Annotated in this window: 38 protein-coding genes (1 of these 38 cut by a window edge); 19 read left to right on the forward strand and 19 right to left on the reverse strand. The window is 36.1% G+C overall.

Features of this window, described 5'->3' with window-relative positions; translation table 11 throughout:
* Together A8L32_RS14110 and A8L32_RS14115 are read left to right on the forward strand one after the other, a co-directional pair.
* Positions 1–272 carry the end of a GDSL-type esterase/lipase family protein gene (locus A8L32_RS14110; protein WP_198931784.1) on the forward strand. It extends 370 nt beyond the left edge of the window, so 272 of the gene's 642 nt are visible here — the last part of the coding sequence; its start codon lies beyond the left edge, outside the window; the stop codon is at positions 270–272.
* An 86-nt stretch (positions 273–358) separates the two neighbouring features.
* Positions 359–1,219 carry an AraC family transcriptional regulator gene (locus A8L32_RS14115; RefSeq protein WP_066631446.1) on the forward strand — a complete coding sequence of 287 codons (861 nt, stop codon included), beginning with the start codon at positions 359–361 and terminating at the stop codon, positions 1,217–1,219.
* Positions 1,220–1,321: 102 nt separating this feature from the next.
* Here A8L32_RS14115 and A8L32_RS14120 read toward each other — a convergent pair whose 3' ends face one another.
* Positions 1,322–2,212 carry an AraC family transcriptional regulator gene (locus A8L32_RS14120; protein WP_066631447.1) on the reverse strand — a complete coding sequence of 297 codons (891 nt, stop codon included), beginning with the start codon at positions 2,210–2,212 and terminating at the stop codon, positions 1,322–1,324.
* Positions 2,213–2,413: 201 nt separating this feature from the next.
* Here A8L32_RS14120 and A8L32_RS14125 point away from each other — a divergent pair, with 201 nt between their 5' ends.
* From A8L32_RS14125 to A8L32_RS14145, 5 genes are all read left to right on the forward strand, one after another.
* Positions 2,414–3,421, forward strand: coding sequence for a uroporphyrinogen decarboxylase family protein (locus A8L32_RS14125; protein WP_066631449.1), 1,008 nt, complete (start codon positions 2,414–2,416; stop codon positions 3,419–3,421).
* A 294-nt stretch (positions 3,422–3,715) separates the two neighbouring features.
* Complete coding sequence (locus A8L32_RS14130; RefSeq protein WP_066631450.1) at positions 3,716–6,187, forward strand: sugar-binding domain-containing protein; 2,472 nt, start codon at positions 3,716–3,718, stop codon at positions 6,185–6,187.
* Positions 6,188–6,281: 94 nt separating this feature from the next.
* Positions 6,282–7,043, forward strand: a complete 762-nt coding sequence (locus tag A8L32_RS14135; protein WP_066631452.1) for an IclR family transcriptional regulator — start codon at positions 6,282–6,284, stop codon at positions 7,041–7,043.
* Between the two features lie 183 nt (positions 7,044–7,226).
* Entirely contained in the window at positions 7,227–7,538 is a 312-nt protein-coding gene (locus tag A8L32_RS14140) for a type II toxin-antitoxin system RelE/ParE family toxin (protein ID WP_066631455.1), read from the forward strand.
* Positions 7,539–7,563: 25 nt separating this feature from the next.
* Positions 7,564–7,866: a helix-turn-helix domain-containing protein gene (locus tag A8L32_RS14145; protein WP_066631457.1), complete on the forward strand. Its 303-nt coding sequence runs from the start codon at positions 7,564–7,566 to the stop codon at positions 7,864–7,866.
* A gap of 269 nt (positions 7,867–8,135) precedes the next feature.
* Here A8L32_RS14145 and A8L32_RS14150 read toward each other — a convergent pair whose 3' ends face one another.
* The 8 genes from A8L32_RS14150 to A8L32_RS14185 form a co-directional block, all read right to left on the reverse strand.
* Positions 8,136–9,290: a CaiB/BaiF CoA transferase family protein gene (locus A8L32_RS14150; protein ID WP_066631575.1), complete on the reverse strand. Its 1,155-nt coding sequence runs from the start codon at positions 9,288–9,290 to the stop codon at positions 8,136–8,138.
* 177 nt (positions 9,291–9,467) lie between these two features.
* Positions 9,468–10,610: a CaiB/BaiF CoA transferase family protein gene (locus A8L32_RS14155; RefSeq protein WP_066631459.1), complete on the reverse strand. Its 1,143-nt coding sequence runs from the start codon at positions 10,608–10,610 to the stop codon at positions 9,468–9,470.
* Positions 10,611–10,666: 56 nt separating this feature from the next.
* Positions 10,667–11,029, reverse strand: a complete 363-nt coding sequence (locus A8L32_RS14160) for a four helix bundle protein (protein WP_066631461.1) — start codon at positions 11,027–11,029, stop codon at positions 10,667–10,669.
* Between the two features lie 176 nt (positions 11,030–11,205).
* The gene (locus tag A8L32_RS14165) at positions 11,206–12,360 is read right to left on the reverse strand and encodes an extracellular solute-binding protein (RefSeq protein ID WP_066631462.1); all 1,155 of its coding nucleotides are present in this window, start codon (positions 12,358–12,360) and stop codon (positions 11,206–11,208) included.
* Positions 12,361–12,501: 141 nt separating this feature from the next.
* Positions 12,502–15,042: a beta-mannosidase gene (locus tag A8L32_RS14170; RefSeq protein ID WP_066631463.1), complete on the reverse strand. Its 2,541-nt coding sequence runs from the start codon at positions 15,040–15,042 to the stop codon at positions 12,502–12,504.
* 103 nt (positions 15,043–15,145) lie between these two features.
* Positions 15,146–16,591, reverse strand: a complete 1,446-nt coding sequence (gene aldA / locus A8L32_RS14175; RefSeq protein ID WP_066631464.1) for an aldehyde dehydrogenase — start codon at positions 16,589–16,591, stop codon at positions 15,146–15,148.
* Between the two features lie 65 nt (positions 16,592–16,656).
* Positions 16,657–17,430: an enoyl-CoA hydratase/isomerase family protein gene (locus tag A8L32_RS14180; RefSeq protein ID WP_066631465.1), complete on the reverse strand. Its 774-nt coding sequence runs from the start codon at positions 17,428–17,430 to the stop codon at positions 16,657–16,659.
* Positions 17,431–17,714: 284 nt separating this feature from the next.
* Positions 17,715–18,890 (reverse strand): DUF6786 family protein, encoded by a 1,176-nt coding sequence (locus A8L32_RS14185; RefSeq protein WP_066631466.1) that lies wholly within the window; start codon positions 18,888–18,890, stop codon positions 17,715–17,717.
* A 299-nt stretch (positions 18,891–19,189) separates the two neighbouring features.
* On the opposite strand from A8L32_RS14185, the gene A8L32_RS14190 reads away from it, so the two are divergent.
* The 5 genes from A8L32_RS14190 (at position 19,190) to A8L32_RS14210 (ending at position 27,367) form a co-directional block, all read left to right on the forward strand.
* Positions 19,190–21,703 (forward strand): glycoside hydrolase family 2 protein, encoded by a 2,514-nt coding sequence (locus tag A8L32_RS14190; protein ID WP_066631467.1) that lies wholly within the window; start codon positions 19,190–19,192, stop codon positions 21,701–21,703.
* Positions 21,704–21,913: 210 nt separating this feature from the next.
* A complete protein-coding gene (locus tag A8L32_RS14195; RefSeq protein WP_066631468.1) occupies positions 21,914–22,285 on the forward strand; it encodes a hypothetical protein in 372 nt (123 codons plus the stop codon).
* Positions 22,286–22,410: 125 nt separating this feature from the next.
* Positions 22,411–24,294, forward strand: coding sequence for an ATP-binding protein (locus A8L32_RS14200; RefSeq protein ID WP_066631469.1), 1,884 nt, complete (start codon positions 22,411–22,413; stop codon positions 24,292–24,294).
* Positions 24,295–24,796: 502 nt separating this feature from the next.
* The gene (locus A8L32_RS14205; protein WP_066631471.1) at positions 24,797–26,683 is read left to right on the forward strand and encodes a tetratricopeptide repeat-containing sensor histidine kinase; all 1,887 of its coding nucleotides are present in this window, start codon (positions 24,797–24,799) and stop codon (positions 26,681–26,683) included.
* Between the two features lie 222 nt (positions 26,684–26,905).
* Complete coding sequence (locus A8L32_RS14210) at positions 26,906–27,367, forward strand: hypothetical protein (protein WP_143525110.1); 462 nt, start codon at positions 26,906–26,908, stop codon at positions 27,365–27,367.
* A 43-nt stretch (positions 27,368–27,410) separates the two neighbouring features.
* Here A8L32_RS14210 and A8L32_RS14215 read toward each other — a convergent pair whose 3' ends face one another.
* Positions 27,411–29,225 carry a peptidoglycan DD-metalloendopeptidase family protein gene (locus tag A8L32_RS14215; RefSeq protein ID WP_066631475.1) on the reverse strand — a complete coding sequence of 605 codons (1,815 nt, stop codon included), beginning with the start codon at positions 29,223–29,225 and terminating at the stop codon, positions 27,411–27,413.
* A complete protein-coding gene (locus A8L32_RS14220; protein WP_394333280.1) occupies positions 29,225–29,560 on the reverse strand; it encodes a BlaI/MecI/CopY family transcriptional regulator in 336 nt (111 codons plus the stop codon). Before A8L32_RS14220 ends, A8L32_RS14215 begins: the two co-directional genes overlap by 1 nt.
* A 219-nt stretch (positions 29,561–29,779) precedes the next feature.
* Here A8L32_RS14220 and A8L32_RS14225 point away from each other — a divergent pair, with 219 nt between their 5' ends.
* Positions 29,780–30,595, forward strand: coding sequence for a sugar phosphate isomerase/epimerase family protein (locus A8L32_RS14225; protein ID WP_066631479.1), 816 nt, complete (start codon positions 29,780–29,782; stop codon positions 30,593–30,595).
* 442 nt (positions 30,596–31,037) lie between these two features.
* Here the strand turns inward: A8L32_RS14225 and A8L32_RS14230 are convergent, their stop codons facing one another.
* The 5 genes from A8L32_RS14230 to A8L32_RS14255 all read right to left on the reverse strand — a co-directional run bounded on the left by A8L32_RS14230 (position 31,038) and on the right by A8L32_RS14255 (position 41,526).
* Positions 31,038–31,670, reverse strand: coding sequence for a histidine phosphatase family protein (locus tag A8L32_RS14230; protein WP_066631577.1), 633 nt, complete (start codon positions 31,668–31,670; stop codon positions 31,038–31,040).
* 515 nt (positions 31,671–32,185) lie between these two features.
* On the reverse strand, positions 32,186–33,307 hold the full coding sequence (locus A8L32_RS14235; protein WP_066631481.1) for a glycerate kinase: 1,122 nt from the start codon (positions 33,305–33,307) through the stop codon (positions 32,186–32,188).
* A gap of 319 nt (positions 33,308–33,626) precedes the next feature.
* Positions 33,627–37,490 carry a VPS10 domain-containing protein gene (locus A8L32_RS14240; protein ID WP_066631483.1) on the reverse strand — a complete coding sequence of 1,288 codons (3,864 nt, stop codon included), beginning with the start codon at positions 37,488–37,490 and terminating at the stop codon, positions 33,627–33,629.
* A 353-nt stretch (positions 37,491–37,843) separates the two neighbouring features.
* Positions 37,844–40,480 (reverse strand): family 16 glycosylhydrolase, encoded by a 2,637-nt coding sequence (locus A8L32_RS23645; RefSeq protein WP_198931785.1) that lies wholly within the window; start codon positions 40,478–40,480, stop codon positions 37,844–37,846.
* A gap of 791 nt (positions 40,481–41,271) precedes the next feature.
* Positions 41,272–41,526 carry a hypothetical protein gene (locus A8L32_RS14255; protein ID WP_066631484.1) on the reverse strand — a complete coding sequence of 85 codons (255 nt, stop codon included), beginning with the start codon at positions 41,524–41,526 and terminating at the stop codon, positions 41,272–41,274.
* Between the two features lie 248 nt (positions 41,527–41,774).
* On the opposite strand from A8L32_RS14255, the gene A8L32_RS14260 reads away from it, so the two are divergent.
* From A8L32_RS14260 to A8L32_RS14270, 3 genes are all read left to right on the forward strand, one after another.
* Complete coding sequence (locus A8L32_RS14260; protein WP_066631486.1) at positions 41,775–42,869, forward strand: FRG domain-containing protein; 1,095 nt, start codon at positions 41,775–41,777, stop codon at positions 42,867–42,869.
* A 7-nt stretch (positions 42,870–42,876) separates the two neighbouring features.
* Entirely contained in the window at positions 42,877–43,749 is an 873-nt protein-coding gene (locus A8L32_RS14265; protein WP_066631487.1) for a hypothetical protein, read from the forward strand.
* A 65-nt stretch (positions 43,750–43,814) separates the two neighbouring features.
* Entirely contained in the window at positions 43,815–45,869 is a 2,055-nt protein-coding gene (locus A8L32_RS14270; RefSeq protein WP_066631489.1) for a polysaccharide lyase family 8 super-sandwich domain-containing protein, read from the forward strand.
* A 177-nt stretch (positions 45,870–46,046) separates the two neighbouring features.
* Here the strand turns inward: A8L32_RS14270 and A8L32_RS14275 are convergent, their stop codons facing one another.
* Complete coding sequence (locus tag A8L32_RS14275) at positions 46,047–48,560, reverse strand: glycoside hydrolase family 2 TIM barrel-domain containing protein (protein WP_066631491.1); 2,514 nt, start codon at positions 48,558–48,560, stop codon at positions 46,047–46,049.
* A gap of 182 nt (positions 48,561–48,742) precedes the next feature.
* Here A8L32_RS14275 and A8L32_RS14280 point away from each other — a divergent pair, with 182 nt between their 5' ends.
* A complete protein-coding gene (locus A8L32_RS14280; RefSeq protein WP_143525111.1) occupies positions 48,743–49,909 on the forward strand; it encodes a helix-turn-helix domain-containing protein in 1,167 nt (388 codons plus the stop codon).
* Between the two features lie 36 nt (positions 49,910–49,945).
* On the opposite strand, the gene A8L32_RS14285 is transcribed toward A8L32_RS14280, so the two are convergent.
* Positions 49,946–52,108, reverse strand: coding sequence for a tetratricopeptide repeat-containing sensor histidine kinase (locus tag A8L32_RS14285; protein WP_066631495.1), 2,163 nt, complete (start codon positions 52,106–52,108; stop codon positions 49,946–49,948).
* 213 nt (positions 52,109–52,321) lie between these two features.
* Positions 52,322–53,926, reverse strand: a complete 1,605-nt coding sequence (locus A8L32_RS14290; RefSeq protein ID WP_066631497.1) for an alpha-L-fucosidase — start codon at positions 53,924–53,926, stop codon at positions 52,322–52,324.
* Between the two features lie 279 nt (positions 53,927–54,205).
* Here A8L32_RS14290 and A8L32_RS14295 point away from each other — a divergent pair, with 279 nt between their 5' ends.
* Together A8L32_RS14295 and A8L32_RS14300 are read left to right on the forward strand one after the other, a co-directional pair.
* A complete protein-coding gene (locus A8L32_RS14295) occupies positions 54,206–55,834 on the forward strand; it encodes a sulfatase family protein (protein WP_066631579.1) in 1,629 nt (542 codons plus the stop codon).
* Positions 55,835–56,036: 202 nt separating this feature from the next.
* Positions 56,037–57,533 carry an alpha-L-fucosidase gene (locus tag A8L32_RS14300; protein WP_066631499.1) on the forward strand — a complete coding sequence of 499 codons (1,497 nt, stop codon included), beginning with the start codon at positions 56,037–56,039 and terminating at the stop codon, positions 57,531–57,533.
* Positions 57,534–57,671 lie beyond the last annotated feature (138 nt).

Here is a 57,671-nt window from a genome sequence, read left to right on the forward strand (position 1 = left end):
TTCAGGTTGTTATGTGTTCTGTTCTTCCTGCTAATCGGTTCGATTGGAATCCAAAACAGAAACCTGCTGAGGAGGTTGTTGAACTGAATAAACGATTAAAGGCCTATGCTTCAAAAAATGACTTGACTTATATTGATTATTACCCACATATGGTAGATAATGAATTGGGATTGAAAGCAGCATACGGTGAGGATGGTGTGCATCCAAATAAAGTAGGCTACCAGGTAATGGAGCCCTTACTGGAAGAAGGACTGAAGAAAGTCAATAGATAAACTCCAATATATTATACAAAGGTTGATGATGTACAATATTGCCTTAATTAAAACTGTATTGTATATTTGAGGAAATATACGTCAGTATGAAGGCAAAATTAGAAGTTGTACCACATAAAGTTGATAGCTCTATAGCTGCATTTTATTATAACGAAAATCACTTTGATGCCCCTTGGCATTATCATGACGAGTTGGAATTAACCTATATAACTCAGAGTAGTGGGGTGCGTTATGTGGGTAATAGTATCAAGAGTTTTCAGCCGGGTGACATGGTTTTAAACGGACCATTGTTACCACATTCATGGCAAAATGCGCCAAACTATCAGGGTGGAGCCTCCTCTATATATGTGCAATGGCTGGCCGAAGAGTTTACAGAGATAATTACTAAACTTACCGAGTTTCATAGTATAAAAACCATGTTGGATAGAGCCAATTCGGGCATTTTTTTTAAGGCATCTAAAGAGGTACATTTAATTGGGAATAGATTAATGGCTTTACCTGCCTTATCCGGAGCTCAACAAATAATGAACTTTATTGATATTTTACTGGAGCTTTCCTATATCAACAACTATGACCTCTTATCTGAACCTGGAAATCATTTTTTTAGGTATCGAGAAACGGACAATAGGGTGAAAGATATTTTTGCTTTTATTGATGAGAATTATGTAAGAAAAATATCGGTGGATAATATGGCAGATCTTACTTTTATGACTAAATCCTCTTTTTGTAAGTTCTTTAAAAATTACTTTAATAAGACTTTTACACAATACTTAAACGAATATCGTATCCATCGTATTTGTCGAGAATTACAGGAAACCGCAATGCCCGTAAGTCAAATTGCATTAAATTGTGGTTACGAGAATATGTCGTATTTTCATCGGCAGTTTAAAAGCGTTACAGGAATGACTCCAGCTAGTTATAGGTTAAAATATGATGGGAGTTATTAAAGGGAGGAGAATGAAGAAGGGAAGAGGTAGAACGTAATTTCCTTGAAAGTTAATACTACTTTATTTTAATTGCCTAACGACCTAATCTACTAATAACCTATCTCACACTCCACTTTTTCGTTTTCTAAATTCGTTAGGAGATAAACCTGTTGTCGTTTTAAATTTCTGGTTGAAATAAATTATAGAAACATAACCGCATTCAAAACCAATTTCTTTAATCGGTAATTCTGTATTTATCAGGAGTTTTTGAGCAAAATTAATACGGATATAGTGCAAGTATACTGAAAAGGTAACGTTAGTTTGTTTCTTAAAAAAACGGCAAAATGATGAAGGAGTCATTTTTACCAAACTAGCACAACTGTTAATGTCAATTTCTTCCTTAAAATGCTGCATTATATAATTATGAACCTTACTCATCTTTTTCGATTTAAAGCTCACTTTACTCGATAGGTAATTATCAGATGCCAACAATTGATAGTCGGAATACTGAATCATATCCAATACCTTAATTAAGGTTATCAATTGGTCAATGGGTGATTGCAGAATAGTATAATGCACAAGGGCAGAGATTTCAGCTTTTAGATGACCATTAATCTTTAAGCCTCTTTGTGCTTTAGCAAGTATGTTTCTAACGCTGGCCAGTTCGGGTATGTCTATAAATTGGCTACCAAAAATGGTTTTTTTAAACTGAATATAAATTGATTCGCAAGTGTCCTCATTATCCTCGAAAAAGTGTGGTGCCGATATCCAAGCATGAGGTAGGTTTCCTCCCAATAATACAATGTCGCCTTCTTCAAAGGGTTCAAAATGGTCGCCCACCATGCGTGTACCATACCCTTTTGTAATTAAAAGTAGTTCAAATTCAGGATGGTAATGCCAAGGCCTAGTAAAATAATGACTTTGATATTTACCTATTTTAATAGAAGTATTTTGCGATACTTCTATTTTTTCGGGCTCAGCCGAAACTATGTTATTTGCTCCTTTGGATGACATACAGACAATATAACTAAATTATTGGCAATATAGCTTTAAAATATGATTTGTAAGCAAACTAAGTTTGTAATGTGATTAATTGAATAGACTTATTGGCTTGATTTCGATTTAATTATAGAATGCAGCCAGCATAAACAAACAAAACGGTTTACAGGGTTTTATAAATGGCAAATAAAGCTTTGTTCCCAAAAAATGAATACTATGACAAAAAGAGAAGTAGTTAAAATGGTACTGGACGGAAAAAAACCTCCTTATGTGCCTTGGTCGTTTAAATTTACTGAAGAACCTAAGAAAATGCTTGAAGAGCATTATGGGGTAGATGATTTAGATCCCGTATTAGGAAATCATATCTTAAACCTAGGTAGTGATATTGGTTTTTTTGATGAGGTTGAGCCAGACATGTGGCAGGATGTATTTGGTGTAATTTGGGACCGTACTATTGATAAAGATATTGGTGATGCTAGTGCACCTTATGTGATTAGCGAGCCTAGCATGGATGGGGTTAAATTTCCTGATCCGCACGACCCTCGTTTTTTTGCTAATATTGAACCTGAGATAGAGAAAAAACCAGAATTATTCCGTGTTTTTCAAATTGGTTTTAGTTTGTACGAACGTGCCTGGAGTATGAGAGGTATCGAAAATCTATTGATGGATTTTATGATGTACCCTGACTTTGTACACGAGTTATTTACCAAAATTGCAGATTACAACATTGCTCAAATGACAAAAGCCATTGAGTATGATATTGATGCAATATATTTTGGTGATGACTGGGGACAACAGCACGGATTAATTTTTGGATATGATACTTGGAAAGAGTTTGTATACCCTCAGTTAAAACGTATGTATGGCTTTGCCAGAGACAATGGTAAGTATGTGATGATTCACTCCTGTGGAGATGTGGATGAGTTATTTCCAGATTTAGTTGAATGTGGATTAAATTGCTTTAACCCATTCCAACCAGAGGTAATGGACATTAACGAGATTCTACCAATGTACCGAGGTAAATTAGCTTTCCATGGTGGACTTTCAATGCAAAAAACGCTTCCGTTCGGAACGGTTGAAGATGTTGAGAAAGAATCCAAAAACCTTATTGAGTTAGGTAAAGATGGTGGTTATATTTTCTCTCCTTCTCACTCTGTAGAAAGCGATACTACCAAAGAAAATATATTGAAGTTTATTGAAATTGCACAAGCGCAGTTGAAGTAATCCATCCAGATGGATAATGGTAATCGGTAAAAATTATTTTAAGAATAGTTATTGTAGCTTACCAGAATAAACTAAGTATTTTACAAATAAAATCCCGGGGAATGCCTCGGGATTTTTACTTTCACAGAGTATTCAATCAACAACCTTTCTTAAACAGTGATGTTTTTATTACGCTGCCACCATAATGGATAATGCAAGAGTTTAATAGCCATAAAGAGCCTTTGATAAGATGGAATCAAAGAGGAGGCTTAATAAGCTTGCAAATAATAAAGTTGTTAACTAATTATAATAGAAATGAAACGAATATGTATTGGATTGTTTGTTGTTATGTTTGCCCTAACATCAACGTTTGCAAATAGTCCCAGAAAAACCCAGGACTTTAACTTTAATTGGAAGTTCTTTTTAGGAGATGCTCCAGAAGCCAAGAATCCTTCTTTTAACGATGAAGGTTGGCGTGTTTTAAACCTTCCTCACGATTGGAGTATAGAACAAAGCTATACTACCGAAAATACTTCTGGTTCAACAGGCTTTCTGCCTACAGGAATTGGCTGGTACCGAAAATCATTTACCATCGACACAAGTCAAAAAGATAAAATATTTAACATTGAATTTGATGGTGTTTATTGTAATTCAGAAGTATGGATTAATGGACATTATTTAGGAATTCGCCCGTACGGATACAGTGTATTTTCGTACGAACTGACACCACATTTAAAAATAGGTGGTGAAAATACCATAGCTGTTAAAGTAGACCATACCAATTTTGCCGATTCTCGTTGGTATACAGGTTCCGGAATATACAGAAATGTTAGATTAGTGAGCACTTCAAAAAGTTATATTCCGCAATTTGGAGCTTGGATTGAAACACCTCAGGTTTCATCGTCTCAAGCGAATGTTAAGGTTTCTACTGTGGTTAAAGATGTAACTGGCAAAGCGCAAAAGTTAAGCCTAAAAGTATTGGTAAAAGATGCCACGGGGAAACAAGTGGGGAGCATAAGTAAAAAGATTAAATCTTTAAGTCTTGATACCTCTGTTGTTCAGTTATCTATCGCTCATCCTAAATTATGGAGCATAGAAACACCCAATCAATATAAAGCAGAAATTCAGGTTTTTGCGGGTAAAGAATTAAAGGATACTTACGAAATAGATTTTGGTATTCGTTCCATTCGTTTCGATGCCAATAAAGGTTTCTTTTTGAATGAGAAGAATGTAAAACTTAAAGGCGTTTGTTTGCATCATGATGCGGGTGCAGTAGGTGCAGTTTTTATCAAAAGTGTTTGGGAGCGTCGTTTAAACAGGTTGAAAGAAATAGGCGTAAATGCCATTCGTATGTCCCATAATCCTGGCGACCCGGGTTTATTAAAGCTATGTGACGAAATGGGTTTTGTGGTAATGAATGAGGCTCTGGATGAGTGGAGAGAGAATAAAAGCAAGTGGATTACCAGTCGTTTTGCCAAAGATATGCGTCCTGAATTAGAAACGGGTTACGGCGATATTTATGAGGAATGGGCCGAGCGTGATGTGAAAGATATGGTTCGATATTCGCGTAATCATCCATCCATCATTATGTGGAGCATGGGTAACGAGATAGAGTGGACGTATCCCTATTATTGGAAAATGTCTAAAAGTAATCAAGGATTAGGAAATCAGGTTTTAAAGGAAGCTACTGGTGATGGTGTGGATATGTTAAAGGAAACAGCCGTTGAAATAGAGAAGTGGATTAAAGAAGTTGATCAATCTCGTTTTGTAACAACTGGAGGTGTATTGCCTAAGGCTGGTAATATCACCGGATACTTTGATGTACCTGATGTGATGGGCTATAATTATAGAGCTGTTAATTACGACGAGGACCACAAAAATTATCCTAACCGAGTAATTTATGGTTCTGAAAATTGGGGTACCTACCAAGAATGGAAAGATGCAGTGGATAGAGAGTTTATTGCGGGAATATTTATCTGGACCGGTATTGCTTATATGGGTGAGTCAGGACCTTTTCCTTGGAAGGGATTGGAGATTTCGCTGATGGATTTTGCTGGTTTCTATACGCCAAGAGGCCATTTCTTCAGAACGCTTTGGAGTGATCAGCCATATACTTATGTAGCCACCAAACATGCCCGTAAAGCGCAATGGGTTTTACGCGATGGAGAATGGGTAGATTACCGAGTTCGTCATTGGTTAGATAAATGGTTATTTGAAGATGTGGAAGAAACGTGGAATTATGCCAAGGGTGATTCGGTATTTGTAGAAGTGTTTTCTAATTCGCCGCAAGTGGAGCTTTTTATCAACAACAAAAGTTATGGTATAAAAAGTCCTTCCGATTTCTCGGATAATATTGTGAAGTATTTGGTGCCTTATGCCGAAGGCGAAATAAAAGCCGTGGGTATAAATCAGGCAAAGCCAGAAAGTGAGTATGCCATTAAAACAGCTAAGTGGATTTCTAAAGTAGAGCTTAAAGCAGATAAAGAAGAATTAACTGCAGATGGTTATGACTTGGTTCATATAGAAGCATTTTTAACCACAGGTGGGGGAGATATCGTTCCGGATAAAGAAATGCAATTGGTATTTGAAATAGAAGGCGAAGGTGTAAATGTGGGTGTTGATAATGGTTGGGAGCGTAACGTTCAAAATCATAAATCAAACCAAATTGTAACGCACAATGGTAAAGCCTTACTTTTAGTTAAGAGTACACAAAATAGCGGCGAGATTAAGATTACGGCGAAGTCTGGAAAGTTAGTTTCTAATACCATAATAATTCAATCAAAATAGTCATCAAAAAAATATGGGAGTTTGGTCACGTATTCTGCGTATAATCAAGCTCCCACATTGAAAAAAATAGTATTTTTGGAGTTCAATTGTGCTTATGACAAAATATTTTGCTCCTGCCCTGGATAAGGGATTAGATATTCTAGAATACCTCTCTGGTCAATCAATACCGCAATCGCAACAAGAAATAGCTTTGGGTATTGAAAGAACACCCAATGAAATATACAGAATGCTGGTAAGTCTGGAAAACAGAGGTTACATTGCCAAAGATCCCATTTCTAGCAAATACAGTTTAACACTTCGTTTGTTTCAATTGGCACATCATCACTCTCCTGTAGATACCATGGTTAAAGCTGCCGAAATACACATGGAAAATCTGGCGCATAGTATTAATCAGTCGGTGCATTTAAGCGTTTTACATCATAATAAATTAATGATTGTATCTCAGGCGCGAAGTTTAACCCCAGTTTCTTTATCCGTAGAAATAGGTAGTTTATTTCCCTTAGAAAGAACCGTATCCGGAAAGGTGATTCTGGCTAACTTGACTAAAACCAAAAGCAAACAAATACTCGCCAGTAGCGATGGTTACAAAGCCATGACGGCAGATGAAAAAAAGCTTCTTCAATCGGATTTAGTAGATATGAAAGGGCAGTCCTGCGCCAGTAATAAAAGTCTACTAACAGAAGGAGTAACCGATTTTGCAGCTCCAGTTTATAATATGCAAAAAAATGTGGTGGCGGTTTTAGCCGTTTCTGCATTGACCTCTCAAATGCGCAAACTCGTATCCGTAGAAACCATAGAAAAAGAATTGGTTGAAACGGTAGAGAAAATTAGAGTTTCGCTGGGTATAAATTCGTGAAGGAGCAAGAGTTATAGAGATAAAGATTAGATAAGTTTTTAAATAAATCGGATACTTTTAAGTGAATTACTTTTGCATTCTAGTTCATTCTTGATAAGAAAGGTAGATTTAGAAGATTACCTTATTGTTTTTGTACATGCAAAGAGAGTTTCACTTTAGTGAAACATCTATTATCTTTGTGTCATGAATTCTAAAAAGAAATATCGAACCGCAATTTTTTATAAGGATTATTTCGAAAAATTCTTTTTAGAGCAGAATGATAAAGTTAAGTCGAAAATTATCTGGACGATTCAGTTAATTGAAGAAATTGAAAGAGTCCCTGAAAGTTATCTAAAGCATTTAGAGTCTACAGATGTACTATATGAGATACGAGTAAAATTGGGTAATAATATATTTCGAATATTCTGCTTTTTTGATGAAGGAAAACTGATAATAATTGCGAATGGATTTCAAAAGAAAACGCAAAAAACACCTAAGGCAGAAATTGTTAAGTAACTTAAAATAATGGAGGAATATAAGCATGAAAAAGAATAACAAAATGACCATTGAGGATTTTAAGGATAAGCACTTTGGAGTTGAAGGTACAACAGAAAGAGATGAGTTAGAGGCAGGGTATGAAAACTTTAAGCTAGGTACTCTTTTGCATGAAGCTAGGGTGAAAAAAGGTATGACTCAAGCTGAACTAGCTGAAAAAGTAGGAATTACAAAGTCGTATATATCAAAGATAGAAAACAATATAAAAGAGGTGAGACTTTCAACGTTGCAGAAAATTGTTCAGTTAGGGTTAGGGGGGCATCTGGATTTATCTATTCGATTAAAATAAAAAAATTAACCTGTCTTCCTGATTCATCGAATTCGTGAATAAATTTCTCAAAACCCTTGTTTGGTCACATAAGAGAGCACCCGAGGAGCAAAAAAGCGACAACGTGTCATACAAAAGTGCGCTTGAGTGTTGTAGAAGCGCTGCCGAGTGTTACAAAAGGCCTTCCGAGAGGCATAAAAGCGCCACCGTGTCAGGTGAAAATGAATTCTGTTAAATAGAAAAAGGCTATCTAATCAATTAGACAGCCTCTCCACTTAAAAAATGTATTCTTAAAGAGAAAATTCTTTTTCTATGCTATTATTATGCTCTCCTAAAAATGGAGCACCTATTTCAGACGTTAAATATTCGTTGTTAATTTCTATAGGACAACGAGTGGTTTTAGATTTATATCCATCACTCATTTCTACTTCCTGAATCATCTTTAAAATTTTAAATGCTTCAGTGTCAAATAGTGTTTTCCAATCCATGATTTCAGCACACCAAATATCTGCAGGTTCAAGCACGTTAAGCCAATCCTGAGTGTCTTTGGTTTTTAGGTGGTCGCCCAGGATATCCTTAATTTCATCACGCTGCGTAAACCACGATTCAACTTCAGGGTAATTCAACAAAGCATCACAGCTTAACAATTCACCCAAGAAAGGAATCTGTCCCATAGCCAAAGCTATATAACCATTTTTGGTTTGATAAATTCCGTAAGGGGCACCAAGGTAGGCGTGGGCACTGTTACTTTTTGCACGAATGGTAGGCTCTCCACCATCCCTGAAAAAGGCCGTAACCGACTCAAACTGGTATTCTAAAGCAGATTCTAGCATGCTCACTTCAACACGAGCACCTTCGCCTGTATTTAATTTGCGATGTAAACAAGCTAATACTCCCTGGCACAGATGTGCACCTGATAATATATCAATAACAGCCAAGCCAATAGGAACAGGTCCTGCATTTTGGTTTCCGTTTAATTGCGTAAGTCCCGATACAGCCTGCAAAAGCATATCTAAGCCTGGCTTGTTTTTCCAAACACCTTCTTTTCCATAACCCGAAAGCTCGGCATAAATAATATCCGATTTAATGCCTTTGATAGTATCAAAATCAATACCCAATCGTTCCGCCACATCTGGTCGGAAGTTTTGGATAACAATGTCGGCTTGCTTGATCAGTTTGTATACTTTTTCTCGCCCTTCATCCGATTTTAAGTTTACCTGATAGCTCTGTTTGTTTCGGTTGATGGCTTGAAACATAGACGACTGTCCGTTGATAACCAGATTTGAAAAATACAAATCTCTACACAGATCTCCTGTTTCTGGTTGCTCTATTTTAATGACTCTAGCACCTAAATCGGCTAAACGTAAACTAGCCGAAGGAGCCGAAAGGTATTGGCTAAAATCAACTACTAAAATACCGTCAAGAGGTTTATTTATTTTATTCATGTGTTTAAATTTTACTTTCATTTGCCACATGGAACTCTCAAATAAATTTTAATCATGCACAGTGGTTGCGTATGTAGAATTTACTTGGACGTTTCATATCTTTATATGCTACAGTTGGCAGTATTCAGATAGCAGTTAAAAATGATTAACTGTTTACTGAGTGCTGTTTACTGAAGACTATAGATTAAATTCTTGTTCAATAATTGTATTATCCTCACCTGGCTTTGGAGCCGATTTTCTGCTGAAAAGTCGCTCGCCATCTATGCGAATAGGACAGCGCGTTGTTTTCATTTTCAGTCCATCAGAAGTTTCTACCTCTTGGTCCATTTTTAAAGCTTTATATCCTTCATGATTCAATAAATCCTTATAGGTATTTACAGCAGAACAGAACAGGTCTTTCGCTTCAAAAATATCCAGCCAATGTTTAGAGTTTTCCTTTTTCAGGATAGGTGCTAAAAAGGCCATGATATCATCACGTTTATCAAACCAAGTAGCTTTATCTGCAAACTCCGTAGGAAGTTGGATACCCATGGCATCCGTAAGTTCGTTTAAAGGAACTAATGCAATAGCAATGTGGCCGTCCTTGGTTTCGTATATCCCGTAAGGTGCTTTGATGTATGCATGCGCACTTCCTTGTTTTGCACGTTGTGGCAGTTGGTTGCCATCGTTCAAATAAGTAGTGATTACCTCAAACTGAATATCTAAAGTAGACTCTAATAAACTCACTTCTACCTTGGCTCCTTTACCCGTTTTATGACGACCAATTAAGGCGGCTAAAATACCTTGTACTAAATGTACTCCGGTAAAAATATCGGAAGTAGCTAAACCACTTGCTGTAGGATTATCATCAGCATTACCTGTTAAGTGAACCAAACCAGAAAGAGACTGAATTAATAAATCCTGCCCTGGTTTTTTAGCCCATGGTCCTTTGGCACTGTAACCAGAAACTACGCCATAAATAATGCGCGGGTTAATGGCAGAAACCACATCATAATCCAACCCAATTTTTTCCATCACACCAGGACGGAAATTATGGGTCATTACGTCGGCTTGTGCAATGAGCTGCTTTACTTTGGCCAAATCATTTGGGTCTTTAAGATTAGCAGCGTATGATTGTTTGTTTCGATTAGCCGTATGAAAAACCATACTGCTCTCATCGATAAATAAATTTTTAATAGCAATTTGCCTCCCAGCCTCGCCAGTTCCTGGACGCTCAATTTTTATTACACGAGCCCCTAAGTCAGCCATTTTTAATCCCGCTGAAGGCCCCGCCATAAATTGTGCAAATTCTAATACTGTTATTCCCTTTAATGGTAGCATATATATTGAGTATGCAGTAGGCAGTATGCAGTTATTTACAAACCGCACAACAATGCCTACGAATTAAACTTATTTGGATTTTCTATCATATAAAAAAGTAGTTTCCCAACTTCTTCAGATTGTAATTTTAACTCATCGTAGAGTTGTCTATTTATATATTTGCAAGATAATGCAAAATCAAGCCATACTTGCGTTTCTGTATTCTCACTGTCGCAATCCGTCAACTTACTTATAAAATGTTTCGGATATTTTCTTTTTCGATAAGCTTCTCCTATGTTGGCACTTACCGAGCGAGAAGAACGTCGTATTTGATCTGTCAAAGAATACTTTTCATCTGAAGGAAATTGCTTTGTAATTTCAAATATTTTCATCGCCAGATTAAATGATTTTTTGTAAGCCAATAAATCTCTAAATGTCATTTGAGTTTTATTTACAATCTACAAAAATAAACCATTACTTAAAACATCATACAAATACTGCCCACTGCCCACTGTTCACTGAAGACTGCCTACTGGAGACTGCCTACTGGAGACTACCTACTGGAGACTACCTACTGTGGACTGCTTACTGTCAACTGCCTAATGAAAACTGAAAACTACTTAATCTCTTTCGATTTTTTATATAGCTCATTTAAATCAGCCAACAATTTTACTTCGTCGCCACCATTCATCATATATTCTCTGATTGGTGCGCCAGCTCTATCCTGAAAATACATATGGCCATGATATCTTGGTCGTAAGAACGAACGGTCTAATGCTGGTAAGGTGTCTTTGAAAAAGTCCATAGTTTCCGCATTGTTTTGCTCATCTAACCAAGCAGCTCTATGCCCAGGTTGACCTCCGTTAGCAAAGAAAATACCTTTTTGCGTTTCAGGACATCCAACGTAATCTACAAATTTAATAGCCATGTCTTGATGTTTGCATTGCGCAGAAACGGCTAAACCAGTTCCTCCAAGGGTAGAGATTAAACCAGTTCCGTTTATTTCAACCATATCATGAAACTTAAGCAATTTACGAGCATATCCTCTACGCGAATAGTTGGTGTAACCATAAGCAAACGGACTATATAGATACTCATCCGATAAGGTCATTTTTTCGTACACCTTAATTGGGTTGAAATCGTAGTTTTCGCGCTTAATGTTTTTTCCTAAATCGCGTAACATCTGCAAAGCTTTAATACCCACTTCGTCCGAAATTACTTTATCATCGCTTACACAAACATCTTCGCCCAAATTGGAGCAAACCATGTAAAAACTCATTAAGGTATCCTGTGGAATTCCAGGTATAGAAACTTTTCCAGTTTTAGAAAGTTCTACTAAATCGTCCCATGTTTTAGGAAGCTCGAGTCCTTCTTTTTCAAATAAGTCGGGGCGGCTAGCTGCTACAGGTGTAGCTGCATCAATAGGTAATGCCCATTGCTTGCCACTAAAGTTATAGCTTTCGAATGATTTACCTACCGAATTGGCAGCTTGATCATCGATAAATTCTTTGGATAAAAAATCACTTAAAGGAACAATTACATGGGTGCGAGCAGCAAAACCAGTCCATGGGTGATCTATAATTAAGAAATCGTAACGCTCTGCCAGCTTGTCGATAGGCTCATCAGCAAAAGCTTGTAAGGAACGTTTCTCCCAGGTAATTTCTACGTCAGGGTTTAATTCAGAAAAGCGTTGTGCACAAGCTACTATGGATGTAAAACCACGACTGTGATTCCAGGTAATTCCTTTAAGTTGTATGTTTTTGTCAGACATTGTTGTTTATGTTTTTAGTTTAGATTAGGGAGGAGGTAAAGGGTATTCTGTTTTTGTTATTCTGGAATGTAAATCAAGCTCTCCTCCTTACTTTAAGGAGGAGAGCTTGATTGTTATGTTTAATTGTGGTCTATTGACGCCTTACTCAAACCCAATTGCTCTTGGTGTTTGAGTTTCACTTTCGTATTTTTTACCGTTTTGCTCTGTAAATTCTTCAAAGAAATGGTAGTATGAACCGTAACGACCATGTTTGTTTTCTTGGTTTACACGCTCAGTTTTCCACTCTTTAAATTTAGCACTGTCAGCTTCTTGGTCGCCAATTAAAAAGAAGTAATCATTTTTAGAAATCACTTCACCTTTTTTGTTGCTTAGCTCTAGGTTTACAAAGAATTTCTCTTTTACTGTTTTTAATACTTTCTCTTCAATAGCGAATAGTGATTTTGCACTGTTTTCATCAATTTTAGCTACATCAAATTCTTTTGTCGATAAAACGTTACCCGAATCATCTTTAATTTCAAATTTGATTTTACAGTCCTTGTATTCTTTGTATAAATCATTCACTACCCAAATGTTTCCTACAAAAGGCTCTTTGTTAGACCAACGACGCTTTGTAAATTGGAAATTAACCAATAGCGGCTGATAAGCTTTTTGAACAAAGTAATATGAGTTTTTAGGTTTTTGATAGTTATCTACAATACCCCATTTCATATCCGGACAATAAGTGATATAATGACAAAGTGCAATACCACTTAAATTTGGCTTGTCGCGACGGAAATGCTCAATACCATTTTGAAAGATGATACCTTGTGCATCCTGTGTAGCATTCACGAACTCTTCTAAAGATCCTTTCATTTCGCTACCAAATACATCCCAGTTTTGCATGCGTAAACGAGTTAGGTCGGCCCAATGGTGTCCCCAACTTAACCCTGGAGGCCACATTTCATCTTTAGGAATAAACTTCTCTAAGCTCTCCACAGAAGGAACCGAAGTGATGGCAAACTCAGGAACAATAGGATATCCATCGCAATGTGTTTGATACCAATCTTCATGTAACCAACGTCCCATTTCATAGAAGTAACGTAAAGCATGTACTGCTTCTTTAGGCTTAAAACCAGCTTCTTGAGCAACTGGGTCAGTCATTGGTGAATCCGGCACATAAGGTAAGTCGATATGTGCTTGAAGCGAATCTCCTAAACGCTCTAAGAATGCACGTCCAAAATGTGGATCGCGCGTACGGAATAACATTTCCTCTCCACCTTCCATCATAATTAATGAAGGATGATTACGACGTTCTTTCACTACTTTTACACCTTCGTTAAAAATAGCACCTAAGCTCTCTTCGTCTGTAGGAATATTTCCTGTACCTAGCGGAATCATATCTTGCCAAACCGTCATGCCCATTTCATCACAATACTGATAAAATTCTGGAATTTCTGGTGGGTGCCATCCAAAAATACGGATGTTATTCATGTTCATTTCTTTGGCTAAACGAATTAGCTCTTTGTATTCAGCAGGAGAAGTACGACCTACGAAGATATCCGGTGGCCCACCCCAACAAGCAGAACGTATAAAGTGAAATTTACCATTGATATAAGTAGAACGAGGGAATGTTACATCTACATCTTTCTTAAACCCAGGATTCCATTTCATCGTTACCTCACGAATACCAAAAACAGTTTGGTTATAATCGTGATTTGTTTCACCATTTTTAATAGCAATGTCAGCTACATAAAGATTCTGATCACCTAAATCCCAAGGGAACCATAACATTGGTTTTTCAAGGTGAATATTTTTCTCAACTTTGCTAATTCCTGGCTTAACTGTTTGAGTAAATTCAACTTTAATTTCCTTCATCTTAAAGTTTTTACCATTAAGAGAAGCTTCAAAAGTCATTTCTTTAGCCTGGTCGCTGGTGTTCTCAACTTCTAACTCAAGGTTAACATCAGCAGAACCATTTTTATTTAATTTTTGATGCGCATAAACATCGTTAAAACGCACTTTACCTGTTTGAACTAATTTTACAGGACGCCATATTCCAATGGTTGTAAAATCTCTGGTGTAATCGCCAAACCAAGGTGTTTTTTTACCCGCTACTGCAGCATTAACTTGTGGTGGAGGGTCTAATTTCACCATTAACATGTTTCTACCTTTTTGTGCATCCCAAGGGTGGGTACGTAGGTATTTAGTTACATCAAATGAAAATTTAGAGAATACACCTTCGTGCTTTCCTAGGTAATGGCCGTTTAACCATACTTCGCAGCTGTAATCAACTCCTTCAAATAATAATTCTACAATTTCATTTTCAGGAAGTTTCTTCATATCGAATTGGTTGGCATACCACCATTCGTATTGTTGTACCCATTGAGCACGTACACTATTTCTTCCAAAATAAGGGTCGTCGATAACGCCAGCTTTCCAAAGGTCAGTATATACATCACCCGGAACGCGCGCATTGTTCCAAACAAGCGTTTCAATATCCTCTGAAGGAAGCTTGTGTAAGCCCTTTTTAACACCTTGTCCTGGAAGCATCATCTTAAACTTCCACTTCATTCCACTCAAATCACGTACTCTAACATTACCTTCTTGCTTGGCAAAGGTAGTATTGGGTTGTGACCACGCTGTTAAAACAAACAGACCTAACACGAAGGTTAAAATCCATTGTTTAAGATTTGTTTTTTGCATAGCTTTACATTATTAATTTGTCATTAGTTATTAGTCAATAGTCAATGGTAAAAAGTCAATGTGTTTACTAATGTCTAGTGACGAATTGCGAATGACCGTTTATTTATTCGTAATTCATATAAATTGTTTTCTTCTGCAAGTATTGCTCAATACCAAAAACGCCATCTTCACCACCAATACCTGCTTTTTTATGTCCCGAATGGTAACCTTGGATATATCCTACAATTTGCTTGTTGATGAAAATGGTTCCTATCTGAAATTCTTGAATGGAGCGCATGATATTTTTATGATTCTGCGTATATAAATAACACGATAAACTATCATCACGTCCATTAAGTAATTCTTTGGCTTCATCAAAACCAGATACTTTTACAATAGGTAGGATAGGGCCAAACACTTCCTCTTGAACTGTGGCTTGATCTGGTTTTACATCGGTAAGCAAAGTAGGCTCATACCAGTTTCCTTTTTCAAACATGGCACCTTCTGGTCTTTTACCACCCAATACTAGGTTTGCGCCTTGTGCCACATTTTCTTTAACGATGCTATCCATGCGCTCAAGAGCCTTGCCACTTAAGCTAGGCCCCATATCAACAGCTGTCATAGGGTCGCCTACCTTAATTTTTTTGATACGATTGATCAGCTTATCGGTAAATTCATCGGCTACTTTTTCGTGTACAAAAACCATCTCGTTACAGATGCATACCTGCCCGCAGTTTGCATAACGCGAAATAGCTGCTGCCTCTACGGCTTTGTCAATCTCAGCATCATCCATTATCATAAATGGTGCTTTACCACCTAGCTCCAGTACTAGTCCTGCAACATTTTCAGAAGCTGCTTTGTAAATGGCCTGTCCTGCACGGGTACTTCCCGTCATAGAAACAAGCTTAGTAATTGGGCTTTCTACCAAATGAGATCCAACTGTATGGCCATATCCAACTACCATGCTAATCACTCCTTTGGGTAAGCCCGCTTCGTGCACCAAGCGACAAAACTCAGAAGCTGTTACTGGGGTTAATTCCGAAGGCTTTATCACCATGGTATTACCTGTGATTAAAGCAGGCCCAATTTTGCGTCCAATTAAAGCCAATGGATAGTTAAAGGCCATTAAGCCTACCGTAACGCCGTAGGGTACTTTATGAATGGTAAGTTGCTCGTTAGGTAAATCAGATGGGAAAATAGAGCCTTGAATCCTTCTTCCTGCCTCAGCAGAATAATTAACATAACGAATAGTATCCGTTACCTCACCATAGGCTTCGGCCAGTGTTTTACCTTGCTCCATCACCAATAGTTTGGCAAAATGATCCTTCTCTTTGTTAAGCAGTTCAGATATTTTATACAAATACTGAGCACGCTCGTTTGCAGGAAGCATTTGCCAACTAAATTGCGCTTTATCTGCTGCCTCTAAAGCATGTTGCGTTTCGTCAATCGAACTTACATGTATAGATGCGAAAATCTCTCCTGTAGCTGGATTTTCTACCTCAATCTTTTCCCCTTCCGTCTTTTCAATCCATTCACCGTTAATATAACAGTTGTAGTTTTTAATTTCCATGCTGTTTAGTCATTAGTTATTAACTGTAGGTAGTTTGTTAAATGTTTGGGTATATGATTGTTTACTTATTTAAATTGAGGAGCTCTTTTTTCTACAAATGCTAAGCCTCCCTCTTTGGCATCTTCTGAGTCATATAATGGTTCAACCATTTCGCCTTCTAAAGCAAGTCCTTCTTTTAAAGACATTTCTAAACCTTTGTTAACACATACTTTTACTGCTGCCATTGCATCAACTGGGCCTTGTGCTAACTTTTCGGCGTATGCTTCTAGTTTATCGTTAAACTCTTCTTTACTATATAGATGATTAACTAAACCGATGTTGTAGGCTTCTTTTGGCCCAATATTATCACCAGTAATTAATAGTTCCAGTGCTTTACTTTTATCTATTAATCGGATTAGACGTTGTGAGCCTCCGTTACCTGGGATAAGGCCAAGCTTAATTTCAGGTAATCCTAAAAAGTAAGTTCCCTCAGCAGCCAAGCGTAAATCGCAGGCCATGGCTAATTCTAATCCTCCGCCTAAAGCGTGACCACTAATAGCAGCAAGGGTAATTTTTTTACTATCGGCTAATTTATTGGCGGCTAGCTGAGCATGTTCCACCATTAGTTTGTTAGCCTCCACAGTATTGGCCTCAAATACTTTGATGTCGGCACCTGCGCAAAAGAACTTTTCTAAAGCACTCTTTAATACAATTACTTTAATGTCGGCATCATCATTCGCTTTATCAATGCACTCAATCAATTGCTTATGAAAGTTAATTTCGTAGCAATTTGCCTTGGGGCGATTGATGATGATATAACCGACTCTATTCTTTTTTTGTAATGTTATATGTTGTTCCATTTGTTGAAGAATTATACTAGACTTTTAAATACTTAGTAAAAGGTATTAATTATTGTGGTGTAAAACTAATTCATTTCATTTCTATATTGAAATATAAATAGAGAATTCAAATATGAATGTATATACTTGCAAACCTCCCGTTAATTCAGGGATTCAGGCCTAAAAATATAGTCTTGTTCAGTTTAAATATAGGGATGTAAAATTAGCTTACGGGTGTGTATGATCACCTATAAGGTGAGTTTTGATAGCCCCGTTTTCAGAATTTATCAATGAATAAATTAAAACTATTGCAGTGGAATATCATTTAAAGAAACGCCTAATACATCTTTTGAAATTTTACTTAGCGCTTCTTTGTTTCCTTCGAAGTGATATACTGTATGCGAGTGATATAAACTGTCGTTAGGCATGAGCTCTTTGCTGCTGGAGGACGTTTCTAACTCATAAAAAGGCCAATTTCTATCTTCAGCAGGATTTACCTCTCCATTAAAAACGTTAATCACATCTCCTTTATAGGGCTCTTGATGATTCCATAATGAGTTGACGTAAATAGAATCGTCTTCGAAGTTATACTTTACAATCGTCAATAGATTAAACTCAGGCGAGTAGCTTCCGAAGGTGTTAGTGCAGAACTCAGGTTGTATACCAATTTTATTCATGTATTGTGCGTCTGCCTTGTAAAACACCGTTCCGTTTTTAACCTGAATTCTTTCGTCATTAAGATTCGTAAAATAGGTGGTTGCAGCTTTTATGTTGTTTCTGCAAGGTATAATAACCATAGATTTAGGAGAGGGAATAATACACGATATATCCCAAATAGAAAGCAGACCTTTTTCTTTGGTCCATTGTTCCTGATTAAGATTTTTAATCTGGGATTCTATACTAAAAGCTACGTGCGAAATATTCTTATCTAAATTAATAGATAGATCCTTTTTTATAGTATCACGAGTTTTTAGTGTGATTTTTCGCTGGGCATCCAACTTAAAAATAAAATGATTAGCGTTTCTAATCTCCATTTTATTGCCGTAAGTAATGGAGTGTTCTGTTCTCTCTAATTCTAAAAAAGCTTGTGTATTTAATTGTGGTGATATTTTAATATTAGGCACTATTTGTTCCTTATCAGGGTCAAAAAAAATAGCGTACTTACCAATTTCAGGTCCAAACCACATACGGCCTTCACCGCCAATGGCACTAAGCTTGGTTAATGCATTTCCTTCTTTAATGATATCTCTATTAAAATATCCATAACTTAAGCCATCTGTACCTTTTGAGCTACTTGTAAAGACTCTTCCCTGACATAAACCCGAAACGGCTATCATGGCATCACCATCCTGTAAAATGCTTATATCTTCAATGTTATTTAGGATTTTTATATCGCTAGCAAAGTCAGGGTTAGTTTTGTTTTGTGAACAAGAAATAAGGATGATACTAAGTGAAAGTAGACTAACTATTTTTTTATACATAGAACAATGCTTATAGATTATATTTAGGTAAATTTATGTAAATGTATAACTTCTGAATATAGAAGTATCTTATTAGGATGCATTATTGTAAATTTATAAATTACATAAAATCAATGCGTAAGATCTGTTGTCTATTAAATATCTAGTCTAAGTTCTGGTTCTTGTAGAGTTTTTGTAGTGTTTGTAATGCGTATTAAATAAGCGCTTTTAGAATAATAAATATCATATTTGAATCAGTAATTTAAATATGAATGAGTATCACAAAATAAGCAGTTGTTATTGGAATTAAAATCATAGAAATGAAGAAAATTGCATGGTTATTTTTAGTAATGTTACCAACGTTACTATTTGCTCAGCCAGGTACTATTAATTCGCACACGGATAATAGTCAGGTTGTAAGAGATTTGAGCGGGCATAAGTGGAAATTTAAGATGATGTTGCCTGGTGAAGGAGTTAAGGAAGGTTTGCATCAGGTACCACCAGCCGATATTGAAACTAATTTTTGGAATCCTGCCTACGTGCCAGGCGATGTGTATACCGACCTTTGGAAGTGTGGCGTAATTGATGATCCATACTTTGGAAGAAATAGTGTGCGTGCCCAATGGGTGCAGCAATATGAGTGGTGGTATGCCTATCAGTTTAATATAACAGAGGATATCAGCGATAAGATTGTGCGCCTTGTTTTTGAGGGCGTGGATTATAGTTGTGATGTATACTTAAATGGAACGCTGTTAGGAAGTCATACAGGTGCTTTTTCTTCGTTTTCTTTTGACGTAAACGATGCATTGCGTATTGGGAAGAAAAGAATTCACAGTACTAATATGCTGATGATAAAATTAAATCCGCCTCCCAAAGTAAATGCAAAGGTTGCTGGATTAAAAACACCTTGGTTTGGTGATTATTGGAGAGATTTAATTCCGTTTGGAATTAGTCGTCCTATTAAAATGGTTTCTACAGGTAAAACGCGAATTTTGGATTCTTACGCCAATACTACCCTAAATAAAGATGGTTCGGCCGATGTATTGATGGAAGTAGAAGTAGAGAATACCTCTGATGAAGCTAAAGAAATGACTTTAGTAGCTTCTATTCAAGGTAAAAACTTTGATGGAAAAACGCAAAAGGAGGAGTTAACGCAGCTTGTTGCGCCAGGTGTTCATAAAATTAAAAAGAACATTCATATTAAAAAGCCTCAGTTATGGTGGCCATGGGATCTAGGTCAACCAAACTTATACACGGCTAAGGTTTCGTTAAAAGAAGGAAAGATTAACCACGATTTTAATGAGTTTACTTTTGGAATACGTGAAGTAACTTCTAAGTGGAACCCTGGATTTAAAAAGGACGTAGATGTGAGTTTTCCTCGTTCTACCTATATCAATGGTAAATTCCATTTTATTCGTTCTGCTTGCTGGGGTGGACCGCCAGATATTTTTGTTGGAAGAACAAGTCCTGCTGAGTATAAGGAATTGATTCGTTTGGCTAAAGAGGCTAACTTAAATAATATTAGAATATTTGGATGGCATCCGCCAGAAATCCCTGAGTTCTACGAGTACTGTAACGAGATGGGAATGACGGTTTGGCAAGATATGATTCCGCTGGGAACAGGAAATATTCCGCAGGATAGAGCTGGTATTGATCGTATTATGCAAGAGGCTGCTGCCGTTATTAAGGAACGTAGAAATCATCCATCTTTAATTATGATGGAAGGTGGCGAAGAAATGCTTTTACGTACCGAAGATGCACATTTTGGACGTGCGTTTTTAGAAGAGTTAGGTGATACTTTGCAAAGCTATGTGAACTTGCCTTATGTGCCAGATTCGCCGTTAAATTGTGAAGTGTCGCAAGAAGCGGGTTATAAACCCAAAGAAGCGAAGCACGCTTTGGCCTATTTTTATGGAATGGGGCGTTGGTTAATGGAAGATTGGTTCAGAACACTAGATTATCCAATTATTCCGGAATTTGCTATTACATCCGTTCCTTCTGTGGAAAGTTTAGAGAAGTTTATTCCTGAAAATGAGATGTGGCCTCCAGGATTAAGTTGGGGACATCATTGGGCAGATTTAGACAGACTACGTATGCAAAACTGGGATAGCTTTGGTGATGAAAAATTAGGTTCGTTGGAGGAATTTGTGAATGCTACCCAAGATGCGCAAGGAATGATTTTTCAGTATGGAGTTGAATATTTAAGAAGACACAAACCTAATTTAAGTGGTATTGCTTTATGTCATTGGATAACTTATTGCCCAGATATGAAATGGGGTATCATTGACAATTACCAAAAGCCTAAGCGTTCTTACGAGTTTGTAAAGCGTTCTTACCAACCATTATTAGTAAACCTTAACTTTGAGAAGCGTCGTTGGCATAAAGATGAGGCTTTTGAAGGAGAAATTTGGGTGGTGAATGATTTATATGAGAATTTTGGTAAAAGTACTATTGAGCTAGAAATTAAGGATGATAATGGAAATGTTATTCAAACATCTAAATATGACGTAGCTAAAGTGGCTGAGAATAGCGCCAAGAAATTCTTCGATGTTGATTTTAAGGTCTTAAATAAAGTGGATAAACAATTTACGGTTCATTTAAATATGAGAGACAGTAAAGGGAAATCGATATCTGCCAACGAATACCTGTTTTTAATTGGCGACCAGAAAGAAGCTTCGGCTCAATTTAAAAAGATGGGAGAAGAATCGCGTAAGCGTACTGGAGAATTTACCTATGGTAACTATTTCCGTTTCTTTGAAAATGTAGTTCGTGAAAATGGTAAAGATTATGAAAGTGATGTGGAGCAGCCACGAGCTACGGAGTACGAAAAATAAGCAAAGTACAATAAGCAGTTAGCAATATAACTGCCTTTGTTTGAGCTAATATATATAAAGGGTCATCTGTATATGGTAAAATATATAGATGACCCTTTTTATTAATTTAGTATGATTTATATTTATATATGATAAAAAGAAAAGGGTATTAAATAGATATATTATTTTAATTTTCTAATTTAGGACGCACTAACTAAAATTAGAACTTACATGGAGTCAAAACACATTAGGATAGGCATAAAAGCCATTAAGAAAAAGGGCGAAATTATTCTTCATTTAAAAGACAATGAAGGGCACGAGCATGATAAAACGATTACATCGGATGCTAACCCAGGTAGTAAAATAACTTGGTCATTAGCAGAAGATAGTGATATTATTCAAATAGTTGATATTTATAAAAAAGAAGGAAGTATGAATATTTATTCGGTAAAACCACATGCTGTTGAGGGCTCAACAGATTGGGAAGCCATTGTTTCTAATCAAGCTTTTGAAAAAGCGGGTTATAATATTGATTTTCGATATAAGGATGGAAAGATTTATAGAGATGATCCTGAGGTAGAAGTTAGACCTCCCAAAGGTTAATTTAATTTCTTTAGTCTATTTTTTAAAACAAGCATTTCTTTTGTTCGATAGGAAAATGTTTGTTTTATAAGCATTAATGATACATATGATTGTATTAATTTAAATCCGAAATGGATAAATAAGTTATGAGTGCCAATAGAATGTTTCTTCTTTTTCTTCTTGTTTTATTGGCTCAAATTATTTTAGCGCAGAAATCAAATATTGAATGTTTAATTGAAGACTATAAAAAGGAATATATTTGTAGTAATGACTCTTTATTGTTTGAAATAAGCTATGAGATTTCAATATGTTCAAGACAGCCTAAGATTAAATTGCATTATGCAGAATTAGCGTACAAACATGCTTCATTGTTAAATAATAGCCATTGGAAAGCTGCGGCAAAAATACTTAAATCTTACCCTGAGGTTAAGACGGGTAAGCTAGATGAGGGCATTAATTCTTTGCTTGAAGCAAATGATTTATATAAACAAGTAAACTATTCATTAGGTATAGCGACATGTAATATGTTACTTGCAGGAGTTTATAATAGAAATGAGGAGTTTGATTTATCAGAAATGGCATATAATGAAGCGATTGATAAATTTATCTTATTAAATGATTCTGTTAAGCTTTGTGCAGCCGTTATTAATTTAGGTGAATTTTATAGGAAGTTAGGTAAAAAAAATAGTGCTCTAGCAAGTTTTAGAAAATCTCTTAGTTTGAGTCATGTTGTTGGAGAAGATATTTATATTGCTTATTCAAAAGGGAATATTGGTCTAGTTTATTCTTCGCAAAATAAACTCGATAGTGCTGAATTCTATCTCAACATTGCGATTGAAATTCTTCAACCTTTAGACGATAATTATGCTGTATCATCATATTTAGATGGTCTGGCTGAGGTTTATTTTAAGCAACAAAAGTTTGAAATAGCCAAACAGACTTCATGTAAGAGCCTTAAGCTTGCTCAAGAACATGGTTTAAAAGAACAAATACGAGATGCCAGTCTTCGTTTATCTACCATATACGATCATTTTAAAGATTTTAAAAATGCTTTCTATCATCATAAGCAATATGTAGCCTACCGCGATAGTATAGTAAATGAAGAAACTATACGTAATATCGCTAACCTAACCGCTAAGTATGACGTGGCGCAAAAGCAAAAGGCAGTAGATGCCGAAAAGGCTCAGAAGGAAAGTTATTTAATGATAACCATTGCTTCTGCTCTTATTGTGTTGTTATTGTTGGTGTTGGCTTTTATTGTGTTAAAAGTTAACCGCGAAAGAAGAAAAAGTAATAATCAACTCACTAAACAGCATAAGGCCTTAGAAAAAGCCAGTACTACTAAAAATAAGTTTTTCTCTATTTTATCACATGATTTACGTAGCCCCTTGGCTACATTTCATGGTTATTCCGAGGTTATTAATTTGTTTGTGCAGCATAATGATTTTAAAAAGCTTTCCGTTATTTCTAAGGAAATAAAATCATCATCGGCAAACTTACTCGATTTGTTGGACAATTTATTGCAATGGGGAGTTAACCAAATGGACACGCTTCAATCAGTTTCTTCAAAGGTATCTTTACAGGATGTTGTAATAATGGAAATAAAGCATTTGCAACATGTTTCGGCTAAAAAGGATATTACAATTCATACACTTTTAGACGAGAATATTACTTTGTTTGTTGATCGGGTAAAACTATCTATTGCCATCCGAAACCTTTTAAATAATGCCATTAAGTTTACACCTTCAGGACGTTCTATTACTTTATCATCATATCAAGAAGAATTGAACACTATATTTAAAATTACCGATACAGGTGTTGGTATGACTCCAGTGCAGATAAAGAGTTTATACGATTTTAACCATATAGAAAGTACCTACGGAACGCAAAATGAAAAAGGAATAGGCTTAGGAATGCAATTGATAAAGGAGTTTGTACAACAAAGCAATGCGCAAATTAAAGTAGAAAGTCAACTAGGAGAAGGAACTACGTTTAAGCTGATTTTTAAAGGTGACTGTGAAAATAATTAATTGCATGAGAAATTTATTTGTAATAGAGTTAGGTTTATTGTAGTTGTTTTAGTTGCAGATAATCAGTTGTTTCAATCTTTTATAATCATTTATTGTGTTATTCATTAGATTAATAATATAACATAAAGGAAACTATTTCGTGTAAGATGCGTTGAAGGTGGAGTGTACCAATTATGTATTGTAGATATTGTAGACTTTTGTTTTAGTATTTGAAGTATAAGTTATTGATACATTGTTTATATGAGAATATATTTTGTTTGTTGAGTAAAGTAAATTATTTTTCTTAATTTTGAGCGTTTAAAATTAGGGTGAAGAATTAATTAATCATTCATATTACTAATTATTAAAAATTTAAGACATGAAAGAATTATTAGAAAACAGCGTAGAGATGCATAGAGATTGTCCTGATGTACCAGTTGAACCACCTAAAAAATAAGCTTTAATAAACTTAAAAAAAAGTGTACCTCTTTACTTTAAAAAAGGTAAAGAGGTTTTTTTATATATGAGATTGACTAATCTATCCTTTGTATTATTTTTTTTACTACATTATTTTGTTGTAAACGCTAATGTTAGCGACGTTGATGTCCTATGGCAAAAGTATAGAGATGCAAGTGTTCAAGGAAATGATTCTTTAATGTACGAGCTCTGTTATGAAATAGCCGTTACTTCTAGAGATCCTAAGATTGAGTTACATTTTGCAAAGAAGGCTTATGAAATAGGAAAAATAAATTCTAATATTAATTGGCAAGCAGCGGCCCTATGTTTAAATTCAACCCCTTATGTTAATTTGATGGTGCTTGATAGTGCTATAATTTGTTTGCAAGAATCTATTGAATTATATCGATCGGTTAATAATGAGGAAGGAATAGCTGTTTGTATGTATAGATTAGCAGATGTACATAAACGTAATAAAGAATACCTTAAAGCAGAGATAGGTTATAAAGATGTTATTAAAATTCTACATAAAACAGGATTATATAAAAATTTGGCAGGAGCATATGTAAATTTAGGTGAGTTATATCGCACTACTAATAGGCATCAATTAGCTCTAGATTGTTATCATGCGGCAGATTCCTTATATAGAGTGAATAATGATGATTTTGGCGTAGCTTATGCCACTGGAAATATTGGATTAGTGCAAATTAACTTGAATGAATTAGATAGTGCGGAATTATATTTAAAAGAATCTATAGCTGTATTGGAACCATTGGAAGATTACTATGCTGTTTCATGTTATTTAGATGGGTTAGCTCAAGTATATCTTGAAAGAAACAAGCACTCCAGTGCAAAGTATGTTGCTCAAAAAAGTTTGAAATTAGCTAAGGCGCATGCTCTGAAAGAGCAAATAAGAGATGCTAATTTAAGGTTATCAACTATTTATAATGAGTCTCAGGAGTTTGAAAAAGCATTTTTTCATCACAAACAATATGTGATGTATAGAGATAGTATTAATAATGGTGAAACAATTAGGAAAATAGCCAACTTAAATGCGAAATATAAGGTAGCTAAGAAACAAAAAGAACTTGACCAAGAGAAAGCTGATAAGCAACAATATTTAATTATCTTGATTGCGTTAGTTTCCGTTATAGGACTATTACTTGTATTAGGTTATTTTATGCTAAAAGTTAGTCGGTTACGTATGAAGGCTAATAAAGAATTAGAGTTGCAGCATAAAGAGTTAGAATTAGCCAATGCAACTAAAAATAAATTCTTTTCAATTTTGTCACATGATTTACGTAGTCCATTAGCTTCGTTCCATGGATACTCAGAAGTCATTGATTTATGTGCGCAACATAATGATTTAGATAAGTTGTCAGATATTTCTAAAGAAATGCAATCCTCTTCTGCAAATATGCTGGACTTGTTGGATAATTTATTGCAATGGGGAGTAAATCAAATGGGGACTCAAGAAGTGATTCTTAATGTGGTTAACTTAAGAGAGATAGTGAAAATAGAGGTCAGCCACTTGCTGCATGTATACCAAAAGAAGAATATTGCTATCAATATTAACGTAGAAGAGAGTTGTGCTATTTTTGTGGATCGAGTTAGATTATCTATTGCCATTAGAAACTTGATTAATAATGCTATTAAATTTACACCAGAGGGAGGAAATATTTCTATTGTTGGTAAGAAAAAAAATAAAGCTGTAAAACTTAAGGTAAAAGACAATGGTGTAGGAATGACTGAAGAACAAAAACAATCCTTATTTAATTTTAATGAAATAAATAGTACTTATGGTACTAAAAATGAGAAAGGAGTTGGTTTGGGTATGCAACTTGTTTGTGATTTTATACAAAGCAGTCATGCTAAAATAGATGTGGAAAGTGAAGTTGGTAAAGGGACTACATTTTCAATCCAGTTTTCTTCTAATAGTAAATTAGATGACTAAACTAAGGCATGTAATTGAATCTTTATTGAATGAATTTCAAGCCCTAATTTGCTGCTAATGATAAAGTATATGTGAATAATTGTTAATGAAATATATATAATAAAAATTTACGTAACTATAATTATCTTTTCTAGTATACCTTTTTGAATCTAATTTATATGTAAGCTTGTGCAAAATTTAATGTAAAGCCATTATGTATTAAATTTTTAACTAAAAAATAAAATGAAAAATTTATTGTTCCCGTTATTGGGACTAACTATGATGTTTGTAGCTTGTAAAAAGGAAGCAAGTAATGAATTACAAAATGAAAAGCAACCAACTTCCACAAAGTTACTTTTAAGTGTTGAAGGAAGTAACAAAGATAACCTGAATGTTGTAGGTGGAGATGGTTTAAAATCTAGCGCCCTCGTTTACACTAGTGTTGTTAATAATGGAGATACCATTTTTTGGGAGCTTGCAGAAAATAGCAATATTTCTAGTATTCAAGAAATCATTATTATTGAATCAGAGTCGGAAACGCTATTTGAAGGTGGTATTATTTTTAACGTGGATAGTACTCAGTGTTTTGGTGTTATTGCTTCGGAAGCTGAAGGTGTTGCGAAATATGATATCAAATATAAATACATAGATGGAACTTCTGTGCAAGTCGATCCTGAAGTGGTTATTAGACCCCCAACGAAATAATATACATTAATACAGGCTACTTCTCAGAAGTAGCCTGTGTTGTTTATAAATTAATCACCTTTTCAGGATCAATATGGTTTCCATCTTTTTTCACTTCTAAATGTAGGTGAGGACCTGTTGAAAGACCTGTATTACCTACAAGCCCTATTATATCACCTTTCTTTATGGTTTGCCCTTCTATCACTTTAAAATCATTTAAGTGAGCATATAGCGATGAATAGCCATCTGAGTGATCTAAGATGATATATCTTCCGTATGATTCAGGTTTATCGCTTACGGTGCGAACGGTTGCATCACCCAGTGCTCGGACTGCAGTGTTTAAATCAGCCACAAAATCAACACCATTATGGGTGAATTGCTTTTTAGTAATAGGGTTAACTATAGATTTGTTGTAATGTGCCGAAATCCTTTTTAATTCTTCCTTTTTAATAGGCATTATAAAAGTTTGTTGCTTCGTATTGTTCGGCTTTATATTTTTAGAAGGACTCACAATAATGCGCATAGGTATTAGTTGTTTTATGCTTTCTTGTTGTTGCGTGTTACAATCTTTATAGCTTTTATTAAAATGCTTTGAGGCCCCATCCTCTCTTAATTTATCAATACTATTGCCTACTTCTAAGAGCAATTGATTTGCAGCTTCGGCTGGAGTATTGATATCTTTTTTTAAGAAGATATAAGCATTACTCACTTGTTGTGTTCCTAATAATGGAAGCTCTTGTTTTGTTTTATCAGACGATTGATAAAAGCTAAGTACATGCTTTTCTATTTGATTGATAGATGTTTTGTTGCCATTGGCTAAAATAACACCCTTTAAATTGATAAGGATGGGCATTATATTTCCCTCTTTATCAAGCGAGTTTTCAGTAACCAACTCGTAGGCTTTACTTTCGGAGCTAACATCAGATATTAAAACATTTGTACTTCTATCATCCGAAGGCCAGGTTAAACTTTGCACTTCATCTTTAATGGTGTTAACCTGCTTAATGGTGGTGGAGACTAAAATAATCGCCATAGCCAATCCGATAGGTGCAATAATAAATAGTCTCTTTAATGGATTTGATTTATAATGTGCCATTTTTATTCGTTTTTTAATGAGTTTATAACTAAACGGACTCATCAGAGGCGAATATTTTTGTTGAGCAGATTGTTGCAATACTAAATTAAAATAGTCGTTGGTATTGCCAATGCGTTTTGTAGCATCACTATCTGCCTGAAATTCATGAACCTCTTCTAAAGCCTTTCTGTACATAAAGATAAATGGGTTCATCCAAAAAGCGATTTGTAATAGCTCAACAAAAAGTCTGTCTAAAGAATGTTTATGCCTTAGGTGACTTAATTCGTGATTGACAATACTATTGCTTTCTGACGAACGCCATACATTTGGGGAAATGAATATATAACGAAAGAAAGAAAAGGTAATCGTCTGGTTAAAAAGAACCAGCGTAAATTTAGAATGCTTTATTTTTTCATTAGCATATATGGTTTTTTGTAATTGTATTAAATGTTTTAGAAATCTGAATAACAAAAGGCTGGAAACACTTATAAGCAAAAGGAACCACCAATATTGTAATATAAATGATGAGCTGTTACTTACAACTTGCTGTGTTGTATTTGTTTCTGCAAAATTAAACTGATTGATAGTAGACTGAAAGTCTTGTATAATATAAACAGTACTATCTGGCTTTCCTGCTATTTCTATGTTTATTAAAGGAAATAGATAAGCAAATATTAAACTTAATAATAAGTAAAAGCGATTTAAAGCAAAGAATGATTCTCGTTTTAAACTCAGATGATAGAGCCCTAAAAACACACCGGAAACCAAGGTGCTTTTAATAATGTATGTAATGATAGCTTCCATTATTTCTTTTTATCAGAGATTTGCTGATCAATCATTGCTTTTAGCTCTTCTAATTCAGATAATGATAGGTCGCTTTCTTTTGCAAAGAAAGAGGCGAATTGCTGCTGCGAATTATTGAAAAAGTTTTTCACCAGGGTTTTCATAAACTTTTTGGTATAATCACTTTTCTTTATCAAAGGATAATACTCGTTAACCTTTCCGTAAGTATTAAAACCAATAGCTTGTTTTTTTACCAATACCCTAATTACGGTAGCCACCGTTGTAGTAGCAGGACGCGGATTTGGGTATTGCTCCACAATATCCTTTAAAAAACCTTTTTCAATATTCCACAGGATTTGCATTACCTGTTCTTCTGCTTTCGTTAATACCATCATTTCCCTTAATGTTTGAAACAAATATACGACTATAAAAATAGTTACCAAACTATTTGGGTAGTTTATGGATGGTAAATATAGTTGTAGGAAATATATTTATCGAAATGATAGTGAAATTAAAAAGAACAAAACGCCCAAAGGCCTGTTTAATGGACGTGTTGTAATTATAAATGTAAATCAATGGAAATAAAATATATCTGTCCGTTTTGGGGAAGCGAAGACTTAAGACCCAAAAATTTTATTGAAAAAGCATTGGATGCTGGTTACGATGGGGTTGAAATGAATGCTCCGTCGGATGAGGATGCTGTAAACGAAATAAAAAAGAATATTCAGGAAAAAGGAGCGGTGTTAATTGCTCAGCAATGGTTAGCGCCCGCTGTTGAAACCGTAGATGCATATAGAGATAGAATGCTGGCTCGTTTTAAACAACTTGTAGAGTTAAATCCTGTTTTTATTAATTCGCATACGGGTAAGGATTTTTTTTCGTTCGAAGAAAACAGTAGCTTGCTGAAGCATTGTGAGGCGTTTACGGAGGAAAGCCAAGTACCTATTGTTCACGAAACGCATAGAGGCCGATTCAATTATCATGCTTATACTTTATTACCATATTTAAATGAGTTTAAGGATTTACAGTTGAACGCTGATTTCTCTCACTTTTGTAATGTGTCGGAGAGCTTATTAGAGGATCAGGAGGATATATTGGAAAAGATTATGCCGCATTGTAAGTATATTCATGCAAGGGTTGGCTTTGATCAGAGTGCTCAGGTAAACGACCCGTTTGCACCCGAGTGGAAAGCTAACTTGGATAGATTTGTAGCATGGTGGCAAAAGATTATTGACCTAGCCAAGGAGAGAGGGGAGAAGACGTTTTATGTGTGTCCGGAGTTTGGCCCGTTCCCGTATATGCCACAATTACCTTATACCCGCAGAGATATTAGTGATCAGTGGGGAATCAATAAAAAGATGATGGAGTATTTAAGGAAGACATTACATTAAATCTTATTATAAAAATGAAAAGCCTTGTGGGCTTGAGACAAAAAAAGTTATTTCAATTGAGAACAGTTTTACTGGACTATAGTATTTAAACTCACCTTTCCTAAAAATCAGGTCTGTTTGCTGCAGTCAAGATAGGAAAGTGCTGTGGAGCTCTCTTCATTTTTAAGGAGGAGTACCGTGAAGAATAAGTGGGGAGGTAGTTTTAAAATTCAACCACTTTGTGGTTGTAATAGTACTTGGAATCATAGCCCTGCACTTTGTACAGGGCTATTTATATTTAATCCTTTCGGGATTGTTGTATTAAGAACTACGAATGCGGTTTAATTTGAATAGCCTTAGATGTAATCCTGAGGAGGTTATAAAACAATTCGTTTTTGAATACTGAAGGGATTCAATCTTTAAATGTAATTGCTTTGGTAATCAATAAAACCATAACAACTTATTAAAGTTCGTTCAGTACATTTAAGGAAACTAAGTGTTCAATAACACCCCATTCTTTTAAAAACCAGTGATTACCATCAATGTTAAAGGAGCTGATGGATGAATTGTTAATGGAGAAAGCACGCGGTTTATCCAGACTCATGGCAAAGGTTTTATACATCATCATTTCCAATACAAGTCCGTGCGATACAATAAGTACCTTACTATTGGGGTACTTATGCGCTATGTCTTCTATGGCCGAAGTAACACGCGTATAGAGCTGTTGAATACTTTCGCCTTTGGGGATGACATATTCAGGATCTCTTTTTTTGTAGGCAAGGAATTCATCCGGATACTGTTCTTTCATCTCGGCAAAGGTCATTCCTTCCAGTTTACCAAAGGAGCGCTCTCGCAAGTTTGCATTAAAATGGTGCGGCAAGGACAGCTTTGTATTGATGATTCTGGCTGTTTCGGCAGCTCTTTCTAAATCGCTACTAATTAATACATCAAAAGTACGTTTGGCTAGGGCATTACCCACCAGTTGGGCTTGCAATACACCATTTTCAGTGAGCTTGCTGTTGAGTTGCCCTTGGATACGCTGTTCTGTATTCCAAATTGTTTCACCATGTCTGATCATTGTAATTTCGGTAGCCATTGTCATTCCATTTTGCGCTAAGATGAAGTTTTCTTTTTAAAAATGAATAAACCAGACATAAAAAATATATCATCGTTGCGTTAGGGATGAATGGTGTTATGTTGGGTATGAGTTTAGCGTGAGCTAGTTTGGGAGCTCTGTCTATCTATTTGTTTAGTTTATCTTCATACTTGGGTAAATCTTGTTACTTAGTTGGGATTAATTATTACTTTTTTGAGAAGAACATTAACTCTGTTGGGGAAGATAATTACCAAATTGGGATGAATTCTTACCTTGTTGGGATGAATTTTTACGGGCTTGGGATGGATAATTACGCCTTTGTTTGGAGCTATTACCTATTTGGGAACCATTTTTACCAAGTAATAGAGGGCTACATGTTATTCAATATCTCATACAAAGAAGTCTAAGGCTTTTTCAACAATCACTCTAAACAGCTTAAAACCATTACAAAGAGTACAGAAAAGTAATTCGTTATTAGTTAATTGGTCAATAGTAGATTGGTCAATAGTTGTTACTTACAAAATACTAGATGCAAATTCTTCTGCTGCACGTGTTAAGTATATTTCTGCGTTATTAATGGAGTCTGCAAGACCATGGGCATAATCACTGGTTTGTTTGAGGTAAGAAATTTGTAAGTCGCTGTGCTGGCTAGCTGCTAAATCGCTGATGCCACAAAATACGGCTAGTTTTTGGTCTGTAAGCGAATCCATTACTCCCTTTATCACTTTGCCAGAGAAGGTTTGTTCGTCGAGTTTGCCTTCGCCGGTAATGATCCAATCGGCATCTTTAATTTTGTTATCAAAGTCAGCTTCGTTTTTAATCAATTCAATACCCGAATTAAGTTGGGCATTTAAAAATAACACACATCCGGCACCCAGTCCACCAGCAGCACCTGCACTCGAGATATCTTGAAGATCATGTTTAAAATCGGCCATTACTACCTCATTAAAGTTGATGAGGCCCTTGTTAAGTTGTTCTACCATTTCTGGGTTGGCACCTTTTTGTGGGGCGTATATATGAGCTGCTCCTTGATCCCCAAACAAAGGATTGTCTACATCGCAGGCCACATCAAATTTCATATTTTTAAGTTGCGGATGAACGTTGGAGTCATCGATGTAGGAGAGGAGCGATAAATCATTTCCGCAGCCTTTGAGTTTATTTCCTTTGGCATCGTAGAACTCGTAGCCCAAAGCTATGGCCATACCCATGCCTGCGTCGTTGGTAGCGCTTCCACCAATGCCTAATATAATATGCTGCGCACCTTTGTCCATGGCATCTATTATCAGTTGTCCGGTACCTAGCGTAGTGGTTTGTAAAGGATTGAGTTCTTCTTGTTTTAATAAGCGAATACCAGAAGCTTCGGCCATCTCAATGTAGGCTGTTTTTTTGCTTTCGGAGTATAAGTAGGATGCGTTTATCTTTCTGTACAGCGGATCATTTACCTCAACGGAAATCATTGCTCCATCTAAATAATACTGCAGTACCTCAATGGTTCCGTCACCTCCATCGGCTAAAGGTAATTTTACAATCTCGGCCTCGGGATGGTGTTTTTTAATGCCTTTTTCAACAGCATGGCAAAATGCTAAGCCTGTTAAAGAGCCTTTGAATTTATCGGGAGCAATAACTATTTTTTGCATACACTGGGGTTATAAGGGTAAAGATAATATTTAGAATATAATAGAGGGCACGCAGGATGCTAGGAAAAGGTTTCACGCAAAGGGCGCAAAGGGTGGTTTCACGCAGAGTTCGCAAAGAAAAAAGTTTCACGCGAAGAGCGCAAAGGAAAATTTTACGCAAAGGGCGGAAAAAAAACGCAGAGAACGCGTAGTTTTAAAAAAACTTTGCGTCCTCTGCGTTATAATTTCTCTGCGTTCTTTGCGTGAAAAAAACTTAGCGCTCTTTGCGTGAAATGACCTTAATGGCCTTTGCGTGAAATCTTTTTCTTTACGTGAAACCCTATTCTTTAATTAGTTTACCTGTTGCTACACCTTCGTGATTTTCTAATAGGTAAAAATATAGTCCTTTGTTTAAATCAGCTATATTGATGCTTTGCCCATTGATATTATTAATTTGCTTTACTAAAGCACCGTTGGGTAAAAATAATTTCATCGTGATACTACCACTAAAATCACCTTTGATATATAGCTCATTTTTTGCGGGATTAGGATATAAAGAAAGATCAATCTGTTTCTCGTCTTTAATGCCAATATCCGTTCCACTCACCACTAAATAAACAAAATCAGAATAACGACCATCTTCCGATGTCACCCAAATTTTAACGGCACCTTTACCTACACCTTTTACTTCTCCAGAAGCAGATACTGTGGCAACAGAAGGGTTAGCCGATTTGTATTGGATGGTTCCTGTTAAATCTGGAGCAACTACCTGAAGTTGTAATGTTTCATTTTGATCTATTTCTCCAACTCCTGGAGTTACTGTAATTTTTTTATGGTCGGCACCATCTTGTAAATAGCCTTTTGAAAAACCGCTGGCCATTACAGATAACCAAAGTCTTGATGGATCATGCAAATCAAATTCCACCTGTGTAATTCTATTGGGTGTTCCAATTCTATGGTTGGCTTTGCTCCATGTTATACCCCTGTCTTTACTAATAAATATACCTGGGTTTTTGGCCAATTCTCCCATGGAGAAAACCAATAGGTTATGATCGAATGGAGATATATCGAAGTTATCTACATATTCTGCTTCAAAAATCTGCGTCCAATTCTGACCATAATCATCGCTATAAAATAAACCGCCTGCATTACCTGCAGCAGCACGTCTTCCAGCTGTAGCGTATAATCTACCAGTATGATCAAAGCAAATGTTATTTACGCCTTCAATCTTATCAGAAACAGGAATCTCCGTCCATGAAGTACCGCGGTTAGCAGAATGGAATAAACCACCATCAATATCCTTTTCTTTGTTCCAAGGAGCAGCCACAAAAATAGAAGCCCTGGTATCGTCTCTAGGATCAAACTCAATATCGCGAACCCAAACCCATTGTGGCATTCCGCTATTGCTTGGGTTAAAGCTTTTACCAGCATTACTTGATTTATGGAAACCACCTTCCTTATCCTTATCGGGGCCATCGGTACCGCCGCCACCGCCAGAACCTGAAATTTCCGTAACCCCAAAGTACATATTATCTGGGTTGATAGGGTCGATACGTATATGGTTGGTTCTCATCCATTCGCTGGCTTCGGTCGCTTTACCCCAGTCTACAAAAGTATCACCTCCATCAGTCGAACGAAATATTCTATCCAGATCCTTCTGACGCATAGAAGTAGTATATACCGTATTTTCGTCCCATGGGTGAGTAGCCCCGGCAAATATACTTTCCTGTGTTCCGTTTAAGTATTTCACCGCTTGCTTGCCATTTAAGCCATCGTTGGTAGTTTTCCATAGGTGATGCTCTCCAGAACCACAATATAAAATACCTTCGCCTAAGCGTTTATCTTGCCAAATACATTGTCCCGGAAGGTTACTGTTTCCTGCAGGCATAATGTTTCCATCGTTGGTATAAGTCTCATCTATTTGGATAAAGGTTTCGCCACCATCTGTACTTCTAAAAGTATTGTGCGCATATAGCAACATGATATCACCACGAGAATTAACGGCACAATATCTTAACGAGCGTAATGGATAATTTTGTCCCCATTGCTGGTTAGATATCTGATGTCCTTCTTCCATATTATCGGTATAAGGATTGTTTCTGCTTGACCAGTAAGCTTGATCGGCTTGCCATGCCGGTGCGTAATCGCGTGCTATATTAATCCATGTATCTCCACCATTAGTTGTTTTCCATAAACGACCTGGAGTAATCGATTTTTGAACCTGCGCATCGTAGAAACCAACAAGTAAAGCATCTTCACCACTTGGATCAACATTTAAAGAGTTGAAGTATTGAAGTGCTGCAGTTGGTTTAGCTGGATATGTACTTTGTGCCTCGGCTTTTGTAATACCAAACCATTTGGCAATATACTGATAGTAATTATCGGGTACGCCACCTGATAAACGGTTAATATCTAAGCCTAAATTACCATTGATATTTGTCCAGGTAGCTCCATCATCTTCCGATTTAAAGATACCTCCATCACATGTGGTTGTAGTTCCTGCAGGATGGTAGCGAACCTGATCGGCTACATATAATACAAATCTATTTGATGTTGCATCATAGTAATAATCCATGTTCATGATGGTGTTATTATCTAATTTCCCATCACCAATATCCGTCCAGTTGCTTCCGCCATCTGTAGATTTAAATAAACCATACTGCGAACCAGCAAAAATAACTTGGCTATTTTCAGGATGAACGATAATTCGCGAGAACTGCGCTTTCTCATTTAAACCTGCATTTAGCTCCGTCCATGTTGCACCAGCATCTGTTGTTTTCCATATTTTACCTTGATACTTAATGTTGTCGTATATATTTTCATCTCCACGAGGATTAGCATAGGTTGGGTTAGATACTGTACTCCATAATTGCTGTTGTCCACGACAAAAATTACCAGCTCCCACATACCAAGTGTCATCGTTGTTAGGATCAATGGCTACAGCAGAAACTTTTCTGTACCAAGAACGCCCTTCGCTTCCGTCTACATCTTTGTGGGTGTACCAAGGGCAATTGTTGATAACAGTCCAGCTACGTGCTGTATCATTACTGGTATATAACCTTGAGCTTTCTATAGCGATGGCAAATTTGGCTGTTTTAGTAGAGTAAAACATATCATATAAACGTGCAAAATCGCTTTCTCCATCTACATCTTTTACGGTATTCCAGGTGTCTCCATTATCTTCCGTTTGGTAGGTATCAAACATATCAGGCGAAGTCAAGCAAACATCTGGTAAAAGTGGGTGATAACGTAAAAAGTTAACAAAACCAGCATTTCCGGGTCCAAATTGTTCCCAGGTAACTTCTTTGTCCGATTCAACTCTTTGCGTTTGGATGATTTCCATATTCTCTTCGTAATATGTTTTTGTCGTAAAACTCCACACATCACCTGTTGTTACAACGTCGGAGCCATCTATTTCATCTACTCTCCAAAAATATTCTGTTTCATTTTCCAGTTTAGGTAGTGTGTGCATGGTACCTGTAATGTCGGTAGCTACTTGTTGTAAATCATTAGAAGCAGTTCCTACATACACATTACGCTTAACGGCATTCACTCCGCCTAACCATTCAAGTTTTGCATTATTTGTACCAAATCCAGTAGCTTCATGAGCAGGACTAGGAGAAGTTGCTTTAACTTCCGTAGATAGCTTAGTTAACTTAACATCATCCATGTAATAATAAGCGCCATCAGTAATGAATGGAACTTTGATGTAGGGGGCAAAAGTGGTGAAGTTTTCATCCGCTTCAAACTCAATCATTAACTGAACAAATCCATCTTTGGCTTCGCTAACAATAGGTACCTGTTGAATACCAATACTTGTAGTTCCTCCTGCTTGGGTTCCGTATTTAATATCAATGCTAAACTGAGAAGCAGAGCGATCAATATCTGTTTTGTAATAAAATGAGAACTGATATGTACCAGGCTCTAACTCAGGATAGGCTTCCGTTCTGAATGTTGGGTCACCTGAACCATAGTTTCTATAAACCACTTTTAGCGATCGAGAACCGCTGTTTGTGTTTTCTGTATCGGTTTCAAAACCAATAAAAGGCCAAGCTCTCCAAAGAACTTTACCATCATAATTGTAATAATCATCATTCCCTCCAGAAATAGTTCCTGATTCGAAACTTGGATCAGGTAGTAGGTTGGTTTGTGCCATTGTATTTACTGCCAAAAATAACAGTAACAGCTTAACTACATTCTTCATCTATCTATATTTAAATTTCTACACTATGGTGATACTATAAAAGTAGACCAAAAGTTGGCTAGAAAAGGGAAAAAATATGCCGTATTTAGGTGGAGAAAAGAGGGGGGAATTATTTGGTAGGATAATATTTAAACTATTCCGATGTTTTTTTGAAGTAATGCGATAATGGTGCGTTCGCAAGAAGTGGTTTTCACGCAAAGGACGCTTAAGGTTTTCACGCAAAGAGCACAGAGAAAAAGTATCACGCAGAGCTCGCAAAGTTTATTATCCTTTGCGCCCTTTGCGTGATTTTCTTGTTTGCGTCCTTTGCGTGATACAGCCTTTGCGGTCTTTGCGTGAAACCTTAAGCGTTATTACTTTTTCTGCCACACTCTTACATAATCCACTCTATATAGTTCGTCAAGTCTATTATCATCAGGTAAGGCTCCAAACCATTTATTGGATTCATTATTTACATTGATTTCTAATTCTTGATGCCAATGGGTGTTTTCTGCTTCGCGGAATAATACGCCATCCAGGTAGAAGCGGATATAATCTTTATCCCATTCTAATCCCCAGGTATGGTAATTTTTCTGTAGTTCAAACGGAATATAAAACTTCTCGTTTCTAGAGAAATGTTTCTTCACATCGCCTTTGTCTTTGGGTGCTCTGAAAACATGAATGTTGGAATTTAAATCGTGGCGATTGTCTTCTACACCAGGACAGTTTTCGCAGATATCAATCTCGGTCCACCAATCTTTACTCACATTCGTCATCCAAAAACCAGTTACCCATGGCGAGTTGTTAGGCTTTAGGCGCGCCTCCATATATCCGTACAATACTTTCTTTTTACTCTTGATAAAACCAGCACTGTGCGTAAATCCATCAGGAAGCTTTTCGTTGCCATGCTGATTGATTTGCATGATTAACTCACCACCTTCTAAACTAACATTTGAACCATGGAAATATGTAGGTGCACGACCTTTCCATCCAGGATTATTAGGATACCATTTTTTAATATCTAACGTATCGTCATCAAACTCATCAGAATAATCCTTAAGCATTTTCCATTTGCCCTTATTCTTCTGGTCGGACAATGGATATTTGTTATTTATTCTTTTGGGCGCAAGGCTAAAGTCCACCGTGTCTTTATAAAACTTTTTGGGTTTAGTTAAGCCCGTGCCTGCTTTCTTTTTGGCAGGAGCCAACTTGTACGAACGCACCCAATCGTAATAAGTGGTATTGTTATTATCATCGGCCAGCTCCTCGGGTGTTGGCGGACTTTCCCAGTTGTACGTTTCCGTAACCAAGTGCATGTACATCGGTCTGCCAAAAGGTTTATCGTTAAACTCAGTACTTGGGTTGATGGTGAATTTATACTCTCCATCTAAATAAAATAGTAGGGTATTGGCATCCTTCCACCAGCAACCGTAAGTATGGTAAGCTTCGTTGGAAGCAGGCACAATAGGACAGTTGCCGCCGACCGATTTACTGCTCTTTTTTCCATCGCAATCAAAATGCTGATAATGTGTGTTAGAGTGTAATACATTGGTAAAGTCGTGGCCTGTTTTACGCTTGCCTACTACTTCTACAATGTCCAACTCCTGACGATTACCAGTGCAACCATCTTTTGCAGGACGATTTTTTAACCAGAAAGTTGACGACATAGAAATACTCGACGCCTTCATTCTACACTCGTAATATCCATAAAGTGCATCCATGGCTTTTGAAGCTACCGCACCACCCGCAATATTGTATTTTTCGTCTCCTTCCAGCACAGAGTTTTTAATTTGCATATTGCCATCCTTTACCGAAACACTGTAATCGCGGAATGTAGCAGGAGGACGACCGTGTTTCCAGTACGGAGAACGGGCGTACCATTTGCTGGTATCTAAACTTGTTCCGTTAAATTCGTCGGAGAACTTTTCGTTTTTAATCCATTGAAGACCTTCAGGGGCAGGAGGAAGTTGGTTATCCACTTCGGGGATATTTATTTTAAGTACCCCTCCTGAGTGAATACCATCAAAGCGTTGCACCGCATTAAAAAGGTATTCGGGATGTCCGTTTCGGAATAATACCTGAACGCGCTCGTAACGGCTTTTTTCAGATACAGGCAGATAATGAGCACCCTTGTGGTGACTGCGTTGATATTCGCCCCATTTTAAACCGTCATCCGACTCCAGGTAGAAACCGCTCAACCAATCGTAATTACCCATATCTCTGATGAGGCAATGGAATTTATCTTTATAGTAGAAAAAGTAAGGATCTTCGGTTTGTCCGCCTCTTTCGGGGAAATCAATCACAGGATTTTTTTCGTACTTGGTATAAGGACCTGTTAGCTTGCTAGCCATGGCCACACCTGTTTTACGGCGGTCGTCGTTTCTACGGTCCCAGCTGCGATAATAAATCCAATACTCGCCGTTAGGATGTTTCAGGAAACCTGGGTTTACCGTACAATATCCGTCCCAAGCCATGCTATCGGCAGCCACGTCAATCACAGGTTTATCAAAGCGTTTCCAAGGGCCATAAGGGTTATCAGCAATGGCCATTCCCACACGCTGTGTATTGGCCGCTTTGGCTCTGTCGCGCCAGTTATCTTGTTTGGTGGTGTCGTTACCAATATATAACATCATATACTTGCCATCTACCCTATAAATAGTAGGGTTGTGAATGGTGTGCGCATCCCACTTGCCTTGGCGACCTTCCATAATAACACCTAGTTTTTTATAGGGACCTTCGGGATGATCGGCTACCGCATGGGCAATCTTGCTATGGGTTAACCAATTTCCATCTTTTTCCCATGTAGAATAATATACATGCACCTTTCCTTCATCGTCGTAGATAGGCGCGCAACCCCATATCACGCTGTCTTTACTTTCGAGGATAAACTTAGCGCTATCGGCCAGTAAGGGTGTTAGCCATGAGTCGGGCGGACTTTGTTTTTTGTTTTTTTGAGCACAAGCCATCATGCTTAGCATAAGGACTAGCAGTGTTGTAGATATAAGCTTCATAATAATTAAATGAACACGGAGACAGAGAGTTCGAGTATTTAGTGATGTTATCGAGCTCTCTGATCTCTTATTAGTTTATAGCAATATTAGTTATTCTTGTTTTTGGGAGATGATTATTTTAGATATGAATAAAGGGGGCATTTTAATATGGGTGAGGTAATACTAATATTATCTTGAAGTGAGCCTTATTCTTTTGTCCTTTTAAGTTTATGCTGTGTTAAAAAATATCGTCGTAGCTATGGCTATGACTCATTTTTTCGCCTTGCCTAAACGTAAAATCCTCAAAACAATTCAAGGCTCATTCCAAAATAAAATTGGTATAAGTTGTTTTTGAATTGTATTTGTGAGTCTAGTTTATGGGATTGTTAGCGGTGAGGAGGTGGTTTTATCAACACTAGGTAAACATTCCGACGCAAATATTGATGGTATAAATTAGTTGGTTGCTGATGCGTCGTATTGGGTGTTGAATGCCTACCCAGGGCTGCGCTGCGCTTCCCCTAGGCTGATCAATGTCATTAAGTTAAAAAATTAAGAATTTAGTATCAGACTGAAGGTCTGTAGTATCGTAGCAAGGGGTGTCGCCCCTTGTACTAGGCACCATGTGAAATTCAAGCTGAAAGTTTGATGCAATATCCAATATGTTTCAGACTTTCAGCCTGAATGTACCTAGCAGACATTCTCTTGGGGCGATGTCCCCAAGTTTTGACATTAAAGGCTTTCAGCCTTAACTTAATACATTGCCTAGGCTGATAGCTTTAGCACCCTTGGTGCTTTCATAAGCTAAAATGTGTTTAGGTTAGAACCGATTTGCCTACTGCTAAATTACAAGGGAGAAATCCATGCCTTCCAGCCTGAGGGTGCATCTTTCCAAGAGGTTCTATCACTATTTCCAACTCAACAGTATGTTCTTCCAGTAAGGTGAGGTATTTCTTCCATACATATAGGGTGTCTTTCCAATGAGGAGAGCTATTTTTCCAACATGATGAGGTGCTTCTTCCAAGTAAAACAGGTGTATTTCCAAGCAAAGCAAGTATATTTCCAAGCAAAATAGGTCTTCTTCCAAGTGTTTTAGCGGCTTCTGGCTAGTTTAGCTTTCGCAAGACAATGAGGAAATTTTCTGATTTATCACTTTTTGTACTCTTACATTTTATACTGTTAAGTTTTTGTGTTGGATAATATTTTGTATCCGTTAAACAATAATGTAGTTTTAGGAGCGGATTTTTAGTGAGAGGTGGATAACACACTTAATAGCTTGAAGAAATAGGACACATATCAGATTTAAAAATATCAATTAATGAAAAAACCAATCTTAATAAAAGATATTAAGTCTTTTATAGGATATGTTAGTAAAGATATATCCAATACTAAAATTAGTATATTTCGAGGACAACAAAATACAACATGGGATCTAAAAGCTGCGGTATTTAGGGATAAATATGACGATAGAAAAGAGAAAAAGATTAATGAAATAATTAAAAAATATAATTTTGATGAGTTTTCGAATCGAAGTGTTTATTTTGATGAATTAATACAGATGCAACATTATGGAATTCCAACTAGGTTGTTAGATTGGTCATACAACCCATTGATATCTTTATATTTTACAGTAGCTTATGAAGATAATAATGATGGGTATGTTTTTCAAAATACAATTCCTAAAAGTGAAATATATACATTTAACTCTACTGTATTTAAAACACTATCAGAGATTTTTCAAGTAGATGCGGAACTGGATGTTCTAACATTTGAAAATGAAAAAGAAGTAAAAAATATTCTTACTAAATCAATTCTTGAAAATCGAAATAATTATTTTATTGATTCTACATTAAGAAATAATAGAATACGAGCTCAACAAGGTTGTTTCTCACTTATTATAGATAAAAAGCAGAAATTCATTGATTATATTTTAGTAGATATTTTTCAATTATTTTGCAGGGAATTTTGTTTAAACCCTTCTTTAAAAGGTGATGTGAAAAAACTAATTAATTATGATTTAGGGGAGGGGGCTGATTTTAAGGATATCGTTGATCGGTTAGCTAGTGTATATCGTAAAAAATTAAGACTGCAGGAATATAAAGCAGTATTTAACGAATACATAAATGGGATAAGATATCAAAACAAAGACTTTTGTGATAAAGAAAATATTACAGATGTCGGTGATGATTTAAGCGTTTATTCTGATGAATTTATGCGCTTTATTGAATCAAAGATTAAAGAGCTTGAAATGAACAGCTATGAGTTAGAGCAAGATGACTTAATTAGGTATAAAATTAGAAAGAGTGACAAAGCAATAATAAAAAAGCAACTGGAAAATATAGGAATAACATCTACATTTGTATATCCAGATATTCAGGGAAGTATAGACCATATCAAAAATATCTTTAAATAATTGAGTTATGCAAGCAAATAAGAGGAATACAAAAGTTAAAATTGCAAAAGCTTTTATTGAGAACAGTTTCATAAAAGATAAGATATTTAGCCGTAGTGATATAGAATCAGTTCTTTTTGTGCGAGAAAAAGAGTTTGAAAGCTTTAAAGAACAATTATTTATCGAAGCAGATAGAGGAGGATATCGTGTTGATCCCGATTTTTTTGAAGAAATATTAAAATGGAAGAAATTTCATAATTCAAGTAAGGAGTCAATTGAAACAGCTAAAGTTGAGTACAAAAAAATGTTTCAAAGTTTTGAGTGTGATTATAATTACCCACCGGTTTTTGATAAAATCACACCACTTTTTAATCAATTACATTGGTATTTCTTACCAGTCTATAAAGATCATATGATTGATAATAGAGGAGTTATTCCTGAAGAAAATATTAATGAGTATTATAATCATTTTCATAGTTTACAAGATTTATATAAAATTATTGACTCTACTTCAAACAATTGGAAATCACTTAAAGGAGATGTAAATCTTAACCAAGTATGTGATTTTCCTGTATATACTAATCGATGGGGACATGAAGATAATTACAAAGTTACGCGTACATTTAATGGTTGGAGCGTTGAAAATCTTGGTATCGGAGGAGCTTGTAGTCCTGAAGGTAAAAGCTTAGATAAAGAAAGTGAGAGCGGTTTTATAGCAAATTTCGAACAAGATTTTGTTGATTATCCTTCAAAGTTCCATTATATAATTGAAAGATTATGGAATCTTGCGGATGAAACTGAAATGGATATTAAAGAATTGCAAAGCAAACTATATGAGGTGGCAAAATTAGTTAGTGAAGTAGAAAAAACAATTTCCAGAAATACTCCAGATTGGTACTGATGTCTAAATCAGCTTGTTATGGTTTGTAATCCGTGCAATATTAAAGCCACAATATCAAAACATCTATGAGAAACATAACCATCATCCTACTTGTCGCAATTTTATTTTCTTGCGATAGCAAAGCGCCACAAAGTCAGCTTTCAATATTAGAGCAAAACTGGAAAAATTACTTGCTTAATGAAGAGGTGAACCCAGAAATACTTCCTTATTTTTTCAATCTTCAGGCTGATGGAACATGGAGTGATTTGGATTATAACAATAGGCAAAAAGGGAATTGGCCCTTGCATGCTCATCTGTGGCGAACCATTGAAATGGCTAAGGCCTACCAACAAAAAGGTCATGAGTATTATAAAAACAAACAGCTGAGCGAAAATATACATACAGCCTATAATTGGTGGGTAAACAAGGATATAGTAAACTCCAATTGGTGGTATCCTCAAATTGGTATTCCGCAGAGTATTGGGGTAATTATGTTGCTGATGCAAGATGAAATAAAAGCGGAGCAGTGGCAAAAGGGAATGACCATTATGAACCGTGTAGAATTTGGAAACAAGACGGGGCAAAATCTGGTTTGGGTTTCATCGAATATTGTTTTGCGCAGTATTCTAAAAAATGATACGAGTCTGCTTAGTGAGGCTACTGAGAAAATACGTAAGGAAATGCAATTGGCAGATAATGATGTGGGTTTACAGGCCGATTATTCGTTTCATCAACATGGCAGACAATTGCAAATGGGCAATTATGGTCTGCACTTTCTCGAAGATCAGGTGAAATGGATGTTTATCCTTAAAGGTTCGGAGTATGATTATACGCAGGAGCAAATTGTTTTAATGCGTAATTATTTTGAACACGGACAGCGCTGGGTCATTTGGAAAGATGTGTATGATATCAATAGCAGTGGTCGCCAGCTTTTCCCGAACGAACAAGTCAAAAAATACAAGCGTGTGTTTAAAGCCGCAGTTGAAATGAAGGGAATAGATCCCGATTTTGCTGATCTGTATCAATCTATAAGTAAAGAAAACGACTTGACTGGGGTAAAACACTTTCCTTTTTCGGAGCTGACCGTTCAGCGAACAAAGCAAAGCTTCACTAGTATTAGGATGTGCTCTAGTCGTATTAAAGGTTCCGAATCGGGCAACGGCGAAAACCTAAGTGGTTACTATCTTGCCGATGGCGCCATGTACCTTATGCAAACAGGTCAGGAGTATCTTAATATTTATCCTTACTGGGATTGGCGTAAAATACCGGGCACTACTTCGGTTCAGGATACGGCTAAACTGCCAGAAATTGGTTGGGGAAGCTATAATATACCCAGCGATTTTGTGGGAGGGTTGACTTTTGATAATTGTGCGCTAACAAGTATGCAATACAAACGCGATGGCGTAAGTGCCAACAAATCATACTTTCTGTTTCCTGATTTTACGGTCTGTTTGGGCTCGGGTATCACAGGGCAAAACAATCAACATATTCAAACTACCATTGAGCAGTGTTTTAGCACAACGCCATTGTATATTAATGATGGCAAAAGTTTAATGAGTGGATTGTCGGGAGCACACATAAAGGGCAATGTTCGTAGTTTTTGGCATCAGGGTGTCGGTTATATTATTAATCAAGGGGATGGAATAGTTGCTGATTTAGATAAGAAGTCTGCCAATTGGAGCAATGTGCTCAACTGGTATAATAAAGAAGAAGAGCCTCAAAATATTTTTACTTTAGGTATCGATCATGGCAAAAATGTAAAGAACGATAAGTATGCGTACGCTGTATTTCCTAACATGGACAAGGAAGATTTGGCCAATACATATCAGCAACAACCGTATCAGATACTTGCGAATACAGAGGAGATACAAGCGGTTCAATTTGATGATTATACCTCTATTGTTTTTCATCAGCCAGGAAGCATAAAAATAAATGATTCTACCGAACTGTCATCTAATGTTCCTGCCATTGTATTGTGTAAAAAAGACCAAAACCAATTAAGTATGGCTATATGCGACCCAACTCAAAAGTTAGCGTCGGGTCAAATTACTGTTTCCAAAAAAGGTCAAACTTCTACACATGAAATCACCTTCCCCGTTGGAAGTGAAAAAGGAAAGGCGGTTATTTTGAGTGAAAATTAGGTGCAAGGTTCAAGGGTTAGAAGGTACAAGGTTTTAAGGTGTAAGGTCTTAAGGTTCAAGGCATAGGGTTCAGAGGTGTAAAGGTTTTGAGTTATAGTATAGATACTCTAAAACCATAAAACAAAAACACCAGATAAGATCATGTCCCATCTGGTGTTTTACAATCTAACGGGCTTATTATTTCGATTCTAACTGAACAGTTGTACTTTCAAGTCCTGCAGATGTAGCAGTAACAGTTATAGCTCCAGCTTCTTTGGTAGACTGAATAATGGCCAAGCATTTACCATTAAATGCAGAATGATTTGTTGCTTTAAATGGCTCTAAACACATGTTATCGCCATTACCAACACCTGCAATTTCGGCTGGTCCTGTAATAGAGAATTCCATCATATTATTGGCCGTAGGAACTTCATTTCCATCTTTATCTAAAATGGTACATTCCACGTAAATTAGATCCTGTGCATTCGCTTTCATGCTTTGGCGACGCGTTTCAATCTTGATTGTAGCAGCTTCGCCAGCTGTCTTAACTATCTTTTCAGAATGAACTTTGCCATTTAAATAAGATACAGCTTTCAGTTCTCCTGGTTGATATACCACATCCCAGCTTTGGTATTCAACACCTTCTCTGTTGTTCGGTTTTTTACCCAAGGATTTACCATCCTGGAATAATTCTACTTCATCACCATTGGTATAACCGTGAACGGTTACTGGCTTTCCTTCCATACCCTTTAAATTCCAATGCGGGAAGATATGAACCATTGGTTCATCACTCCACTGGCTTTGGTAAAAGTAATAACCGTCTTTAGGGAAACCACAAAGGTCGATAGGAGCAAAAGACGAAGAACGAGCTGGCCATCCAAAAGGAATTACTTCTCCCAGATAATCCCAACCTGTCCAGATAAATAGTCCCATTACATAAGGGCGCTTTTTAACTGCACTCCATGTGCCCATACCTCTGTCTCCACCATCATAACGACGTTCTTCAACCCAGGCATACGCATCTGTTTCTTCATACTCCAGTTTATCCCACCATTCTTTTTTTCCTTCTTTAGGATAATATACAACAGGTTTATTTTTTGCCTGTTGTTCAACTTTCTTGTTAGTGTCTCCAAATAAATATGTTCCGCGAGGATAAAACGCTTGCTGCGAAGAACATTCGGTAACAACTACCATCGCATCTGGATTTTTTTCTCTCTCCCTGGTAAAGTCTGCATCCTGAATGTAATTATAGCCGTAAATATCACTGGTTGCTTCTGCCTCAGGAGTTGGATAACTATTCCAGGCATAACCGTTAACTCCATTTGTTAAAGGGCGGTAGTCATATTTATGAATAATATCAGCCAAGCGTTTTCCTATAGGAGCACCCTTCTCATTTTTCATCTCATCAATTTCGTTACCAGTACTCCACATCACAACAGAAGGGTGATTTCTATCTCTCAATAAGAAATCAGTCAGGTCTCTGTCTGACCATTCTTTGAATTCTTTGGCATAGAAATCAACAGGGATTCTTATTTTTTTACCGTTTTGTGTGGTCGCTGGACTTTTGCCATGTTCCCACTCATCAAACATTTCGTTCATCACCAAGAATCCCATGCTATCACATACATTCAGAAATTCTTCAGAGAATGGATTATGAGAGGTACGAACTGCATTACATCCCATTTCTCTCAATTTCTCTAATTGGCGTTCAGTAGTTCTGCGGTAAATAGCTGATCCTAGAGGACCTCCTGCATGGTGAAGACAAACCCCTTTAAGTTTGATGTTTTTTCCGTTTAGGAAGAAGCCATTTTGGTTATCGTAGGCTAGATTTCTAACACCTGTTTTATCTGTTTGAGAGTGAATAATATTACCATCAGTAATAATATCTGTTTTTACAGAATACAGGTGTGGATTCTCAGGATTCCATAAGGTTGGATTTACCAGTACAATTTCTGTTTTAGAAAGTTTCTCTTGTCTAGCCTTAACGCTCTGTTCTGTATCAGCTTTGGCTACTTCAATTCCTTTTTGATTATAAACTGTATAAACCACTTTGTAGTTTGCATCCTTTATATCATCATTTTGTACTTTAGTTTCAATCGATAGCTTAGCTTTCTCTTTGTCTGCGTCATTTGCAACAATATAATTACCCCAAATAGGAATGTAAATTTTATTTGTTGTAATTAAATGTACATGACGATAAATACCGGTTCCGCTATACCAACGAGATCCTGGTTGAGAAGAGTTATCAAGTTTAACGGTGATTACATTTGATCCTCCAAAATTAATATGAGGAGTCATATCGTAATAAAAACTGATATAACCCAATGGTCTTTTCCCAAGTAGGTTTCCATTGATATATACTTCAGAGTTACGATAGGCCCCATCAAAGTAGATGACAAAACGTTGATCCTTTTTACCTGCATCAACATCAAATGATTTACGATATGCACATTTACCAGTAGGTAACCATCCTCCTCTTGAGAAGGACGGATTATCCTTGCTAAAAGAGCCTTGAATACTCCAATCGTGAGGAAGGTTAACCGTTTGCCAATCCTTATCAATAAAGTTTGGGTTTTCACAATCCGCAGCTTCACCTTGGGTAAATTGCCAATCGAAGTCAAAAAGTTGTTTTTGGTTAAGCTTTTCTGGCTGACTACAAGCCAATAAAAGTCCCGCTAAAACAATGACGATACTATGGTTTAATAATTTCATTTTGTAGATGATTAATAATGTGATGACTAAGTTACTTAAGGAAAGTGTAATTGTTAATTAATGTTAGCTAAAACAGTTTTTTAACGGTTAATTATTTTCTTAATTGTATTGGTTTTCAGAAAGATGAAAAAAAAGCTAGGCTGGTTTTATCTTGCCCTCTTTTTTTATAGTTTTGTGGAGCTATGATGAATACCCCCGAAATCACGAAAATAAATCAGACACTTGATAAAGTGTTAAGTCACCATATATTCGTTAAATCGCCAAGAAATGCTCGATTATTGAAGTTTTTAGTCGACCAAGCAATTAATGAAGTAGATATAAAAGAACATGTTATTGGTGTTGAACTTTTTCAGAATAATTACAATCCAGATAAAAATGATGGTAGGGTTAGGGTTTATATGTTTAATCTTAGAAAAAAGCTAGATGAATATTATGCTGAGGTTAATACGGATAATAGTGTTGTTTTTAAAATTGAAAAGGGGCAGTATAATGTTCATTTTGGATTAGCAGAAGAAAACGAAGTAGAGGAGGAAAAGGCAAAGCCTAATCCAGTATTCTCTCAAACTAAGGTTATTGTTTTATCTGCGTTGATATTGGTGGTTAGCACGTTGGTATTTATCTTTTACCCTAAGCATGGAGTTTATTGCTGGCATGATTTCTTCTCGCCTAAAGCCAAGAACCTATGTGTTATTGCGGATCATCTAATGGTGGAGAAAAAGATTGGAGATGGTAGATATTTACCCGTAAGAATCAATGGTATAAATTCGGATTTTGAGCTATCGAGGTATATGAGCGAAAACAATATTACTGACCTTAGGGCTGCTGATTATACTATGATGACTAAGATGGCTCCTTATGCGTTGCACGAATTAAACAACTGGTTTCATGATCATGGCAATAACTTTGATGTGCGTTTGGAATCGGAAATGAGGTTAGAGGATGCCAGAAATCATAATATTGTATACGTAGGGCAGTTCAAAACGATGAATGCTTCTGAGGGGTTATTTCTAAAGGATAGTAAGGTATTTAGTATTTATCGTGATGGTTTTATGTTTGATGATGGAAATAAGACCATTGAGTTCATAACACATACCGTTGAGGATAAAAAGATAGAGCATGCTATGGTTTCGTTTATGGAACTAGAGAATGGTAACGAAGCTTTGTTTCTAACCTCTAATAATGATATAGGTACCTTGGCCACCGTGCGTAATTTTACGGATGAAGCGTGGCTGAAAGAATTCTATAAAAATATCCCTAAAGGCAAAAAATACTTTAATGCTGTGTTTAAAGTTACGGGACTTAAACGTACGGATATGGCTTGCGAGTTGGTTAAGTTGGAAGTGCTGTAATGACACCATAATAATTTGTGCAGGAAATAGTGAGTATTACTCTGCAATTAGATTTTTGGGAATTCGAAAACTAAACTTAGTACCCTTGTTTAATTCTGATTCAACAGTCATTGATCCATCTAATTTTTGAATAAGTTTATCTACTATAGATAGGCCAATTCCTATACCTCGATGAGGGTTTTGTTTAACTTCAAACTTCCTGAAAATCCCAAATATATCGTTTAGTTTTTCAGGAGAAATACCTATGCCATCATCTTCAATAATAAACTCTATTTCATCACCATAATCAAAGGATGATAAATTAACATTTCCTTTAGGAGAAAACTTAATGGCATTATCCAATAAGTTCTTTAAAATACGACAAAGCTTGTTTATATCGGTAGTAATGGTTCCATCAAAATGGGATAGCTCAACGGTAAGCGTTGCTTTTTCTTTAAAAATCTCTGATTTTAAAATACTAACGTAATTGAATATGGCCTGATTAAAATACGTGCTTTCAGTAGTAGTTAAGGATAATTGTTTAATAGATGTTTTAAGTTTTGCTATTTCAACCAAACCTTCAACGGTTTCCAACAGCTCCTCACTATTTTGTATAATTAAGTCGATACTATGTTTAAACTCATTTTCATCTGCAAATTCAAGAAGTTCGGTAAAACCAATGATTGCATTCATTGGTGTACGTATTTCATGAGAGATATTTTCAAGAAATGCATTTTTAAATTGGTTACTTTCTTGTGCCATATTTAAAGCTTCCTTAAGCTCTAAAGTACGCTCTTCTACAAGCTTTTCTAAATTTATTTTATAATCATTTAGATCTTTATTTTTAGCAATTATTTCATTGTTTTGAGAGGAAATTATGTTTTTCTGAGTCAAAATCTTTTTAGACAAAGACTTGTATTTGTTTTTTGCTCTTGATTGAATAATATAGGATATCACAAGAAGAAATATTAAGGCCAACGCTGATAGAAGGATTAGTTTTGACATCTTAAGTTCTACTTCGTGTAGCGTGTTTTCCTTCTCTAATAATTTATTCTTAAAAACGGTAGCTTCATGCTGATGAATTGATTCTGCAACCTTAATCCGTTTTTTATAGTCAATATTGTTCAAGCTATCATTCAAATGTAGGTATTGACTAAGATGTTTATTGGCATTTTTATATTCACCTCTAATTGAATAGATTTCTGCCAGCTCGCTTAGTACCTTTTTTAAGTAAAATTGGTTAGGATGAGAGGATAAGTTAGTAATACATTTATTATAGTATAATATGGCAGAATCGTATTTTTTAAGTTTAGTGTAAATTTTCGCTTGCTCTTGGTTAGATCTAAATTTTATGTAAGGCAAATCATGGATTTCACTCTCTTTATGGGCTAGTTGAGCATATTTTAATGATGATTCAAATCGAAGAAGTTCAGCATTTATTTGGCAAAGGTTTATTTGACAGTATGCTTTCCCAAGAGGGTAGTCAATGCTATCTGCAATAGCAAATGCTTTAAGTGTTGATTGCTCTGCTTTAATATGATGTTTGTACCTGAGATATAAATTTCCTCGGTTTAGAATACTTCTTACAACTGCCTTACTATTGTTCGATTTTAATGCAATGTCTTCTGCTTTTTTGTAGTACGATTCACTTTTTTCAAATTCTTTAATGCCATGATAAGCGTGTGCAATTAAAGTGTAAATGGTAATTAAATCTGAGCTGTTCTCGCTTAGCTTTTCAATAATAGGAATAGCAATATTGTAATGGTATAAAGCTTTGTGATATACATGATCTTGTTTTGTATAAAACTGTATGCGAGCGTAGGAATTGGCCAGTCTAAAATGTATACTATATCTTAGGTAATTATTTTTAGTTGAATCAACAAAATTAAGCGCGGTTAAAAAGTTTTTAACCGCATCGATATCTTCTTCTTTTAAAAAATGTGAATAGGCAATTAGATAGTAGTAGTGTGCAACAATTTCTGGATTCTTTTTATGACCATTATCTTCTATTTTTGATTTTAAATCTTCATTGTAAAAATTGTAAGAGTCACCTATGTCTGAAACAATTTTTTCAGAGGCTTTAACACAAGCTCTGCTTCCAACTTGATGGCTTAAGAAGTTATTAAGAATGCTATCACTTTGTGCTTTTTGTGCCCAACAGTTGTTGGTTAAAAAGATTATAAAGATGAGGAATATATAGTTGAATATTTTATCTGTCACAACACGATTTAAAATGTTAAGTCGTGATACGTGTGAAAGATTAAAAGGTTTGTATTATAATAAAAAATACAATATGTATTATGGAGTAGTTATTCCAAGTGCATAGCGTAGATAAACTTGAGGTAAATTTATCTGTTTGAATAAAAGATCAGGTACAAAAAAAAGTCCCACTAGGGGACTTTTAATCTAATACATCAAACTATAATTTTTCCATTATAAGTCTTGCTCAATTTCTCCACCTATGTCAGCTTCTTTATAACCTTCGCAGATAATTCTGAAAGCATGACTATGTTCTGAAGGGAATGAAGAAGGAGCTTTGATTTCTAAACCTTTAGAAGTTCTTTCCCATTTAATTTCTTCGTCGCTTCCTAAAAGCTCTACTTTTTCAATAGCTACAGGTAATACAGCCATGTCAGTACTTAATGATTTAATAACGATATCCTTTTTAGGCGTATCCATTAAGATAGCAAATAATTCAGTGTCAGACTTCTTTGTGAAACGTATATCAGTTTCTTGATATACAATCTTTTTACGCTCAATTTTATGACCTCCAGAAGGTAAACGAGTTGGGCCTTCACCAAAGGTTACCCAAGGACGAGTTCCGTAAATAGCATCTCCATTAATAGCTAACCAATCTCCCATACCAATTAAAAGATCTTTCATTACTTGAGGAATACTTCCATCTGGATCTGGTGGCACGTTTAATAACATGTTACCATTTTTAGCTACGATATCTACTAAAATATCAACTAACTCGTTAGTCGTAACAAATTTTGCATTTGATCTGTGGAACCAAGCTCCTGGAGAAGTATCGGTAATCCATGCTTGTTCTTTAGCCTGGTTAGGACGACCACGTTCGTAATCTCTAATCGCAGTTTCTTCTGTAAATGTAGTTTCTTTAAAAAGAACAGCTACATCTTTATTCCACTCTTTACCTTTGTTATAGTAGTAAGCTAAAAACTTAGTTCTGCTTTCTTCTTTTAATTCTTCTAACCACCAGTCAAACCATAATACATCTGGCTGATACACGTCGATATATTCTTTTAGCTTAGCCCACCATTGCTCATGAAACTCTTCATCAGGCATTTTGTCATCAAAAGTGTGCGGATTAGTATAAAGATCGTAATCCTTAGGATCTACCTTTCCGTATAGGTGAGCAGGTGCATAATACATCCATGTAAATGCGTGGTGGAATGAAGCTAAAAACTTCATGTCACGTTTCTCTATTTCTGTTTTTAACGCAGCTGAAGGATCAATGCCTCCATAGTTCATAGAGTTCCAACGTGTCGCTTTACTATCCCACATTGCAAAGTTATCGTGGTGCATAGCAACTGGACCTGAAAATTTAGCTCCTGAACGAGCAAATAAATCAGCCCATTCCACTGCATCAAAACCACTTGGGTCAAAGCTTTCAATTAATCCTTTATAACCGAATTTTTCATCGGTAGCAGGATCACCAAATAATTCTTTATGATGAAGATAGTTAGACGTTGGTTTACCAGAGTTTTTACCAGTACTCCAGTTAGGTACTCCATCTTTACCATACATCATCATACCATGCCAACCAGCCATATGTTGTTTCGGTTTCATGTCAACAAAAGCTTGAGAAACTGGTCCCCAGTGAGCATAAATACCAAACTTAGCATCTTTAAACCATTCTGGCACTTGGTTTACTTTGTTCAACGACTCCCAATCCGCGGTGAAAGCTTCTGTCTTTTCATCGCAGCAGCTCTTTTTTTCGCTACTAGATTGCGAACAACTAGCCAATGCCAATGTGGCAAAAGCAGCTATAGCATATAATCCTGTTTTTAATTTCATTTTCGTTATAGATTATAATTAATTGTTTTCACTTGTTATTTAGTCTGTTTCTAATTTTTCAGTATAAAAGTATAATAAGATGCTTGAGGGCGTGGTGAAAAAAAAATATTAAATGGAGGGGTAAACAGTAAATTGGAGGTGTTAGGATAAAAGTGAAGGGTTAATTCTTGATTTGCGTTAAAAATACCCCTTATAATTAACTGTTTTTTTCGATCTGGTATGGAATTTACTTGTACTTTTAGTCGTCCAAAAATAAAACACTACAAAATACAATATAACATGAGTACGAACATTTTTAATTATGTTGTTGGATTAGTATTGGCTGTCTTTGTCTTTACTTCTTGCGATCCAGCAAAAAAAGAAAAAGCGAAGCCTAATATTTTATATATTATGTCCGATGACCATACCACTCAGGGGTTTGGTGTTTATGGTAGTCGCTTAGCTTCATTAAACCCAACACCAACGCTTGATAAGTTGGCTAGCGAAGGAGTTGTTTTTGATAACTGTTATGTAACTAATGCAATATGCACACCTAGTAGGGCTTGTATTATATCAGGGCAGTATAGTAATGTGAATGGCGTTATTGATTTAGAAGGCCATATTGGCGATCAGCAATATTTACCACAAGAAATGGGCAAATTGGGTTATGAAACTGCTATTATTGGAAAATGGCATTTGCATAATGAACCATCTGCTTTTGATTATTATAAAGTTCTAGTAGGTCATGGTGGACAAGGTGAATACTTTAATCCTGTATTTATTGAAAAAGGAATGAAGTATGAGTTTCCTGCTACTAAAAAAACAGAAACCATCAAAACAGAAGGGCATAGCTCGGATGTTATTACCGATATTACTTTAGAATGGTTAAAGAATAGAGATAGCTCAAAACCATTTTTCTTGATGCACCATTACAAGGCGCCGCATGATATGTTTGAGTTTGCACCTCGTTATGCCGATTATTTAGAAGACACTTTTATTCCTGAACCATCTAGTTTATACGATAACGAAAATAACGGTTCTGTGGGTACTAAAGGTTATAACGATGAGTTAATCAATGTAATAGGTTCTTCGGTTTCGCATCGTAATACCATTAGAAACATGGGAATGCACATGAATATAGATCAGGATATTCCTGATCCTGATTATACTAAGGCTACTTACCAAGAGTATATTAAAAGATATTTGCGTTGTGTAAAAGGTGTAGATGATAACTTAAAAAGGTTATTTGCTTACATGGAAGAGGCTGGTTTAATGGAAAATACCATCATTATTTATACAGGTGACCAGGGATTTATGTTAGGAGAGCACGATTACATCGATAAACGTTGGATGTATGAGGAATCTATGAGAATGCCATTTATTGTGCGTTACCCCGAATCAGTAAAAGCAGGTATTAGAACAGATGCTATTATCAATAATACTGATTTTGCACCAACTATGTTAGAGTTAGCAGGTGGTCAGGTGCCAGAATATATGCAAGGTAAAAGTTTTAAGTCTATTCTTGAAACAGGTCAGGAACCTGAAGACTGGAGAGATGCTACTTATTATCGTTACTGGATGCATATGGCGCATCGTCATGCCAATCCAGCGCACTTTGGTGTACGTACCAAAGATTATAAGCTTATTTTCTTCTATGGTAAATATTGGGTAGATACTGATGATCCGAATGCAGATTGGAATAAAAAGTCGTGGGGTAACGATTTTACGCGTCACACTCCGCCAGCATGGGAACTATATGACTTAAAGAAAGATCCTAAAGAGATGAATAATGTGTACGATGATCCCGCTTACGCTGAGGTTAAAGTCATGTTAAAAGAAAAGTTGAAGAATCTACGTACTGAAGTAGGTGATACCGATGAAAACTATGCTCACATCAAGAAAGTAGTTGATGAGTACTGGGATAAGTAATCGTAATAATATAAACCTGTAAAGGATGAAAAAAGGCGTTGAAGTAATTCAATGCCTTTTTTTTATTTTGGTGCTGAGTGTTAGCTGAACGAGTTTGTGGTAAGAAGTGTCGTATTAGTATAAAACTTTGTGTAAAGTATCTGCTATTTTTGTACCTTGAAAGACATACAAATTTATTGAGAATTTAAATATTTGAATCACAATGAAAAACTATCTATTCGTCATTTTAACATTGGCTTTGTTTGCCTGTAACTCCAAACCCAAGGAGGCTGAAAAAGCAATCGCAGAAAAAATTGAATACACTGCAGACTGGGAATCATTAAAACAATATGAAGTGCCAGAGTGGTGGTTAAACACTAAGTTTGGTATTTATTTCCATTGGGGACCATATTCTGTTCCTGCGCACGAAACAGAGTGGTATGCTATACATATGTATACCAAAGATCATCCAATTCGTAAATATCACGAAGAAACATATGGTAACCTAAAAGAGTTCGGTTATAAGGACTTTATCCCCATGTTTACCGCAGAGCATTTTGATGCTGATGAATGGGCTGAGCTATTTAAAAAATCGGGAGCACAATTTGCTGGGCCGGTGGCTGAACATGCAGATGGATTCGCCATGTGGGATAGTGAATTAACAGAATGGGATGCCATGGATATGGGACCTAAGCGTGATGTAGTTGGAGAAATGGAAAAGGCTGTTCGTAAGCAAGGTATGAAGTTTATTGCTACATACCATCGTCATTGGTTGTACGCTTGGTATCCTACTTGGGATGAAACTACAGATGCAGCAGATACAACATATGCCGGGTTATATGGACCCTATGTGCCAGAAGGTTCTTTTGTAATGGCGACTGGTGAGTATCCGAATCCTCCTAAAAAAGAATTTCATCAAGAATGGTTGGATCGTTTAAATGAATTAATGGACAAATATCAGCCAGATATTATTTGGTTTGATAATAAGATGGATATCATCGAAGAGCAGTATCGTAAGCAGTTCTTGGCCAATTATTACAATAAGGCACAAGAGTGGGGTAGAGATGTAGTTTGTACTTACAAATTTACCGATATGGAAGAAGGTACTGCAGTACTAGATCTAGAGCGTTCGCGCATGAGCGAGAAAAAAGACTTCCCATGGTTAACGGATGATTCTATTGATTGGAAAGCTTGGTGTGATATCAGTGATCCGGATTATAAAACTACCAATCGTTTAATCGACTTTTTAGTGGATGTGGTAAGTAAAAACGGTGCGGTATTATTAAATGTTACTCCAAGAGCAGATGGTACTATGCCAGAAGGCGTGAAAGAACGTTTGTTAGGTATGGGAGATTGGTTTAAGGTAAATGGTGAAGCCATTTTTGATACACGTCCATGGAAAATATTTGGAGAAGGACCTCAAGAAATTAAAGAAGGACACCTAAGCGAAGATGAAAACCCAGAAGCCGTTGCTGAGGATATTCGTTTTACCACAAAAGATGGAAATTTATACGCAATTGCCTTAGATTGGCCAGGCGAAAAAATGCTTGTTCGTAGCTTTGCTAAAAAAGAAGGACTTCTTACCTCAAAAATTAAAAATGTAAGTTTGTTAGGTTCTGCTCAAAAGCTTAATTGGCAACTAACAGACGCAGGTTTAGAGGTTGAAATGCCAAAGGATAAACCTTGCGAAGATGCTTTTGCACTGAAGATAGAATTGTAAGAATAAGAGGGGTATATTCACTCCTTTACTTTTGATATTAACCTACTGGGATGTTTTCTCAGTAGGTTTTTTTATGCAAAAATATCCCCCTTTTAACCATAGTTTTTTCAATAGACTAAAGCTATACATATTTTACTT

Origin of the sequence: Labilibacter marinus, assembly GCF_001659685.2 — a bacterium.
Classification (GTDB): Bacteria; Bacteroidota; Bacteroidia; order Bacteroidales; family Marinilabiliaceae; genus Saccharicrinis; species Saccharicrinis marinus.

Excerpts from the sequence above, each read along its gene's own strand:
- A8L32_RS23645 (WP_198931785.1), bottom strand. The coding sequence starts at position 40,480 with ATGAAGCTTATATCTACAACACTGCTAGTCCTTATGCTAAGCATGATG.
- A8L32_RS14215 (WP_066631475.1), bottom strand. The coding sequence starts at position 29,225 with ATGGAAGCTATCATTACATACATTATTAAAAGCACCTTGGTTTCCGGT.
- A8L32_RS14170 (WP_066631463.1), bottom strand. The coding sequence starts at position 15,042 with ATGCAAAAAACAAATCTTAAACAATGGATTTTAACCTTCGTGTTAGGT.
- A8L32_RS14300 (WP_066631499.1), top strand. The coding sequence starts at position 56,037 with ATGAAAAACTATCTATTCGTCATTTTAACATTGGCTTTGTTTGCCTGT.
- A8L32_RS14165 (WP_066631462.1), bottom strand. The coding sequence starts at position 12,360 with ATGTCTGACAAAAACATACAACTTAAAGGAATTACCTGGAATCACAGT.
- A8L32_RS14200 (WP_066631469.1), top strand. The coding sequence starts at position 22,411 with ATGAGTGCCAATAGAATGTTTCTTCTTTTTCTTCTTGTTTTATTGGCT.
- A8L32_RS14115 (WP_066631446.1), top strand. The coding sequence starts at position 359 with ATGAAGGCAAAATTAGAAGTTGTACCACATAAAGTTGATAGCTCTATA.
- A8L32_RS14150 (WP_066631575.1), bottom strand. The coding sequence starts at position 9,290 with ATGAATAAAATAAATAAACCTCTTGACGGTATTTTAGTAGTTGATTTT.
- A8L32_RS14185 (WP_066631466.1), bottom strand. The coding sequence starts at position 18,890 with ATGTATAAAAAAATAGTTAGTCTACTTTCACTTAGTATCATCCTTATT.
- A8L32_RS14195 (WP_066631468.1), top strand. The coding sequence starts at position 21,914 with ATGGAGTCAAAACACATTAGGATAGGCATAAAAGCCATTAAGAAAAAG.
- A8L32_RS14275 (WP_066631491.1), bottom strand. The coding sequence starts at position 48,560 with ATGAAATTATTAAACCATAGTATCGTCATTGTTTTAGCGGGACTTTTA.
- A8L32_RS14155 (WP_066631459.1), bottom strand. The coding sequence starts at position 10,610 with ATGCTACCATTAAAGGGAATAACAGTATTAGAATTTGCACAATTTATG.
- A8L32_RS14270 (WP_066631489.1), top strand. The coding sequence starts at position 43,815 with ATGAGAAACATAACCATCATCCTACTTGTCGCAATTTTATTTTCTTGC.
- A8L32_RS14135 (WP_066631452.1), top strand. The coding sequence starts at position 6,282 with ATGACAAAATATTTTGCTCCTGCCCTGGATAAGGGATTAGATATTCTA.
- A8L32_RS14295 (WP_066631579.1), top strand. The coding sequence starts at position 54,206 with ATGAGTACGAACATTTTTAATTATGTTGTTGGATTAGTATTGGCTGTC.
- A8L32_RS14190 (WP_066631467.1), top strand. The coding sequence starts at position 19,190 with ATGAAGAAAATTGCATGGTTATTTTTAGTAATGTTACCAACGTTACTA.
- A8L32_RS14230 (WP_066631577.1), bottom strand. The coding sequence starts at position 31,670 with ATGGCTACCGAAATTACAATGATCAGACATGGTGAAACAATTTGGAAT.
- A8L32_RS14265 (WP_066631487.1), top strand. The coding sequence starts at position 42,877 with ATGCAAGCAAATAAGAGGAATACAAAAGTTAAAATTGCAAAAGCTTTT.
- A8L32_RS14260 (WP_066631486.1), top strand. The coding sequence starts at position 41,775 with ATGAAAAAACCAATCTTAATAAAAGATATTAAGTCTTTTATAGGATAT.
- aldA (WP_066631464.1), bottom strand. The coding sequence starts at position 16,591 with ATGGAAATTAAAAACTACAACTGTTATATTAACGGTGAATGGATTGAA.
- A8L32_RS14140 (WP_066631455.1), top strand. The coding sequence starts at position 7,227 with ATGAATTCTAAAAAGAAATATCGAACCGCAATTTTTTATAAGGATTAT.
- A8L32_RS14210 (WP_143525110.1), top strand. The coding sequence starts at position 26,906 with ATGAAAAATTTATTGTTCCCGTTATTGGGACTAACTATGATGTTTGTA.
- A8L32_RS14120 (WP_066631447.1), bottom strand. The coding sequence starts at position 2,212 with ATGTCATCCAAAGGAGCAAATAACATAGTTTCGGCTGAGCCCGAAAAA.
- A8L32_RS14205 (WP_066631471.1), top strand. The coding sequence starts at position 24,797 with ATGAGATTGACTAATCTATCCTTTGTATTATTTTTTTTACTACATTAT.
- A8L32_RS14225 (WP_066631479.1), top strand. The coding sequence starts at position 29,780 with ATGGAAATAAAATATATCTGTCCGTTTTGGGGAAGCGAAGACTTAAGA.
- A8L32_RS14145 (WP_066631457.1), top strand. The coding sequence starts at position 7,564 with ATGAAAAAGAATAACAAAATGACCATTGAGGATTTTAAGGATAAGCAC.
- A8L32_RS14125 (WP_066631449.1), top strand. The coding sequence starts at position 2,414 with ATGACAAAAAGAGAAGTAGTTAAAATGGTACTGGACGGAAAAAAACCT.
- A8L32_RS14290 (WP_066631497.1), bottom strand. The coding sequence starts at position 53,926 with ATGAAATTAAAAACAGGATTATATGCTATAGCTGCTTTTGCCACATTG.
- A8L32_RS14240 (WP_066631483.1), bottom strand. The coding sequence starts at position 37,490 with ATGAAGAATGTAGTTAAGCTGTTACTGTTATTTTTGGCAGTAAATACA.
- A8L32_RS14160 (WP_066631461.1), bottom strand. The coding sequence starts at position 11,029 with ATGACATTTAGAGATTTATTGGCTTACAAAAAATCATTTAATCTGGCG.
- A8L32_RS14180 (WP_066631465.1), bottom strand. The coding sequence starts at position 17,430 with ATGGAACAACATATAACATTACAAAAAAAGAATAGAGTCGGTTATATC.
- A8L32_RS14280 (WP_143525111.1), top strand. The coding sequence starts at position 48,743 with ATGATGAATACCCCCGAAATCACGAAAATAAATCAGACACTTGATAAA.
- A8L32_RS14235 (WP_066631481.1), bottom strand. The coding sequence starts at position 33,307 with ATGCAAAAAATAGTTATTGCTCCCGATAAATTCAAAGGCTCTTTAACA.
- A8L32_RS14130 (WP_066631450.1), top strand. The coding sequence starts at position 3,716 with ATGAAACGAATATGTATTGGATTGTTTGTTGTTATGTTTGCCCTAACA.